This is a genomic window from Pseudomonas sp. NPDC077451 (genome assembly GCF_044543345.1).
Lineage (GTDB): Bacteria > Pseudomonadota > Gammaproteobacteria > Pseudomonadales > Pseudomonadaceae > Stutzerimonas.
Map to the genome: position 1 here is coordinate 1 of NZ_JBITVX010000021.1, position 55,872 is coordinate 55,872.

General features: G+C 60.6%; 48 protein-coding genes and 1 pseudogene. 19 read left to right on the plus strand and 30 right to left on the minus strand.

Annotated features, from left to right (window positions below; genetic code table 11):
- Nucleotides 1-284 precede the first annotated feature (284 nt).
- Together ACIGHL_RS21090 and ACIGHL_RS21095 are read left to right on the plus strand one after the other, a co-directional pair.
- Entirely contained in the window at nucleotides 285-1,412 is a 1,128-nt protein-coding gene (locus tag ACIGHL_RS21090) for a DUF3182 family protein (protein ID WP_216707200.1), read from the plus strand.
- Nucleotides 1,396-2,169, plus strand: a complete 774-nt coding sequence (locus ACIGHL_RS21095) for an alpha/beta hydrolase family protein (protein ID WP_128121846.1) — start codon at nucleotides 1,396-1,398, stop codon at nucleotides 2,167-2,169. The genes ACIGHL_RS21090 and ACIGHL_RS21095 overlap by 17 nt, the downstream gene beginning before the upstream one ends.
- On the opposite strand, the gene ACIGHL_RS21100 is transcribed toward ACIGHL_RS21095, so the two are convergent.
- The 5 genes from ACIGHL_RS21100 to ACIGHL_RS21120 are packed head-to-tail and all read right to left on the minus strand — an operon-like array spanning nucleotide 2,166 to nucleotide 7,723.
- The gene (locus ACIGHL_RS21100; protein WP_064482660.1) at nucleotides 2,166-3,191 is read right to left on the minus strand and encodes an ion transporter; all 1,026 of its coding nucleotides are present in this window, start codon (nucleotides 3,189-3,191) and stop codon (nucleotides 2,166-2,168) included. The two genes, ACIGHL_RS21095 and ACIGHL_RS21100, sit on opposite strands and share 4 nt — an antisense overlap.
- Nucleotides 3,184-3,768 (minus strand): cob(I)yrinic acid a,c-diamide adenosyltransferase, encoded by a 585-nt coding sequence (locus ACIGHL_RS21105; protein WP_128121847.1) that lies wholly within the window; start codon nucleotides 3,766-3,768, stop codon nucleotides 3,184-3,186. Before ACIGHL_RS21105 ends, ACIGHL_RS21100 begins: the two co-directional genes overlap by 8 nt.
- Nucleotides 3,769-3,782: 14 nt before the next feature.
- Nucleotides 3,783-5,798 carry a sensor histidine kinase gene (locus ACIGHL_RS21110; protein WP_128121848.1) on the minus strand — a complete coding sequence of 672 codons (2,016 nt, stop codon included), beginning with the start codon at nucleotides 5,796-5,798 and terminating at the stop codon, nucleotides 3,783-3,785.
- A 42-nt stretch (nucleotides 5,799-5,840) separates the two neighbouring features.
- Entirely contained in the window at nucleotides 5,841-6,758 is a 918-nt protein-coding gene (locus tag ACIGHL_RS21115; RefSeq protein WP_128121849.1) for a putative 2-dehydropantoate 2-reductase, read from the minus strand.
- Nucleotides 6,758-7,723, minus strand: a complete 966-nt coding sequence (locus tag ACIGHL_RS21120; protein WP_128121850.1) for a response regulator — start codon at nucleotides 7,721-7,723, stop codon at nucleotides 6,758-6,760. Before ACIGHL_RS21120 ends, ACIGHL_RS21115 begins: the two co-directional genes overlap by 1 nt.
- Before the next feature lie 143 nt (nucleotides 7,724-7,866).
- Here ACIGHL_RS21120 and ACIGHL_RS21125 point away from each other — a divergent pair, with 143 nt between their 5' ends.
- Nucleotides 7,867-8,346: a YajQ family cyclic di-GMP-binding protein gene (locus tag ACIGHL_RS21125; RefSeq protein WP_045425002.1), complete on the plus strand. Its 480-nt coding sequence runs from the start codon at nucleotides 7,867-7,869 to the stop codon at nucleotides 8,344-8,346.
- 86 nt (nucleotides 8,347-8,432) lie between these two features.
- A complete protein-coding gene (locus ACIGHL_RS21130; RefSeq protein ID WP_128121851.1) occupies nucleotides 8,433-9,257 on the plus strand; it encodes a mechanosensitive ion channel family protein in 825 nt (274 codons plus the stop codon).
- Between the two features lie 46 nt (nucleotides 9,258-9,303).
- Here the strand turns inward: ACIGHL_RS21130 and ACIGHL_RS21135 are convergent, their stop codons facing one another.
- Both ACIGHL_RS21135 and ACIGHL_RS21140 read right to left on the minus strand, forming a co-directional pair.
- A complete protein-coding gene (locus tag ACIGHL_RS21135; protein ID WP_128121852.1) occupies nucleotides 9,304-11,004 on the minus strand; it encodes an AmpG family muropeptide MFS transporter in 1,701 nt (566 codons plus the stop codon).
- A 36-nt stretch (nucleotides 11,005-11,040) separates the two neighbouring features.
- Complete coding sequence (locus tag ACIGHL_RS21140) at nucleotides 11,041-11,412, minus strand: MGMT family protein (protein WP_046162582.1); 372 nt, start codon at nucleotides 11,410-11,412, stop codon at nucleotides 11,041-11,043.
- 127 nt (nucleotides 11,413-11,539) lie between these two features.
- Between ACIGHL_RS21140 and ACIGHL_RS21145 the strand changes: the two genes are divergently transcribed.
- Nucleotides 11,540-12,556 carry a DUF481 domain-containing protein gene (locus ACIGHL_RS21145; protein WP_128121876.1) on the plus strand — a complete coding sequence of 339 codons (1,017 nt, stop codon included), beginning with the start codon at nucleotides 11,540-11,542 and terminating at the stop codon, nucleotides 12,554-12,556.
- 56 nt (nucleotides 12,557-12,612) lie between these two features.
- On the opposite strand, the gene ACIGHL_RS21150 is transcribed toward ACIGHL_RS21145, so the two are convergent.
- Nucleotides 12,613-13,371, minus strand: a complete 759-nt coding sequence (locus ACIGHL_RS21150) for an SDR family oxidoreductase (protein WP_064480455.1) — start codon at nucleotides 13,369-13,371, stop codon at nucleotides 12,613-12,615.
- 100 nt (nucleotides 13,372-13,471) lie between these two features.
- On the opposite strand from ACIGHL_RS21150, the gene ACIGHL_RS21155 reads away from it, so the two are divergent.
- The 5 genes from ACIGHL_RS21155 (at nucleotide 13,472) to ACIGHL_RS21175 (ending at nucleotide 17,460) form a co-directional block, all read left to right on the plus strand.
- Nucleotides 13,472-14,176, plus strand: coding sequence for a HugZ family pyridoxamine 5'-phosphate oxidase (locus ACIGHL_RS21155; protein WP_128121853.1), 705 nt, complete (start codon nucleotides 13,472-13,474; stop codon nucleotides 14,174-14,176).
- Between the two features lie 126 nt (nucleotides 14,177-14,302).
- A complete protein-coding gene (locus tag ACIGHL_RS21160; RefSeq protein WP_127839925.1) occupies nucleotides 14,303-14,767 on the plus strand; it encodes an FxsA family protein in 465 nt (154 codons plus the stop codon).
- Nucleotides 14,768-15,016: 249 nt separating this feature from the next.
- The gene (locus tag ACIGHL_RS21165) at nucleotides 15,017-15,310 is read left to right on the plus strand and encodes a co-chaperone GroES (RefSeq protein ID WP_019340746.1); all 294 of its coding nucleotides are present in this window, start codon (nucleotides 15,017-15,019) and stop codon (nucleotides 15,308-15,310) included.
- A gap of 57 nt (nucleotides 15,311-15,367) precedes the next feature.
- Complete coding sequence (gene groL, locus ACIGHL_RS21170; protein WP_127839924.1) at nucleotides 15,368-17,017, plus strand: chaperonin GroEL; 1,650 nt, start codon at nucleotides 15,368-15,370, stop codon at nucleotides 17,015-17,017.
- Between the two features lie 212 nt (nucleotides 17,018-17,229).
- On the plus strand, nucleotides 17,230-17,460 hold the full coding sequence (locus ACIGHL_RS21175) for a hypothetical protein (RefSeq protein ID WP_081262947.1): 231 nt from the start codon (nucleotides 17,230-17,232) through the stop codon (nucleotides 17,458-17,460).
- Between the two features lie 52 nt (nucleotides 17,461-17,512).
- On the opposite strand, the gene ACIGHL_RS21180 is transcribed toward ACIGHL_RS21175, so the two are convergent.
- The 7 genes from ACIGHL_RS21180 to ACIGHL_RS21210 form a co-directional block, all read right to left on the minus strand.
- Complete coding sequence (locus ACIGHL_RS21180) at nucleotides 17,513-20,560, minus strand: multidrug efflux RND transporter permease subunit (RefSeq protein WP_216707202.1); 3,048 nt, start codon at nucleotides 20,558-20,560, stop codon at nucleotides 17,513-17,515.
- 32 nt (nucleotides 20,561-20,592) lie between these two features.
- The gene (locus ACIGHL_RS21185; RefSeq protein WP_128121854.1) at nucleotides 20,593-21,759 is read right to left on the minus strand and encodes an efflux RND transporter periplasmic adaptor subunit; all 1,167 of its coding nucleotides are present in this window, start codon (nucleotides 21,757-21,759) and stop codon (nucleotides 20,593-20,595) included.
- A 290-nt stretch (nucleotides 21,760-22,049) separates the two neighbouring features.
- Nucleotides 22,050-23,675 (minus strand): methyl-accepting chemotaxis protein, encoded by a 1,626-nt coding sequence (locus tag ACIGHL_RS21190; protein ID WP_128121855.1) that lies wholly within the window; start codon nucleotides 23,673-23,675, stop codon nucleotides 22,050-22,052.
- 118 nt (nucleotides 23,676-23,793) lie between these two features.
- Nucleotides 23,794-24,888, minus strand: coding sequence for a DUF1513 domain-containing protein (locus tag ACIGHL_RS21195; RefSeq protein ID WP_128121856.1), 1,095 nt, complete (start codon nucleotides 24,886-24,888; stop codon nucleotides 23,794-23,796).
- Nucleotide 24,889: 1 nt separating this feature from the next.
- Complete coding sequence (locus ACIGHL_RS21200) at nucleotides 24,890-25,963, minus strand: imelysin family protein (protein WP_128121857.1); 1,074 nt, start codon at nucleotides 25,961-25,963, stop codon at nucleotides 24,890-24,892.
- Between the two features lie 41 nt (nucleotides 25,964-26,004).
- Entirely contained in the window at nucleotides 26,005-27,420 is a 1,416-nt protein-coding gene (locus ACIGHL_RS21205; protein WP_128121858.1) for a di-heme oxidoreductase family protein, read from the minus strand.
- Between the two features lie 170 nt (nucleotides 27,421-27,590).
- Nucleotides 27,591-28,931: an imelysin family protein gene (locus ACIGHL_RS21210; protein WP_128121859.1), complete on the minus strand. Its 1,341-nt coding sequence runs from the start codon at nucleotides 28,929-28,931 to the stop codon at nucleotides 27,591-27,593.
- 188 nt (nucleotides 28,932-29,119) lie between these two features.
- Between ACIGHL_RS21210 and ACIGHL_RS21215 the strand changes: the two genes are divergently transcribed.
- Both ACIGHL_RS21215 and ACIGHL_RS21220 read left to right on the plus strand, forming a co-directional pair.
- Nucleotides 29,120-29,692: a LemA family protein gene (locus ACIGHL_RS21215; protein WP_045425019.1), complete on the plus strand. Its 573-nt coding sequence runs from the start codon at nucleotides 29,120-29,122 to the stop codon at nucleotides 29,690-29,692.
- A 40-nt stretch (nucleotides 29,693-29,732) separates the two neighbouring features.
- Nucleotides 29,733-30,578 carry a GIDE domain-containing protein gene (locus tag ACIGHL_RS21220; RefSeq protein WP_128121877.1) on the plus strand — a complete coding sequence of 282 codons (846 nt, stop codon included), beginning with the start codon at nucleotides 29,733-29,735 and terminating at the stop codon, nucleotides 30,576-30,578.
- 38 nt (nucleotides 30,579-30,616) lie between these two features.
- On the opposite strand, the gene ACIGHL_RS21225 is transcribed toward ACIGHL_RS21220, so the two are convergent.
- From ACIGHL_RS21225 to ACIGHL_RS21240, 4 genes are all read right to left on the minus strand, one after another.
- A complete protein-coding gene (locus ACIGHL_RS21225) occupies nucleotides 30,617-32,002 on the minus strand; it encodes a sensor domain-containing protein (protein ID WP_128121860.1) in 1,386 nt (461 codons plus the stop codon).
- A gap of 131 nt (nucleotides 32,003-32,133) precedes the next feature.
- Nucleotides 32,134-32,817, minus strand: coding sequence for a spermidine synthase (locus ACIGHL_RS21230; protein ID WP_128121861.1), 684 nt, complete (start codon nucleotides 32,815-32,817; stop codon nucleotides 32,134-32,136).
- Nucleotides 32,818-32,880: 63 nt separating this feature from the next.
- Complete coding sequence (locus tag ACIGHL_RS21235) at nucleotides 32,881-34,941, minus strand: putative bifunctional diguanylate cyclase/phosphodiesterase (RefSeq protein WP_128121862.1); 2,061 nt, start codon at nucleotides 34,939-34,941, stop codon at nucleotides 32,881-32,883.
- A 201-nt stretch (nucleotides 34,942-35,142) separates the two neighbouring features.
- Nucleotides 35,143-35,766 (minus strand): TetR/AcrR family transcriptional regulator, encoded by a 624-nt coding sequence (locus tag ACIGHL_RS21240; RefSeq protein WP_128121863.1) that lies wholly within the window; start codon nucleotides 35,764-35,766, stop codon nucleotides 35,143-35,145.
- A 383-nt stretch (nucleotides 35,767-36,149) separates the two neighbouring features.
- Here ACIGHL_RS21240 and ACIGHL_RS21245 point away from each other — a divergent pair.
- Both ACIGHL_RS21245 and ACIGHL_RS21250 read left to right on the plus strand, forming a co-directional pair.
- Nucleotides 36,150-37,181: pseudogene (locus ACIGHL_RS21245) on the plus strand (HAMP domain-containing protein); the annotation flags it as partial.
- A gap of 126 nt (nucleotides 37,182-37,307) precedes the next feature.
- Complete coding sequence (locus ACIGHL_RS21250; RefSeq protein ID WP_500137059.1) at nucleotides 37,308-38,036, plus strand: methyl-accepting chemotaxis protein; 729 nt, start codon at nucleotides 37,308-37,310, stop codon at nucleotides 38,034-38,036.
- A 115-nt stretch (nucleotides 38,037-38,151) separates the two neighbouring features.
- Here ACIGHL_RS21250 and ACIGHL_RS21255 read toward each other — a convergent pair whose 3' ends face one another.
- From ACIGHL_RS21255 to puuE, 9 genes are all read right to left on the minus strand, one after another.
- Nucleotides 38,152-38,973 (minus strand): outer membrane protein OmpK, encoded by an 822-nt coding sequence (locus ACIGHL_RS21255; protein ID WP_046162563.1) that lies wholly within the window; start codon nucleotides 38,971-38,973, stop codon nucleotides 38,152-38,154.
- Between the two features lie 76 nt (nucleotides 38,974-39,049).
- A complete protein-coding gene (locus ACIGHL_RS21260; RefSeq protein WP_127839912.1) occupies nucleotides 39,050-40,549 on the minus strand; it encodes a nucleobase:cation symporter-2 family protein in 1,500 nt (499 codons plus the stop codon).
- Between the two features lie 215 nt (nucleotides 40,550-40,764).
- The gene (locus tag ACIGHL_RS21265; protein ID WP_216707203.1) at nucleotides 40,765-42,315 is read right to left on the minus strand and encodes a cation:proton antiporter domain-containing protein; all 1,551 of its coding nucleotides are present in this window, start codon (nucleotides 42,313-42,315) and stop codon (nucleotides 40,765-40,767) included.
- 159 nt (nucleotides 42,316-42,474) lie between these two features.
- Nucleotides 42,475-43,821, minus strand: a complete 1,347-nt coding sequence (locus ACIGHL_RS21270; protein ID WP_128121865.1) for a nucleobase:cation symporter-2 family protein — start codon at nucleotides 43,819-43,821, stop codon at nucleotides 42,475-42,477.
- 172 nt (nucleotides 43,822-43,993) lie between these two features.
- Entirely contained in the window at nucleotides 43,994-45,247 is a 1,254-nt protein-coding gene (locus tag ACIGHL_RS21275) for a urate hydroxylase PuuD (RefSeq protein WP_128121866.1), read from the minus strand.
- Between the two features lie 137 nt (nucleotides 45,248-45,384).
- Nucleotides 45,385-45,909, minus strand: a complete 525-nt coding sequence (locus tag ACIGHL_RS21280; RefSeq protein WP_128121867.1) for an ureidoglycolate lyase — start codon at nucleotides 45,907-45,909, stop codon at nucleotides 45,385-45,387.
- A 239-nt stretch (nucleotides 45,910-46,148) separates the two neighbouring features.
- Nucleotides 46,149-47,144: an allantoicase gene (gene alc, locus ACIGHL_RS21285; RefSeq protein WP_128121868.1), complete on the minus strand. Its 996-nt coding sequence runs from the start codon at nucleotides 47,142-47,144 to the stop codon at nucleotides 46,149-46,151.
- Nucleotides 47,145-47,182: 38 nt separating this feature from the next.
- Entirely contained in the window at nucleotides 47,183-47,698 is a 516-nt protein-coding gene (gene uraD, locus ACIGHL_RS21290) for a 2-oxo-4-hydroxy-4-carboxy-5-ureidoimidazoline decarboxylase (protein WP_128121869.1), read from the minus strand.
- Nucleotides 47,698-48,627, minus strand: a complete 930-nt coding sequence (puuE, locus tag ACIGHL_RS21295; protein ID WP_128121870.1) for an allantoinase PuuE — start codon at nucleotides 48,625-48,627, stop codon at nucleotides 47,698-47,700. The genes uraD and puuE overlap by 1 nt, the downstream gene beginning before the upstream one ends.
- Nucleotides 48,628-48,983: 356 nt before the next feature.
- On the opposite strand from puuE, the gene uraH reads away from it, so the two are divergent.
- A complete protein-coding gene (uraH, locus tag ACIGHL_RS21300) occupies nucleotides 48,984-49,337 on the plus strand; it encodes a hydroxyisourate hydrolase (RefSeq protein WP_128121871.1) in 354 nt (117 codons plus the stop codon).
- A 330-nt stretch (nucleotides 49,338-49,667) separates the two neighbouring features.
- Here uraH and ACIGHL_RS21305 read toward each other — a convergent pair whose 3' ends face one another.
- Together ACIGHL_RS21305 and ACIGHL_RS21310 are read right to left on the minus strand one after the other, a co-directional pair.
- The gene (locus tag ACIGHL_RS21305) at nucleotides 49,668-50,294 is read right to left on the minus strand and encodes a LysE family translocator (RefSeq protein ID WP_216707204.1); all 627 of its coding nucleotides are present in this window, start codon (nucleotides 50,292-50,294) and stop codon (nucleotides 49,668-49,670) included.
- A gap of 152 nt (nucleotides 50,295-50,446) precedes the next feature.
- Complete coding sequence (locus ACIGHL_RS21310; protein ID WP_128121878.1) at nucleotides 50,447-51,793, minus strand: NCS2 family permease; 1,347 nt, start codon at nucleotides 51,791-51,793, stop codon at nucleotides 50,447-50,449.
- 367 nt (nucleotides 51,794-52,160) lie between these two features.
- Here ACIGHL_RS21310 and ACIGHL_RS21315 point away from each other — a divergent pair, with 367 nt between their 5' ends.
- From ACIGHL_RS21315 to ACIGHL_RS21330, 4 genes are all read left to right on the plus strand, one after another.
- Nucleotides 52,161-52,916: a GntR family transcriptional regulator gene (locus tag ACIGHL_RS21315; protein ID WP_128121873.1), complete on the plus strand. Its 756-nt coding sequence runs from the start codon at nucleotides 52,161-52,163 to the stop codon at nucleotides 52,914-52,916.
- Between the two features lie 385 nt (nucleotides 52,917-53,301).
- Complete coding sequence (locus ACIGHL_RS21320) at nucleotides 53,302-53,973, plus strand: metal ABC transporter ATP-binding protein (protein WP_128121874.1); 672 nt, start codon at nucleotides 53,302-53,304, stop codon at nucleotides 53,971-53,973.
- A gap of 41 nt (nucleotides 53,974-54,014) precedes the next feature.
- Nucleotides 54,015-54,833: a metal ABC transporter permease gene (locus ACIGHL_RS21325; RefSeq protein WP_181690061.1), complete on the plus strand. Its 819-nt coding sequence runs from the start codon at nucleotides 54,015-54,017 to the stop codon at nucleotides 54,831-54,833.
- Between the two features lie 10 nt (nucleotides 54,834-54,843).
- On the plus strand, nucleotides 54,844-55,716 hold the full coding sequence (locus tag ACIGHL_RS21330) for a metal ABC transporter substrate-binding protein (RefSeq protein ID WP_128121879.1): 873 nt from the start codon (nucleotides 54,844-54,846) through the stop codon (nucleotides 55,714-55,716).
- Nucleotides 55,717-55,872 lie beyond the last annotated feature (156 nt).

Sequence of the window (55,872 nt, forward strand, 5' to 3'; positions counted from 1 at the left end):
GAGGGCGCCAAGGCCTCGCTGAGTGCCTTCGATCACCTGATCCGCAGCTCTGTCGAAGACTGAGCGTCGAGGTAAAAAGAAAGGGGAGCAGGCCATCCCCTTTCTTGTTTCTGGCTGCTGACGTCCAGACCCACACGGGATGCGATTCGAAGGATAGATAGCCGATATCCAAGGTCTACCTTATTACACCGGATCCGCTTTGGCTCGGGTGGTAACGAGCGAAACGGGCGGCTATCGATCCGCTCGCCGTGCATGTATCAGCAGTCCATGGAGCGAGTCCTCATATGATCAATGCGGATGCGCCGCAAACGCCCCGCGGGGCAGTAGTGACTTTGGCCAACAGGTCCAGAGATCCCAAACATGAAAAGGCCGTGCATGAACATCTGGCCAAGCGTCTAGCGGCAGTCAAAGGCCTGACGTTTCTCGGGGAGTACGACCGATCCATTGAATATTCGCATCCACTGTACTTTGTGCCGTCTGGCACCATCATCGGTACAGACACAGCCCGTGAGCTAGGCCTCGATGATGAGGAAGATCTGTTCGGTGGCGTGGTGCCGCAGGCATTCATCGAAACCAAGGCCATCACGCATCCGCTGGTGCGTCCGGATGCAGATGCGCCAGTTGGTTGGTCTCGTGACTTCGCGGCGCGTGTCAGTGGCAGCGTGCTTCCCGGCTATAGCGTCTTTTCGCTCGCAGATGCCCGCGAAGCCGGGCGGCGGCTGTTGCATGAAGGTTCGCTGCGGCTGAAACCAGTGCGAGCCACCGGCGGGAGAGGGCAGGAGCGCATCAATTCCGAGCAGCAGCTGGATAATGCGCTGGAACACGTCGATGAGAAGGAGATGGCTCACTATGGGCTGGTGCTCGAGGCCAACCTGGAGCACGTGACGACCTTCAGTGTTGGGCAAATTCGGGTGGCGGGGAGAACGCTCAGCTACTACGGGACTCAGCGCCTGACGTCTGACAATTCTGGCGAGACGGTTTACGGCGGATCAGATCTGGTCGTATCGGACGGTGATTTCGAGGCCTTGCTGAGGCTCGATCTTCCGGAGAAGGCCCGGCTGGCCATTATGCAAGCGCAGGTCTACGACGATGCCGCATCGGCGTGCTTTCGCGGATTTTTCGCGTCCCGTCGTAACTACGATATTGCCCAGGGCGTCGATGGTCGGGGTCGTGCCTGTTCCGGTGTGCTGGAACAGTCATGGCGGATCGGTGGCGCAAGCGGTGCCGAAATCGCTGCGCTTGAGACTCTCATGCAGGGCCAGAGCGGCGCAGTACGGGCGTCTACCGTTGAGGTTTATGGTGAGTCGCAAGTAGTTCCGTCCGGTGCGACCGTACTGTTCCGGGACGAAGACGCCGAGGTGGGCTTTATCACCAAGTACGTAGTGGTGGAGGATTATGGCGACTCAGAGTGAATGCGTAGACATCCTGGTCGACGATGAACATATCGCCGGAACTTTCCTCTCACCACCAACCAAACTGCCCGGCGTCCTGTTCGTGCACGGCTGGGGGGGGAGTCAGGAGCGTGACCTGACGCGCGCTCGAGGTATAGCGGGATTGGGCTGCATCTGCTTGTCCTTCGATTTGCGCGGCCATGCCTTGACGCTGGCGCAACAGCAGACCGTTACGCGCGAGCAGAATCTCAATGATCTGTTGGCCGCCTACGATCTGCTGGCGCAACACCCGAACATCGACCCATCGGCGATTGCCGTGGTGGGCACCAGCTACGGCGGTTACTTGTCAGCTTTGCTTACGGCGCTGAGGCCAGTTAAATGGTTGGCCATGCGGGTTCCAGCGCTGTACGGGGACGATGATTGGATGGTGCCCAAGCGCCAGCTGAACCGGGATCTGCTCAATCAACTGCGTGGTCGACGAGTTGTGCCGGAGGAAAACCGTGCACTGGCAGCCTGTGCCGACTTTCGCGGCGACGTGCTGATCGTCGAGTCCGAGCACGATCACTTGGTCCCGCACAGCACCATCATGAGTTACCGCGCCGCCTTCCATCAGACGCATTCCCTGACGCACCGGATCATTCTCGGTGCTGATCATGCGCTAACCAGTGATTGCTGCCAGAAGGCCTATACCGACATCCTCGTTAACTGGGCGACCGAGATGGTAGTCGGGGCTCGACTCGACCAGCAGGAAGGCGTTGCCGCGGCGAACCGTCGCTAGCCTGGGGGTGAAGGTGGCTGAATGGGTCCGACAAAACGGCTCCAGCGTCGATCCAGGACCTGCTGTTTCAGGACTTCGATGACATCCACCAGCAGCTCTTCGAGCGCCAGGTCGGTGTTCTCATCCTGGTAAACCCAGGCCTCGAAAAACTCGTCGGCCAGATTTCGTGCAAGTCTCTGGAACTGCGGGCTCTGAAGTCCTTCGGCGGCGCCTTGAAGTAGCTGGGCGGCGATATCACTGAGCGCTTCATCCAGGGTATCGGCGACTCGTCCCCCCATGGGCAGGCGGCGCAGTCTGATCACCTCCGGGTTGTTCAGCAGAGCCTGGTGAATTAGTCCGCCTACATAGCCTTCGATGGCCCCCCGATTGTCCCGGTAGCCGCTCTCCAACATGCTGTGCATGCGACGGGAAAGGTCGTTGAGCAGCCGTTCCTTGCGCGGCCTGACGACCTCTTGCAGCAAGCGGCGGGAGAGGTCGTCGCTGGCTCCGATCTCCTGCTGCATGCGGCTGAACAGGCGAACCATGACGCGATCGGATAGTTCTTCGAGCAGCAACAGGTAATAGCGGTTGGCCAGGCCAAACACCGCCCAGCGTCGCATGTCGATCAGCCCCAACCGTTGCAGACGGATCAACAGGCTGCCGACGCGCAGTACCCGCAGCCAGCGGAAGCCGCTTAACGGAATGCAGCCGAGCACGTCATACCAGTGAGCGAAGGGGTAGTAGTACCAGCGTGCGTAGCGGCGTTCAAACAACGCGACGGTCCAACCCAACAGCACGTCGAAGACGAAAATCGCGACGAAGGCGAGGTCGATGTGTTGGAAGTTCTGGTGAATCAGCGCGTCGTAGCGTTGATGCAGGGCGGGAGCCCATTCGGCCAGGGCGTCATTGATTGGCTGCAAAATGAACAGGCTATCGAACAGGATGAGCCCAAGGTTGATGCACACCAGCAGGACGATCAGGACTTCCCAAGCCGCGTGCAGCCCGTCGATTAAGCGCTCGCGCCGCCGCGTTTGCTCAGGCATCGGCAGGCGCACTGGCCGCATGCCAGAGGATTTCTGCGCAGCCCTGACGCCGCGCAATCAGCCGGGCCACAACGAAGAATAGGTCCGACAGGCGATTGAGGTAAGCCAGGCCGACCGCGCGTAGCGGCTCGATCGCATTAAGTTGCTGACAACGGCGCTCGCTGGTACGCGCCATGCTCCGACACAGATGGGCGAGGGCAATCAGTCGTGAGCCGCCCGGCATGATGAAGTCTTCCAGCGGGCCTAGCTCCTGATTCCAATGATCGATCGCCGCCTCTAGACGGGCGACCTCGGCGGCGGTCAGTGCCTGATACTCAGGCATCGCCAACTCACCGCCCAGGTCGAACAGACGATGCTGGCAGGGCCCCAGAACTTCGATCAGTTCGGCCAGATCCGGCCAGCGCGCCTGGGCTTCGGCCAGCTCGGCCAGCAACAGGCCCAGTTGACTGTTGAGGGTGTCGATTTCGCCCATCGCCTCGATTCGCGGATGATCCTTGGGCACTCGGCGGCCGTCGGCCAAGCCGGTTTCTCCGGCATCACCGGTGCGGGTGTAGATCTTCGAGAGTCGGTTGCCCATCTGGATTCCTTGATTCAGCTGTTGTTGAGTTCGATAGCGGATGTCAGCGGCAGGCGCAGCGTAAAGCAGGTGCCCTGGTCTGGCCTGCTCTGCACTTCCATCTGGCCTTTGTGATTGTTGGTGATGATGAAATACGAAACGGAAAGACCCAGCCCGGTTCCCTGGCCCACCTCCTTGGTAGTGAAAAAGGGTTCGAAGATTCGCTTGCGGATATGTTCAGGAATTCCGCTGCCATTGTCTTCGACTTGAATTTCGCACCAAGGCGGATTCAGCCGTGTGCGCAGAATGATTTGCCCGCGGCCTCGCTCCGGTTTTTGATGGATGGCCTGCGCGGCGTTTTTCAGCAAGTTCAGCAGCACCTGTTCCAGCTCGTTGGCGATACAGGGGACGCGGTCCATCTGGGAATCGAAGTCTCGGAGGATCTCAATAGAGCGGAAGTCGAAACCGTCCATCAGCGCAAAGTCGTTGCCGGCAATCTCCAACGCCTGGTCAATAAGTACGGCCAGCGGGCACTCCGCCAGTTGCCGGTTGCTCAGGCGACTGAAACTCAGCATGTGGCTGACGATCTTGGCCGCTCGCGATCCGGCTTGCTGAATACCGTCGAGCAGTTGCGGGATCTCCCTTTGCTGCAGATACAGGTTGACGGCTTCCAGCGAGACCCCGGTATCCAGAGCAACGTCGCGGTTCCGCTCAAGCTCAGGCGATAGCCGCCGGCGGATGTTCTGTGCGTTGTGCAGGATGGCGCCGAGGGGGTTGTTGATCTCGTGCGCCATACCTGCGGCAAGGCTGCCCACCGACAACATCTTTTCCGACTGCACCATGATTTCTTCCATGTTGATCCGCTCGGTAATGTCGTCGATGCGGATCACCACGCCCCGCCCGCCACCGCCCATTAGGGGGTAGAGCGTCAATGCATAATGCCGAGGCTCACCATTGAAGGCCCAGGTGACACGTTCGATCTTCTCGACCTGATGATGCTCAGATGTACGGCGGATCTGAGCCAGGAAGGGCCTTAGCGGCTCGAAGGCGATGAAAACGGGTTGGTTCAAGGCGTCATCGATTGACGTTCCGGATAGCACACTGGCCTGTTGATTCCACTGGGTCACGTAGAGCTGCTCATCGAGCGCGATGAGTACCGAGGGCATCGAGTCGATGATGCTGTTCAGGTAGTTTTGGAATCCGGTGAGTTTCTTTTCGATTTTGCTGCGAACCTGGACTTCGAGCTCGAGCTTGCGGTTGGAATGACGGGTCTCCTCTGCCAGGCCTTGCGCGTGATCGAAGGCTTCCTGGGCATCGTCTCGGGCACGCTTGAGCTGCTGCTCGCGAGCCTCCATGCGCGACAACATGGTGTTGAAGGCATCGGCCAAGTGGCCGATCTCGTCCCGGTTTTTCGGTGTCGCCCTGAGGGAGTAGTCTTCTTCTCGGGTCACCTGGCGGGACAGGGCTTCCAGGTCGCGGATCGGCCGGGTAATCAGACGACGAATCTGCCGCGCCACCAGCGCCCATAGCAGCAGGCTGGCGAGCAGGATGGCGAGGCTGGCGGTCAAGGTGCCCGTGTAGAACGCGCCTGGCAGTTCGCTGCTGGCGACCATCAATAGATGACCTGGTGGCCCCGCAGCCTGTGGCAGCTCGATCAACAGATTGGCGCGCATCTCGCTCTTCTGCCACGCCGGCAAGTCGCTCACCTGCTGCGGTAAGTCCAGCCGATCGCCACGATACAGTTCAGCCAGGCTGCGCCCCGTGCGGTCATACACCACAGCCGCCCGCAGCGGCGCATATTCGTTCAGCTTCCCCAGCAGCTCGTCAGCAGCCGCTTTGGATTCCAGGGCGCGATCACTCAGCTCGGGTGTTGCGAACAGCGCGCCGAGGGTATGCATCGCCTGGGGCGCGACGCTCTGCCGGGATATCCAATAGGCTGCGCTGATAAACGTGAGGTTGGAGACCAGCAGCAAGGCTGCTAGCAGCACGAGCAAAGCGATCAGCAGCTTGCGGCCGACCGGAAGATTTTCAAGGCGCTGGCGCAGGGTCATGGCAGGCACGGGCGAAGGGTGTTTCTGCAGGGTAGCGGGGGCTTAGTCGGCGGGCAATCCGTGACAGCGCAGGAGCGTCTGGAGTCGCTCGAACAGTTCGTTCAGCTCGGGCGTCGCCAGGCCATGCTGACGTGCGGCCCGACAAGCCTGCCCAAGCAGAAAGCCTACTTCGGTTCGGCGCCCGCTCCGCACGTCCTGATACATCGATGAATAGTTTTGCGCGGTCGCCTCGATGATGCGCAACACTACCGCCTCGAGCCCATCGGCGGCTGCGCGCTGGCCGCATGCCCGCAGTACCTCGCTGAGCTCGTTGCAGAGCCGGTGCAGCGGCTCGGGATGATTCAGCAATTCGCCGTTACGGCAATCGCTCAGCACGCTAAGCGGGTTGATGGCGCAATTGATCGCCAGCTTTCGCCAGAGTATGGCCATAATGTCGTCCGCCCAGACGTACGGAATCTCCGCCATGTCCAGCTCGGCAAGCCAGGGCGGCGCTTGATGATTGACCGGATCGCCGAGCCAGTTCTGGCCCCGACCGGCATGCACGACTCGAAAGTCGGCCTGACGGTAAGCCCCTTCGGTGCTGGAAACGAAAATGCAGCGGCTCTCCGGCCAACGTGCCGCAATGGCCTGCTGGCTGCCCAGCCCGTTTTGCAACAGGAGGATTTCCGACTGTTTGGCAAGTCGCGGCGCTAGTTCCGCGACGGCGGCCTCTGCGTCATAGGCTTTGCAGGCGACCAGTAGCCGCTCTATCGGTGTCGTAGCCCCTGGTAGCTCTGCCAGTATTGGATAGACACGGCTCGCACCATTCTCGATCAGCGCAAGCCCTCCCGCGGCGTGGTACTCGGCAAGCCGTTGGGGATTACGCAGGATAATGCGCAGCGGCACGCCGGCGCGAAACAGGCGCGTCGCCCACAACCCGCCCAGGCTGCCGGCACCCAGTACGTGCCAGGTGCCAGCCATCAGGCGGGCTGCTTGTAGCGCATGGGCACGATACGTCCGGTGGCGTATGCGTCAGGTAATAACGATCCAGCCTCTGCGATGACCCGCTTGGGATCGACCGGCAGCGCGCTTGCATCGAGGCTGATCATCGCGATACCGGCCTTGATTGAAATGAAGCCCTCATCGGTCTTGAACGCCTTGAGGTTAAGTCCTTCATGCAGCCGCTTGAAACTGCTCGGAGCGCACCCTCGCAAGTCATCAATCAGCGTCAGCACGCCGAAATGGCGATCATCCAGGCGGGTGAGGACGTCGAGCGGGCGTACCAGCTGCTGGATACGTCTCGCGACACCTCGCAGCAGGTCCTGATGAAACTGTTCACCATAGCGTTCCCGCTGGCTGGGAACCTCCGGCAAGCCTATCAGCAGAAAGCACAGCGCACCGCCGCGGCTTTCGATCTGGCGCAAGCTGTCGCCAAGGCGCTGATGCAGGTAACGACTGTTTCCGAGCCCGGTGATCGGGTCGATCAGGTTGCGCTTTTCCAGACTGGCGATGTTTTCGGTCAATAGACGGTTTTCGCGCATCAGCCGCTGCAGTGAGCCGCACAGTCGATCGGCGGCAAACACCCTGGGCACGAGCTGATCGTTCATCACCGACTTGCCGATGAAATCATCCACGCCGTGATCGAAGGCCTTGCTCAGCACGTCTTGGCCGTCGCGGCCGGTCAGGAGAATGATGTAAGTGTAATGATCGGACATCTCGTCCTGCTGGCGGACCTGAGCGGTCAGCTCCAGGCCATCCATTTCCGGCATCAGCCAATCAGCGAGGAGAACATTGGCGGGGCGTTGTTCAATCAGCTCCAACGCCGCGCTGGCACTGTTGGCGAAACGAATGTCTTCGTACCCGGCCTTGCTGAGTGCGCGACCTATCATCACGCTGGAGAACTTGGCGTCGTCGACCACCAGGATGCTGAGTTGGGGGTTGGGCATTCAGGAACTCGGAGAAGGAGAGGGGCTGCAACAGGGAATGGAAAGGCCTGAGCAGCGCGAACAGTTATAATGATGGCGCATTTGAACCGTCAAGCTAAGCGCGCTGGGTCACACCGTTGCGCCGTTTCCACAGGAGGAAGCCCATGCCCTCGTTCGACGTGGTGTCCGAACTGGACAAACACGAAGTAACCAACGCGGTAGATAACGCTGTCAAGGAACTCGACCGGCGCTATGACCTGCGTGGCAAAGGCAGTTTCGAATTCAAGGAACTGACCATCAATCTGACCGCCGACGCAGATTTCCAATTGGAGCAGATGTTGGAAATCCTCAAGTTGAGCCTGGTCAAACGCAAGATCGATATCCAGTGTCTGGAGCTGAAGGATCCCTATCCGTCCGGCAAAACCGTCAAGCAGGAGGTGGTGCTGCGCGAGGGTATCGACAAGGAACTGGCTAAGAAGATCGTAGCGTACATCAAGGAGGCCAAGCTCAAGGTGCAGGCGGCCATTCAGGGCGAGCAGGTACGTGTAACCGGCAAGAAACGCGACGACCTGCAGGAAGCCATCGCCCTGCTGCGCGCCAAGGATTTTGAAATGCCGCTGCAATTCAATAACTTCCGCGATTGATCACCCCGCGCACGTTCGTGCCACTTCCCGCATTTGCCGAGCGGCCCTAGTCCGGGCGCTCGGTGTCCCAAGGAGATTCCTTTTCAATGGATTTCAGTGTCGATTACCTGGGCGAGCTTTCCGAGGCCTGGTTGCCTGTTGTCGTTCAATACGGCGCACAAGTTACGCTGGCGCTTTTCACCTTCCTCATCGGTTGGTGGCTGATCAACAAGCTCGTCGGCAATTTGGGGGGCGTATTGAAGCGCCGCCAGTTCGACGCTTCGCTGCATGGCTTTATCGAGAGCCTGGCGAGCGTCATCCTCAAGGTACTTTTGCTGATCAGCGTTGCGTCGATGATCGGCGTCGAGACCACCTCATTTATCGCTGTAATCGGTGCAGCCGGCCTTGCGATTGGCCTGGCGTTGCAGGGCAGTCTGGGCAACTTCGCTGGCGGTGTGCTGATTCTGATCTTCCGACCCATCCGCGTCGGTGAGTGGATTGAAGCTCAGGGCGTATCCGGGACTGTGCACTCGATACAGATCTTCCACACCGTCCTCAAGTCTGCCGATAACAAAACCATCGTGGTGCCCAACGGCAGCCTTTCGAATGGCCATATCACCAATTATTCCCGCGAGCCGCGTCGTCGCGCGGACATCAATATCGGTATCGACTACGGCGCCGACATCAAACTGGCGCGCAAGATCCTGCTGGAGATTGCTGAAGACGAGCGTGTGCTGCGTGATCCTGATCCGGTGGTCCATGTTGTTGCACTGGCCGACAGTTCGGTGAATCTGTCGCTGCGGGTATGGGTCTCCACCGGTGACTTCTGGCCCGTGACCTTCGGCTTTACTGAGTTGGTCAAGGAGCGCTTCGACGCAGCCGGGATCGGTATTCCATTCCCGCAGCGGGTGGTACACCTGGTCCAGCGTTAAGACCTGTTCTGCAATATGACAAAGCCGGCAGTAGCCGGCTTTTTGGTTAGCTATGTTCGGTCGAGGATATCGGCTCGGCGCTGGTGGATTGCGGACGACTGCGTGTCCATTGCCAGACAATCAGTACCAGCGTCGGAATGCCGAGCAACGCAGTCACCAGAAAGAAGTTGCTGTAACCGAGCTGCTCGACCATCACGCCCGAGTAGCCACCCAATAGCCTTGGCAATAGCAACATCAACGAGCTGAGCAGGGCGTACTGAGTCGCAGAGAACTTCAGATTGGTCAGGCTCGAAAGATAGGCAACGAATGCGGTCGAGGCCAACCCGCCACTGAAGTTGTCGCATGAGATCGTGACGATCAGCATGTTGAGGTTGGCGCCCATTTCCACCAGCAACATGAACATGAGATTGGTCGCGGCCGATGCCGCACCGCCAATGAACAGAATGGGCAGGATGCTGAAACGCACGATCAGCAAGCCGCCAAACGCAGCGCCAAGCAGGGTCATGATCAAACCAAAAAGCTTGCTGACGCTGGCGATCTGATCCTTGCTGAAGCCTTGGTCGATATAAAAGACGTTCGCCATGACGCCCATTACCGTATCGGACATCCGGTAGGTAGCGATCAGTCCGAGCAGTAACAGCGCCTGCCAGCGATAGCGCAGGATGAAGTCGGTGATGGGCGTCAGCACCGGCCCCATCAGAATCCGCCCCGGTCCGGAGAGGCAGCCCCAGCAAATCAGCAGATACATGGTGCCGCGTGGCCAGTAGCCGCCCCAGTAGGACTGGAACATGCCCGTTGTAGACACCATGAGGATGATCAGGACGATCACCGATACGGCCTGGTGGACAAAATCGAAGCGTGCCGGGCGCTGGCGCTGACCAGCCTGTTGCAGCATCTGGCGCACCGGAACCATCAGCGACCGTCCCCAGGGTGACAGCGAACCGATGATAAACAGCAAATACAGCGTTGCACGTGGCCAGGCCTGGGCGATCAATGCGTTGATCATCGCGGGAACGGAAATCAGCAGCACCAGCAGCAGGCCGACCGCAGCCATCTGGTGGTTGAAGCTGAATCTGGACGGCTCATGAGGCAGCGGCGCGGCGCCTTGGGGTTCGGGAATCAACAGGCTGGTAACAAGACCCGGAAGGATGAGGAGAGCGAAGGCAATATAGGTCGTGGCCCAGGCGGCCTGGTTGTATTCGACGTTGCTAGAGCCCAGCCACTCGGCTAAAAACAGCGCGCCGGCGCTGGCCAGCAGCATGGCGACGCGATAACCGGTCATGTAGCTCGCGGCCAGCGTCGCCTGCAATTTGTCCTCGGCGATTTCCAGCCGATAGGCATCAATGGCGATGTCTTGTGTGGCCGAGGCGAAAGCCACCGCTACGGCCAGTGCGATCAACATGGTCAGGTTCTGTTGCGGATTGCACAGGGCCATGCCGATCAGGCCGATCGCGATGACCGCCTGCGACAACACCAGCCACGAGCGTCGCCGGCCCAGGCCGCCGATCCAGGGCAACCGCCACTGGTCGAGCATCGGCGACCAAACCCATTTGAACGCGTACGCGAGGCTGATCCAGCTGGCAAAACCGATGGTCTCGCGAGACACACCCGCCTCGCGCAACCATACAGAAAGCGTGGAAAAAACCAGGATCGCAGGAAGCCCGGCAGCGAAGCCAAGGATCAGCAGAGTCAGTGAGGCTGGACTGGCATAGGCGGCTAGCGCGGCGCGCCAGGTTTCACGGGACATAAAGGCAAATCAGGGACAGAACATGAAGCGCGCACTCTACCCGCTGTGCTCCGCTGAATGCCAGCCGTGCCGACGTATGTCGACGCGGTCGTTGATCACCTGCACACCCTCAGCGCGAAGTCGGGCACGTTGCTCCTCGCCGGAGACGGTTCCGGCGGCCAGGCTCAGGCGGCCGCCTGCGCCCATCACCCGGTGCCAGGGCAGACGCGTATCGTCAGGCAATTGTGACAGGACCCGCCCGACCCAGCGTGCGGCACGGCCCAGCCCGGCGACGGCGGCAAGTTCGCCATAGCTGGTGACCTTGCCTTCGGGGATCTGCGCCAATGCCAGATATAACGCGGCACGTCGGGTTTCGGCGTCACCGGTGCGGGGATCGCTGTGCGCTGCATCAGAGGGCTGGCGCGTCATGTAAAGGCTCCATTAGTGATGAGGCTGGTGGTGATCGAGGCTCCGTTTGGCGGCCAGCGCTTGTTGTCTTGGGGCGCATAAGGATAATGCCTGCCTTTCTCTTATACCCGCAGACGCCCTCTTGCCTATGTTCTCCCGACCGCTCTCACGAACCTTGCTTTGCGTAACCCTTTCCACGCTTTCTCTGCCGACATTTGCCGACACCGTGTGGCTGAAGAACGGTGATCGCCTGACTGGCAAGATCAGCGTGCTCGATGGCGGCAAGCTGCTCATCGAAACCGAGTACGGTGGCTCCATTCCTGTGAAATGGAGCCAGGTCGCGACACTGGAAAGCAACCAGCAGTTGCTGGTCAAGGAGGACGATGCCTCTGGCGAGGTCGCGAAATCACTACAAGCGGCCGATGACGGCATGGTCACACTGAGTAATGGTGGCGCGCCGCGTACGGTCCCGCTCAAGTCGATCACCCAGATCATCCATCCGAAGCCACTCATTCAGGACCTGACCTGGAAGGGTAACGTTGACGTAGCGCTGGACTACAAACGTGCCGAAACTGACACGGATGACTATGACATCTCGTTCAAAACCTCTGCGCGCCATGGCCTGTGGCGTCACAACGGTTCCGGCGCCTACAACCGGGAGTACCGCGACGGTGTAACTGCCACCGATAACTGGGAGGCCGAGTACGCGCTGGACCGCTTCCTCGATGAGCACTGGTTCTGGCAGGGTCGCTTGGAATACAAGCGTGACAAGATCGAGGACGTTCGGCGCCAGCGCACGGTGGGTACAGGTCCGGGTTACCAGTTCTGGGACAACGAACTGGGCGCGTTCTCGCTGGCTTCGCTGGCCAACCGCAGTGACTACGAGTTCGCCAACGGCAATACGGAGCAGTTTTACTCGCTGGCCATGAAGTGGAATTACAACCGTTATCTGGTGGGCAAGACCTTCGAGATATTCAGTAACGGTGAAATCGGCAAGCCACTGGAAAATGTCGCCGACTATCAATTCGACGCGGAAATGGGGCTGCGTTACAAAGTGACCGACTGGGCGTCGCTCAACATGAAGGCCGAGAAGGACATCGTCAGCGGTGCGGAGAGCGAGCTGGATGAAACCCGCTACAGCATCGGATTCGGTGTGGGCTGGTAAGGCTTATAGCGTGATCGACCGGGCGCCTCAGTGCGCCCGGTTTCGTTTCTGGTGCTCTACAGCCGCAAGCCTCCGTCGAGCTCCAGGATGCGCCCGGTGTAGTAGTCGTTCTCGAATATGTAGGCCACCGAGTGGGCAATCTCCTGGGGTTTGCCCAGACGCTTCAGCGGAATCCCGGCGGTCATCTTCTCCAGCGCTTCGGGTTTCATGCTGGCGACCATTTCGGTTTCGATGAAGCCGGGTGCAACACCGGCTACGCGGATGCCGTAGCGCGCCAGCTCCTTCGCCCACACCACGGTATCTGCAGCCACGCCGGCCTTGGCGGCCGAGTAGTTCGCCTGGCCCATGTTGCCGGCACGGGATATCGAGGAAATGTTGACGATCGCGCCCTGGCGCTTCAGCTCAACCATCTTCGCGGCGACCTCGCGGGTGCAGAGAAATACGCCGGTGAGGTTGACGTCGATCACCGCCTGCCACTGCGCCAGGCTCATCTTCGACAGTTCGCCGTCCTTGAGTTTTATGGTAAGCCCATCGCGGAGAATGCCGGCGTTGTTGACCAAGCCGTCCAGGCCACCAAAGTCGTCGCTGACCTGGCTCACCATGTGGCTAACCTGCTCTTCGTTGGCGACATTGCACAGGTAGGCGCGTGCGTCACCGCCAGCGTGCTTGCAGGCTGCCACGGCTTCATCCAGCCGATCCTGATTAAGGTCGACCAGCGCCAGGCGGGCGCCTTTGCTGGCAAGGTACTCGCCCATTGCGCGTCCGAGCCCTTGGCCACCGCCGGTGATAATGATGACCTTGTCTTTCAGCTGCATGCCTATCTCCTATCTATGCCTGCCGACGTCGGTAAACGACGTCCGCTGACGAAACCGTTATGCTGATGCCCTGCCGAATCGTCCCTGTTGAGGAACACCCGTGAGCGTTCAAGCCGCCAAGCATGCCCGACAACTCCTGCTCAAGGAATACCGCGGCGTGCTCTCGACTCACTCCAAGGCCATGCCCGGATTTCCCTTTGGCTCAGCAGTCCCTTACTGCTTGAACGAAGAAGGCTGGCCACTGATCTTGATCAGTCGGATCGCCCAGCATACGAAAAATCTGCAGGCAGACCCGCGCTGCTCTCTGCTGGTCGCTGAACGTGGCGCCGAGGACGTGCAGGCAACCGGCCGGCTCACCCTGCTGGCCGAGGCGGTGCCGCTCACGGACGAAGCTGCGGTCGGCGCCGCGGCCGAACGCTATTACCGTTACTTCCCGGAATCGCGCGACTACCATCGCGTTCACGACTTTGACTTCTGGACGTTGCAGCCGGTGCGCTGGCGCTACATCGGGGGCTTCGGCGCGATCCATTGGCTGGATCAGGTGGCATTGGCTAATCCGTTTGCACGCGCAAGCGGTGGCGAGGTCGACATGCTTGACCACATGAATCAGGACCACCATTCGGCGATTGCTCATTACGTTCACCAGGCAGGCCTGCCGTCTGCCCCGGAGGCGCGCATGATTGGAATCGATAGCGAAGGCTTTCACTTGAGCATCGGTCAGGCCATTCACTGGTTGGCATTTCCGGATAGCTGTACCAGCCCAGGCGCCGTGCGACAGGCACTGGTGGCGATGGCTCGCCGCTGATTAATACTCGCGTAAGCGCAGCGAAGAATAATCCGGTTACAGCCTATCTGGTGGATGGGTTGAATTCGCTGCAGCCCGCCGTCATCTACACGAAATCGGAAGCCGTTCTTCCGCCAAGGATTATCGATGCGAATATTCTTACTGCTGTTTCTCCTGTTTCCGCTGGCCGAGCTGGCGTTGCTGATCAAGGTCGGCAGCTCCATCGGCGTGTTGCCCACCATTCTCCTGCTGATCATCAGCGGCATGGCCGGCATCCTGCTGATGCGTCTGGCCGGATTTGCCACCGCCTGGCGTGCACGCGAGCGGTTGGCTCGCGGTGAGTTGCCGGAAAGGGAAATGCTCCAGGGCTTGATGATGGCCCTTGCTGGGGGGTTGTTGTTCCTGCCCGGATTTCTCAGCGACGTCGTCGCGCTGCTGGTGCTGTTTCCACCGACGCGCAAACTGTTCCTCGGCTTTGTCGGGCGGCGTGTCGAGGCGCAGGCTCAGCGTCGGCGAGCCTTTGCCGACGATCTACGCCAGCAGCAGGAACACCGCGACGGGCCACAGCGGCCTAACGTCATCGAGGGGGAGTGGGAGCGTCGCGACAAGTAGGTCGTATCCGCTCCATCAAGGCATGCCACGGCATGCCTTTTTATCTTCTGTAAATGCAAAAAATCATCGTCCCGCCCTTGAAATCATTTTTGACGCCCGCATGTAGCGGTCACCGCAAGGTCGCTGTCGCATTTTGACAGTCCGTCTTCTGCGGCTCGCATTGCGGGCCGCAACCGGCACCGCCGGATTTGCCAACCCGCCGATGAGAATGCATCGGCATGGAAACCACTGTACTAGGAGAGATCGACAATGAAGCTTCGTCCTCTGCATGACCGCGTCGTAATTCGTCGCAGCGAAGAAGAAACCAAGACCGCAGGCGGCATCGTGCTGCCGGGCTCCGCTGCCGAGAAGCCAAACCGTGGCGAAATCGTCGCTGTTGGCACTGGCCGCGTTCTGGACAACGGCGAAGTCCGTCAGCTGGCCGTCAAGGTTGGCGATCAGGTCGTATTCGGCCCTTACTCCGGCAGCAACACCGTCAAGGTTGACGGTGAAGACCTGCTGGTGATGAGCGAGAACGAAATTCTCGCCGTCGTCGAAGCCTGATCAGCGCTCGCTTACAGCGAACTGCGTTCCATCAACAGAATTTGAGGAAGAATCAACATGGCTGCTAAAGAAGTTAAGTTCGGCGACTCCGCTCGTAAGAAGATGCTGGTAGGCGTCAACGTCCTGGCTGATGCGGTAAAAGCGACCCTCGGCCCGAAAGGCCGCAACGTCGTGATCGAGAAGAGCTTCGGCGCTCCGACCATCACCAAGGATGGCGTTTCCGTTGCCAAGGAAATCGAGCTGAAAGACCGTTTCGAAAACATGGGCGCGCAGCTGGTCAAGGACGTTGCTTCCCGTGCCAACGATGACGCGGGCGACGGCACCACCACTGCTACCGTTCTGGCTCAGTCGATCGTCAACGAAGGCCTGAAGGCTGTCGCTGCCGGCATGAACCCGATGGATCTGAAGCGCGGCATCGACAAGGCGACCATCGCTATCGTTGCTGAGCTGAAGAACCAGTCCAAGCCATGCGCCGATTTCAAGGCCATCGCTCAGGTCGGCACCATCTCCGCCAACTCCGACAGCTCCATCGGCGCGATCATCGCCGAAGCCATGGAAAAGGTCGGTAAAGAAGGCGTGATCACTGTTGAAGAAGGCTCGGGCCTGGAAAACGAACTGTCTGTCGTAGAAGGCATGCAGTTCGACCGTGGTTACCTGTCCCCTTACTTCATCAACAAGCCGGACACCATGGTGGCCGAGCTTGACAGCCCGATGCTGCTGCTGGTCGACAAGAAGATCTCCAACATCCGCGAACTGCTGCCGGTGCTGGAAGGCGTTGCCAAGGCCGGCCGTCCACTGCTGATCGTTGCCGAAGACGTTGAAGGCGAAGCCCTGGCGACTCTGGTCGTGAACAACATGCGCGGCATCGTCAAGGTTGCTGCGGTCAAGGCACCTGGCTTCGGCGATCGTCGCAAGGCCATGCTGCAGGATCTCGCCATCCTGACCGGTGGTACCGTGATTTCCGAAGAAGTCGGCCTGAGCCTGGAAACCGCTACCCTGGAGCACCTGGGTAATGCCAAGCGCGTTGTGCTGAACAAGGAAAACACCACCATCATCGATGGTGCTGGTCAGCAGGTCGACATCGAAGCTCGCGTTGCGCAGATCCGCAAGCAGGTTGAAGACACCACTTCCGACTACGACAAAGAGAAGCTGCAAGAGCGTCTGGCCAAACTGGCTGGCGGTGTTGCCGTGATCAAGGTCGGTGCCGGTACCGAAGTCGAAATGAAAGAGAAGAAAGCCCGTGTCGAAGACGCGCTGCACGCAACCCGTGCTGCCGTTGAAGAAGGCGTGGTACCTGGCGGCGGTGTCGCTCTGGTCCGTGCACTGCAGGCGATTTCCGAGCTGAAGGGCGAAAACGCCGATCAGGACGTGGGCATCACGCTGCTGCGTCGCGCTGTCGAAGCGCCGCTGCGCCAGATCGTCGCCAACTCCGGTGGCGAGCCAAGCGTTGTGGTCGATAAGGTCAAGCAGGGCAGCGGTAACTACGGTTACAACGCTGCGACCGACGAGTACGGTGACATGATCGAGATGGGCATTCTCGATCCGGCCAAGGTAACCCGTTCGGCTCTGCAGGCCGCGGCTTCCATTGCCAGCCTGATGATCACCACCGAAGCGATGATCGCTGAAGTGGCTGACGACAAGGCTGCTGGTGGCATGCCGGACATGGGCGGCATGGGTGGTATGGGTGGTATGGGCGGCATGATGTAATTCAGCCGGTCCCTGGCATCAGAAAAAGCCTCGCCTCGTGCGGGGCTTTTTTATGCCTGTCGTTTCGGTTGATCCGACCGTGGCGTATGCAGTCGCCTCGGCTCCTGTGGCCTCTTTAAGAAATTTGATCCATTTGTCTTTTTTTCAGGCGCGTTGGCAGTACGTCGTCTATGGTGACTTTCTCGATTCACCAAATAACAAAGGCTTGCGCAATGAAACTTGAAATTGCTCGAGGAGTATTCCTAGCCGGCTCGCTCGGCGTCGCATCATTGTGTGCGGCGGCATGGAGCGAACCGGATGCCAGAGTTGTTGCGCAAAGCGACCAGAGCAGCCACTGTGCGGTGCCGCGTATTGCTCGCGCAGAGATACAGAACACCCAACCTGATCAGGATTTGCTGCTGTTCATGTACGGGCTGTCGCAGAGCCTTGTAGGGCGCAGTTGAGTCGATTCCGCCTTTAGATTTCCCGTTTGGCGTTGACTGACACTATCGACGGTTAATCTGCCGTCGCCGCGTTACCGGCACGCTCAGGGCTTGCCAGCACCGTATAGACGGCTGGTAGCACGAATAGCGTGAACAAGGTGCCCACGGTCATGCCCGTGGCGATCACCATTCCTATATCGAAGCGACTCACCGCACCGGCACCGCTGGCCAGGATCAGCGGAACCATGCCGAATACTGTCGCGGCAGTGGTCATCAGGACCGGTCGCAAACGTATCGCTGCGGCTTCCTCCACAGCCGCTCGGCGGTTTAGCCCCTGTTCACGACGCAGCTGATTGGCGAACTCGACAATCATGATCCCGTGTTTACTGATCAATCCGATCAGCGTCACAAGTCCGACCTGGGTATAGATGTTCATGCTCGACAGGCCGAGAAACAGGGGAACCAGCGCTCCACAGATGGACAGTGGCACCGTAACAAGGATGACCAGCGGATCACGGAAGCTCTCGAATTGCGCCGCCAGGACCAGAAAGATAATGGCCAAGGCGAGTGCAAAGGTCATATACAGGGCGTTGCCTTCCTGGATGTACTGGCGCGAGGCTCCGGCGTAATCGAAGGTGAACCCCTGCGGCGCCTCTTCGCGAGCGATGCTGCGCAACGTATCGATGGCCTCACCCATACTGACGATGGGGAAGCCCTGGATGGTTGCGGCATTGAGCTGCTGAAACTGGCTGAGCTGAGTGGGGCGGGCGCGGTCGCTGACAGTGATGAGTGTGGACAAGGGCAGCATCTCGCCCTGATCGTTCTTCACGTAATAGTTGCTCAGCCAGCCTGGGTTGTCTCGGTAGGCCTGTTCGACCTGCGCGATCACCTTGTAACTGCGGCCTTCGATGGTGAAGCGGTTAATCTCGCTTTCGCCAAGCAGTGTCGCCAGCGTCATGCCGAGGTCTTCCATCGTCACGCCCATCTGGGCGGCCTTTTCGCGGTCGATATCGACGACGATCTCCGGCTTGTCGAATGCCAGGTCCACGTCGAGAAAGGCGAACTTGCCCGAGGCCTGGGCCTTCTCCCGGATGCGCTCGGTCACTTGCAGCAGCGACTCGTAATCGGACGCCGTATTGATCACGAACTGGAACGGCAGGCCTTCGCCGGTACCGGGCAGGGAAGGCAGGTTGAAGCCGAAGACCTGCAAGCCGGGGATCTTGTCGATTTGCGCCTGAACCTCGGGCAGCACCTCCATCTGCGTCCGCTCTCGCTCGTCCCAAGGTGTCATCAGGAAGCCCCCGATGCCGCTTTGGACGCCGTTGAAGCCGTTGATCTGAAACCAGGAGTAGTACTCGGGAAACGTTTTGAAGATGGTCAGGAACTGATCGGTGTAGGCGTTGAGGTAGTCGAGGTTGGCCGTCTGCGGCGCGCTGGCCATCATGAAGATGATGGCCTGGTCCTCTTCGGGCGCCAGCTCGCTTTCAGTAAAAGTGAGCAGGGCGGGAATCAGACCGAGGACGATCAGCGCAAACACTAACACCACCGGCCGGGTGTCCAAGGTGCCGTGCAGCGCCCGTTGATAGCGAACTTTCAACCGCTCAAAGATCAGATCCAACCGATGGGCCAGCCCAGTCGGGTTCTCTTCATGACGCAGCAGGCGAGAGCACATCATCGGCGAAAGCGTCAGCGCCACCACGCCGGAGATCAGTACCGCTCCAGCCAGCGTCAGCGCGAACTCCTGAAACAGCGCCCCCGTCACGCCTTGAAGAAAACCAATGGGTGCATAGACCGCAGCCAGGGTGATGGTCATGGTGACGACCGGCATGGCGATCTCCCGCGCGCCGTCGATCGCCGCCTGAAACGGGGTCTTGCCGTCTTCGATGTGCCGATGGATGTTCTCCACCACCACGATGGCATCGTCGACCACCAGGCCGATCGCTAGCACCATGGCCAGCAACGTCAACAGATTGATTGAGTAGCCCATGGTCTGCATGAAGAACATCACACCGATCATCGACAACGGAATGGTGACCACCGGGATCAGCACCGAGCGCAGCGAGCCGAGGAACAGGAACACTACGACGATCACAATCACCACGGCCTCGGCGAGGGTTTTTACCACTTCGTCGATGGACGCCTGGATGAAGCGGGTGGCGTCGTAGGCGATGGTGACCTTTAGGCCGGGTGGTAGCTGCGACTCGATTTCCGGCATGACGGCGCGTACTTCGCTGATCACATCCAGCGGGTTGGCGCTCGGGGTGCCCTTGACGCCGATATAGACCGACGGAATGCCGTCGAACGAGCTGATAGCGTTATAGCTTTCAGCACCCATCTCGACCCGCGCCACATCTCCGAGCAGCACGCGGCTGTCGCCCTGGGTCTTCAGCGGAATGGCGGCGAAGGCCTCCGGAGTCTTCAGTTCGGTATCGGCGTTGATACTGGTGACAACGTACTGTCCCTTCACCTCGCCGGCCGCCGAGAGGAAGTTGTACTTGCGCACGGCCTCGTTCACGTCCCCCGCCGAGAGTCCGTAGGCGGCGAGCTTCACCGGGTCCAGCCAGAGGCGCATGGCGAATACCTGATTGCCGAGGATCTCTGCCTCGGCCATGCCGGGGAGGGTGGCCAGCTTCGGCTGGATGACGCGCGACAGGTAGTCGGTAATCTGCGGGTTGCTCAGTTGTTCGCTGTAGAAACTGATGTACATGAGCGCCGTGGAATCAGCGGCTTGCTTGTTCAGCACTGGGTCTTCGGCGTTCTGCGGCAACTGGTTCTTCACCGAATTGGCCTGGCTGAGCAGCTCCGTGTAAAGCCGGTCGGTATCGGCACCGATGCGCGCGTAAACCGAGATGATCGATACGTTCTGCTGGCTGACCGAGGTCATGTAGTCCACGCCTTCGGCGCTGGCCAGACTCTGCTGCAGCGGTTGGGTAATGTAGCCCTGGATGGTTTCCGCGTTGGCGCCCGGATAGGCGGTGGTAACCGTGATCAGCGCACTTTCCATCTGCGGATACTGGCGAATCACAAGGCTATTGAAAGCCTGTAGGCCAAGCAGCACGATCAGCAGGCTGATCACGCTGGCCAGCACGGGACGGCGTATGAACGGGTCGGTAAAAGCCATGGCGATCTATGTCCCTGTAGTCAGTGCCTCAGTCAGCGGTCGTTCGACGCGCTGTCTGGCTCGAGCTCGAGCGTGCGCTGGTCGGCGATGGCGACATGAGCGCCGTTGTCCAGCTTGAGCTGACCGGCGATAACAACCTGTTCACCAGGCTCCAGACCTTCGAGGATCACAACGCGGCCGTTACGGCGTTCGCCGGTCGTGACGAAACGGCGCTCCACGACCAGGTAGGGCTCGTCGCGCTCGGGAGTCTCGGTGGCGTCTTCAGCTCCTTCCTCGGGTCTAGGCGCTTCACCGGCCTTCACGACGAGAACCGAATTGCCGTAAAGGGTGTAGGTGAGGGCCGTTTCCGGTACCACGACCTGTGGCACCTCGCTGGGCAGCAGCACCTGCAGATCGGCGAACATTCCTGGCAGCAGGCGTTCGTCGGGGTTATCCAGCTCCGCACGCACCTGCACGTTACGGGTGGTGACTTCCACCTTGGGATTCAGCGCGACGATTCGTGCCTCGAACTGCTCGCCGGGAAACGCGGCGACCTGGATGCGCACGGCTTGCCCAATGGCGAGCAATGGCACCTGCTGTTCGGCCAGGTAGAAATCGACGAACAGCGTCGAAAGGTCCTGCAGGGTGGCAATCGGCGTGCCCGCGGCAACGAAGTCACCGACGTCTACCTGACGAATCCCAATGGTCCCGGAGAAGGGCGCAAGAATGCGCTTTTTCGCCAGGCTGGCCTTCAGCTGTGCGACCGTAGCGGCAGCTTTCTGCGATTGGGCGTTGAGCCGATCAAACTCGCTGCGTGATATGGCCTGTCCGTCGATCAGGCTGCGCGCACGCTGGAATTCCACCTTTGCCAGATGCAGGTCCGCTTCTGCGGCTGCCAGGCTCGCCTGCTCGATCTCGCTGTCGAGCAGGACGATGGGCTGACCCTGCCGCACTTTTTCCCCCGAGCGGAACTGCACATCGCTGATGGTGCCGGCGATCTCCACCGAAAGGTCGATGCCCTGCGATGCGCTAAGCGTGCCGATGGCCGGTAGACGGCTCTGCCAGGGCTGCTTGCTGGAGGTAACGACTTCGACATTGATCGGCGGCTTAGGCGCCTTGAATTGCTGAATCTGTGAGTAGATCGAGTTGAATTTGAGGGCGGCAAGGATCAATACCACGACGATCACCGCGCCAAGCATCAGCAGCATGCGGCGCAACATTTTCCGTATTCCTTGGAGTAATGAGCCGGCTGACCATGGCTATGAAGCGACGCAGCTCTATTGAACACGCGAGCCACGGGCAGGTGCAGCTATTCGCTGCCATGGCGCTTCAGCCCTGGAGCAGAAGGAGAATGGACGTTAGCCGTGAAGTGGGTGCAAGTAAAGCGGGATATCAGGCTTCGTCTGAGGGTAAGGGAAGGGACGCTAACGGCGCCCCTGGAGCCCTAGATGCCTGTCGACCAAATTCCACTTGGCCCCGGGTGGGCAGGGCCTTTCCGTTGAATTGGCAATCAGCCAGCCAGGCGGTGAGTGACTTCGCTGAGCTGAGCGGACAGCCCATGTAGATCCTGGCTGGCCTTCTCGGTGCGCTCAACATTGTTCTGATTGGCCGTGGCGATGGAGGTAATCTCAGTGAGGTTGCGTGAGATGTCCTCTGCGACGGATGTTTGCTCTTCTGCAGCGGTCGCAATCTGGCGGTTCATGTCGCGAATCGCTTCCACTTCCAACGTGATGCGCTGCAACATGCCGCCCGCTTCGGTGACCTGTTCGACGCCTTCATCGCTGCGGCTCTGGCCGCTTTCGATTGCCCGCACGGCATTCACCGCCCCCGTCTGTACGGTGTCGATGATTTGGTGAATTTCCGCTGTCGAGTCGGCGGTACGCTTGGCCAACGTACGCACCTCATCGGCTACCACGGCGAAGCCGCGGCCTGCATCGCCGGCACGGGCGGCTTCGATGGCTGCGTTCAGCGCGAGCAGGTTGGTCTGGTCGGCAATGCCGCGGATCACTTCCAGCACCTTGCCGATGCGACCGCTGTCGGCTTCCAGCCGACGGATCACGGTGGCGGTATTGCTGATCTCGCCACGCATGTGGGTGATCGTCTCGATCGTCGAGCGCATCATGGCCTCGCCTTGTTGCGCTGATTGGTCGGCAGCGTCTGCGGCGTGCGCAGCGTCGGCCGCATGGCGTGCGACCTCTTGCGCGGTGGCAGACATCTCGTGCATCGCTGTGGCGACCTGATCGGTTCGGGAAAACTGCTCGCGGGTGCCTTGGCCCATCAGGGCCGCAATCGCGTTGAGCTCCCCGCTGGCGGTGTCCAAATCTGATGTGCTGCGCTGCAAACGGGTGAAGGTATCGGCGAGGAAGTCGCGCAGCACGTTGGCGGCTACCGCCAGACGACCCAGTTCGTCAGCGCGGCTGGTGTCCACACGCTCTTTGAAGTTGCCCTTGCTGAGATTGGCAACATGATCGATCAGATGGCGGATCGGATTGATCAGGCTGCGATTGACCAGCCAGGCACTGAACAGGGCGATCAGCACGCCTGCGGCAAGCATGATCAGGGCCCCAGCGGTGATGGTCCGGTCTGCCGCTTCGCTGATGGTGTCCGAGCTGCCGAGGGCCGAATCACGTAGTTGTGCGACCAGTGCGCTAAGCTGCTCGCTGGTTTCCCGGTCGATGCCTTTGACAGCTGCGTCGCCTGCAGCCGGATCCGCGCCGGCAGCGATGAATGCATCGCGTCCCGCGCGATAGGCCGTGCCAAGCTTCAGGTGTTCGTCACGCAGGCTTTTGATCTGACCCGCCAATGCCGGGTCGCCCTGGCTTTGCTGTATCAGGGTGCCAAGCAGCGTCTGTACCTTGCGTTCCTGTTCCTCGAAACTCTGCCAGTATTTGGCCAGGTTTTCCGGAGACTTACCGCGCAGCAATACGTTCTTCCACTCCTGAACCTGCACTTTGAACTCGAGGTTGGATTGATCGATGAGGCGTGAGGCTTCGATCGGTCCTTTGAGAAGACGTTGATACGCCCCGATGTCATCGGAGAGAAACGAAAAGCTGGCCAGCGCGATGGCCAGCATCAACAACAAGCTTCCGCCTATCAGCGCGAGCAGCTGGGCACGCAGGGATTTTTTCAGGAACATCTGGGCGTTCTCGTATCGAAGAGGATGCGCTTGCGCTAGGGGCAAGTTTCCAACGTGCAGTCAGAAAGACTGTTCGCTTGCCGGCTTTTCGGCCGGTTTGTTCGATACTTGAAGGCTTTCAGACCAGTCGCAGATGATTATCCCAAAGCCCTGGGGGTAGCTGCAGCGGGGTACTGACGAACGCCTTGCCGGTGCAGTCTACGAGGCGGCAGCGGCCCTGTCCGGAGCTGACGACAAAACCTTGCTCGACTGCCCCGACGCCAGCACAGTCCGGTAGATGAATTTCCTCACGCAGCGCGGCTGTATCCAAGTCCCAGATGAACACCTTGTTGCCACGCGGCGCGGTCACGGCCAGCAGGCGAAGGCTGTCATTGATCGCCAGACTGGCGGTGTACTGGTTCATCGTCTGGCGTTGCGCTTCGCCCAGCGGGAACGCCTGGAACGCCTGACCGGGACGCTTGATCGCCAGCAGTGGCACCGGATCCATCGGGTCGCCTTCATACTGCTGGCCCGACACCACCGTGCCGTCCGCCGCTACCGCGAGGTGACGGACGCTATTCATCTGCTCGGGTAACTGTTCCTTGCTGATCAGCGTGCCATCGCGGTGCAACAGCACCAGGCTGGGCTCCATGGCGTGGAGATTCATCATTTCCCGGCTGTCGGCCTCGGTCCGGATCCCGCCGTTGGCGATCACCAGGGTTTCGCCATCGGGCATCCACAGTAGCTGGTGCGGCCCGATACCGTGGGTCGAACGCTCACCGCTCCGTATCAGTTGGCGGCCCTCGACGCGATAGACGCCAAGCACGCCGCGACCGGCTTCGGCGGTATCGTTTTCGGTGGTATAGAACCAGTCACCGCTGGAGTGGAACACTCCGTGGCCATAGAAATGGCGGTCAGGTGGTGACGCCAGTACCTGAAGCAACGTTCCGTCACGGCTGTCGATCAGATAGCTTTCACGGCTCGGTCGACGCCCGACGAACACCGCAAGCGGCAGATGCGGATGCGCATAGACATCGTGGCAGCGCTCCTTGACCGGCGTGGCGAATACCGGGCTGCCATCGAGCCGGTAGCCGACCGCATAGTGGCGGCCATCGGCATCGTTACGCGCCGAGAGAAGTAACGGTTGTTCGGTGTGATGGGTCCACGCCCAGCCGCCAACGGCTGACGCGGCCACCAGCGCGCTGCCCAGGCCGAGGAAAGCACGGCGTTTCATATCAGTCTCCGTCGTGGGCGTTGAAGCCGATCTGCACTCCGAGGGCGCGCGCCAGTTCGGTCTGGTGCAGACGGTGCAAAGCATCGATGTCCTGGTACAGCGCATCGAGACGTGCTCGACCGGCTTCGTCGGCAATCAACTCACTGAACGGCAGCATGATATCCACTAGGTGCTGGCGCGCCGTTTCGTAAGCGACATCGATGCGCTTGGTCAGATCAGCCTGTTCGGCCGGTACCAGCGCCTTGAGACCGTTCCCATCCGTGCCCAGCCAGAGTTGCTGAGCGCCTGCGAGCGCGGCATCGATGCTGGGCAGAGTGGCGTCGCTGCGCCAGGCTTCGGCCTGGAAGGGCTGCGGAAAGCCTTTGCTCTGGCGACCCAGCGGTGCGCCGAGTTTTTTCTTCAGGCCGTCCAGTGCAGTGACCTGGACTCGGAGCAGGTCGGCGATCGCTTCGGCTGATTCGGCGTAGCGCTCGTTGGGAAATTCGCTTAACTGGGCGGCCATGCCGTCTTTGGCCTTCCAGGTCTGCAGCATGTCGGCCGCGAGCTTCTGCTGATGCTCACCGATGGCTTGCAGCAAGGGGCAATAGCGCGCCTTGGTCGCGCTGTCGGTCAGATCGACGGCCTTGTCGTACAGCACATATTCATAGGCAGAAAGCCCTTGCAGTACGACGCTGCCGCTCTCCAGGTCCGCCTGCGTCAGTTGGGGCTTCCTTTTCAACAGCGAGCCGATCTGGCGACCAACCAGGTTCTTCTTGTCAGGCCAGAACTGTACTTGCCAGGCCCGGTTGCCCTCACCCATCGGCCCGATCAGCAAGGGCTGCAATCCGGCCCAGGCGAGCTGCGCCTGAAGAAACGCCTCGCGCGCATCGGCCAGCTCTTCGTTGTCTGCACAAAAGGCGATGCTGCTGGCTGCCATACGGCGGTTGGCTTCCGCCCAGTCGGCATAGGCCGGCAACAGCACTTCGTCGGTCAGTGCCTGGCTTGTCTGCGCGTATGGATCGGATGGCGCACAGGCACCTAATAGCAGGCCCAGTGCGGTGGCAGTGACGGCACGGAAGATTCGGTTGGGGTACATGTTGCTCCTCAGGGCTGGGCACGGGTGCGTCTGGTTCGGCATTAAAGAGACTCGAGAAAGGCCAGCAGGGCGCTGCGCTCATCGCTGTCGAAGCCGAGCACGGCCTGCTTGGCGCGCTCCGCTTCGCCGCCGTGCCAGAGTATGGCTTCGAGCGGATTGCGCGCGCGACCGTCATGCAGAAGCTGGGTATGGCCGCTGACAGCCTCGGTCATGCCGAGGCCCCAGAGCGGCGGGGTACGCCATTCACGCCCCGTGGCCTCGAATTCCGGACGGTGATCGGCCAGCCCTTCGCCCATGTCATGCAGCAGCAGGTCGGTATACGGGCGGATCACCTGGTTAGCGAGCTCCGGCTCGGCCGCCTCGCCAGTCGAGAATTTCGGGACGTGACAGCTTTGGCAACCCGCGCGGTGGAACAACGTCTTGCCCGCCAGGACCTGCGGGTCGTCCACGTTGCGTCGAGCCGGTACGCCCAGGTTGCGTGAATAAAACAGCACCAGCGACAGAATGTGGTCGCTGACTTCAGGTTCGCTGCCGTCGGGCATCGCCAGGCAATCAGTCTGTGCTTGCGTGCAGCTGCTCCCCGACAGCAGGCTGGTAGTCAGACCCATGTCGTTGAAGAATGCATCAGCGTTCTGTTGGTTCAGGTTCGGCTGCCCGGCTTTCCAGCCGAAGCGACCCAGGCTGGTCTCACGTGTGACCTGATCGAACACCCGGTTCGGGCGCCCGGAAATGCCATCACCGTTGCGGTCGTCCGGGTCGGCGTTGGCGAGTATCGCGGCTTCCGGGATCGCCTCCAGCAGGCCAAGGCCGACCATTGCGGGCGCCACGCGAACCGAGAACTGGGTGTCGGGATGCATCGGGCCGTAGCCCAGGTCAGTAATTGTCAGCTGCGGCGAACGCAGTTCGACTTGGAAGCCGTCGGCGAATCGTTCGGTGTGCGCACTGTAGCTGAGGCGAACCTTGCCCTCCGGCGCGACGCCGGGAATCGCCATGTCCTGCAGCTGGCCGCCATAGGTGGGCTCGGGCGCGATGCCTCGCTCATGGATAACCTCGGCGTGCTCCTTGCCTGCCGGAATCGACAGGCGCACCAGCATCGACACTGCATTGCCACGCTCGGCTTCCGCCGGACGACCACGACCGTCCTTGATGTGGCAGTTCTGACAGGCGTTGGTGTTGAGCAACGGTCCAAGGCCGTCGCGTGCCGTCGTCGAGGAGGGCGCGATGACCCAAGGGTTGCGAAAGAAGCTGTTGCCGACGCTGAAGTCCAGACGGCGAACCGGTGACAGGTTGGCGGATGGCATCGAGAAGGCGTTCTGGTCGGACTTGATGACCGTGGTGCTGCCACCCGATAGCGCCTCGCCTGGTTCTGCCTGTTCAAAGCGTGGCGGGTTTTCGTCGCAAGCCGTCAGGCCCAAAGCCAGCAGCAGCGAAACGACAGGGAAGAAAAACGGACGCATCGGTAGCCCAAGGCCTTTGAAAGGGCGCTAATGTTAGCAGGCTACGAGTGGTTGAATAAGAGCAATTTGCATTTGGCGAAAAGCCGATTGCCAGTCAAGCAGTAAAGCTGGCGTCAGAGGGCGCATCAGTGCCAGAGGGGCGGCGTTGCGCCACCCCTTAGGCCGGTGTATCAGAACTCGTGGTCAGCGGTGTCCGGGTTCAGGTCGCTGATGCCCAATGCGGCAGCTGCCTTCTCGATCGAACCGGTCTGCTGAACCAGCGCGGCGATCGCCGCGCGGACCTTTTCCTGGCCTTCGCTGTTATCTGGACCGATCAACTGATCGAAGGCCTCACCGTTCTCGGCGCTTTCGACCAGCACGCGCAGCTTGGCTTCGGTGGTTTCCAGGTCGGTCTTAACAGTGCTGTTGACCTCAGGCGCAGTGCCTTCGACCAGCGATGCCAGGCTTGGACCGGTCAGCTTGCTGCCATCGATGCGCTCGTACTCACCGAGGTAGACGTTACGAATGCCTTTGGCGTTGTAGTAGTGGGAGTTATGCGTGTTGTCGCTGAAGCAGTCGTGCTCGTCTTCTGGCGAGTTGGCTTCAAGTGCGACTTTCATGCGTTCGCCGGCCAGCTCGCCCAGCGACAGGCTACCCATACCGAAGAACATTTTGCGCAGGCCATTTTCGGCCGACTCTTTTTCGAGGCTGGCGCGGTAGTTGTCTGCGCCCGGCTTCCACTCGTTGACCATTTCTTCGAGGTCACTGACCAGCAGCTCGGTGGCGGCCTTCAGGTAGGCGCGACGGCGGTCGCAATTGCCGCCAGTGCAGCCTTCACCTTCGATGAAGTCGCTCACCGGACGTTCGCCAGCGCCAGCGTTGGTGCCGTTCAGGTCCTGACCCCAGAGAAGGAACTCGATGGCATGGTAGCCAGTGGCGACGTTGGCTTCGGATCCGGCCAGTTCGTTAAGGCTGGCAAGCTTCTCACCGGTGATCTCGCTGACGTCGATCTTGTCTTCGCCAATCTGCAGCTCTTTGTTGGCGATGATGTTGGCGGTGGCGCCAGGGTTGCCGAGGGCGTGCTGATAGTCACCTTTGACGTAGTCGATCATGCCTTCGTCCAGCGGCCAGGCGTTGAGCTGACCTTCCCAGTCGTCGACGACCGGGTTGCCGAAACGGAACACTTCGCTCTGCATATACGGAACGCGGGCCGCGATCCAGGCCGCTTTGGCCGCTTGCAGGGTTTCTTCGGTCGGATTGGCCAGGAGTGCGTCGACGGCATCCTGCAGTTTCAGAGCGGCACTGTGCGCGTCGCTGAAGACAGCATGTGCGATATCGGCGTAGTGCTTGACCACGGCCTGCGCGGCTTCGCTGTTCACGGTCTCTTGGGCAGCCGGTGCCGGTTCGCTCTGGGTTGTGGCGGCTTGCGGGGCAGCGGCCTGTTCGGCCGGTGCTTTGTCTTCGCCGCAACCAGCGAGTGAAATGGCGACAGCCAGAAGGCTGGCGGTAGCCCAGACGGGAGTGCGTAGCATGGCGGGTTCCTTTGCTTGCAGGGTGGTGTGAGTGAGCCGACAGCAGGGCTGCGACAAACGGATGCAGAACATAATGCGAAAGATTTGCATTTTGTGCAAAGAAAATGCGTGTAACAGGTCGCGTAACGCCTCAGCCGGTGCGGCTAGAATGCCACCTCCGAGTCTGGTCATCTTATGGAGTCGCCCTGATGAGCCTGAGTGCCGCCGTTGCATGGGTCCTGCTATTTCTCGCCGCGGCTTATGCCGTGGTTCTCTATAACGGTCTGGTGCGACTCAAACATGGAGTAAGCAAGGCCTGGTCGAACATTGATGTGCTGTTGCGCCAGCGTCATGATGAATTGCCCAAGCTGGTGGAAACCTGCAAGCAGTACATGCAGCACGAACGCAGCACCCTGGAACAGGTGATCAGGGCGCGCACTGCGGTCTCCGATGCGCGCGAGCAAGGCAACGTTGGTGCGCTTGGCCAGGCCGAAACCGGACTGCGCGCCGGACTCGGCCGCCTCTTTGCCTTGGCCGAGAGCTATCCAGAGCTGCGTGCCAACGAGAGCTTTCGTCATTTGCAGCAGCGCATCAGCGGGCTGGAAAGCGGTATCGCCGATCGCCGCGAGCTGTACAACGAGTCAGTCAATCTGAACAACGTACGCATCGAGCAGTTTCCCGATGTCTTGCTGGCTCGCGCGTTCGGATTCCGCGCCGCCCCTTTGCTGCAGTTCAGCGAGGCGGAAAAAGCCGATGTCGACCTGAAGCCGCTGTTCAGTTGAGCTGGGGATTCAGGTGCTGCTGATCGCTGCAGGCGTGGCGATGTGTCTGGTTGGCGGCTGGCTGTGGGTCAGTCGCTGGTCGAAACTGCGCCACTTGCTGGATACGCCGACTTCGAGGATTCGCTCGGCGGCGCAAGGTTATGTCGAGCTGGCCGGGGTGCTGCGCGACCTTCCCGATACGCCGCCATTAATAGCACCGCTGACGGCCACGCCCTGCCTCTGGTGGCGCTATCGTATCGAGGAGTACCGAACCGGCAGCAAGCGCGGCAGCTGGAACGTGTTGGAACAGGGCAGCAGCGATGGGCTGTTGCGGTTGTTTGATGCGACCGGAGACTGCCTGATCGATCCTCGAGGCGCTGAAGTACTCCCCGCACGACGTGATTGCTGGACCGGTGACCAGCGCCACCCTCGAGGTGCGCCGACCAGCGGTGTGCTGGCCTGGCTCACTGGCCACCGTCAGTACCGGTACACCGAGGAGCGATTGCACGCTGACGAGCCGTTGTATGCGATTGGCGAGTTTCGTACATCCGGTGGTGGCCGGCAGGGCCTTGACCTGCAGGCTGCCCAGGGCCAAGTGGTGCGCGAATGGAAAGAAGACTACGCCGGACTATTGCAGCGTTTTGACCATAATCGCGACGGCCAGCTCGATCAGGCGGAGTGGAGCCGTGTGCGCCTCGCCGCCAGCCTGGAAGCGCAACAACGCCATCGACTAGCCAGCGGCCGGCAAGCGCTGCACAAGCTGGCGCGCCCCGCTGAGGATTTGCCGTTCGTGCTGTCCAGTCATGGTGAGGAAGTGCTCGTTCGGCGCTATCGCGGGCAGGCGGCTGGCGGGGCGATGCTTTGTCTGCTTGGCGCGGCGTTGCTGGCAACCCGGGTGGTAGGTTGAGCCACGACGGCAGAGTCAGCCAGCCATGCACGTATCGCTTAGCGATGATTTTGATGGAGCGCGATGTCGACAACAGGGCCGTTATTTGCGCGCTGCTGTGCGCTCGCTGATTTCGCTTGGTACATCGCCTCATCAGCGCGCCTGAGCAGCGATGCTTCGTCAGTTCCGTGCTCTGGAAAGTGAGCCACGCCGATGCTCGGTTGAACCGCAAGGGCCAAGCCGGCGAGCTCTATCGGCGCCTGCATCGCTGCGAGAATGTGAGTGACTACAACTGCCGTATCGGCTGCTGTCGGGCTGCCTTCCAGCAACACGACGAATTCGTCGCCACCCATTCTCGCAACCGTGTCGGTTTCACGGGTGTGTTGGGTAAGCCGACGAGCGAAGGCTTGCAGCAGCAGGTCGCCCACGCTGTGCCCATAACCATCGTTGACCTGTTTGAACCCATTAAGATCCAGATACAGCAGTGATAACCGCTCGTCATTGCGCCGCGCGCGCGCCAGGGCGGTTTTTAGCCGGTCGAAGAGGAAGGCGCGGTTGGGTAGACCGGTAAGCTCATCGTATTGCGCCATCCGCTCGAGGCGAGCCTGCAGCTGTTTGCGTTCGATGGCGGTGGCGACCTGGTTGGCTATGAACTGCAGCAGGTCTATGTCTTGCTCGCAATAAGTCGCGTTCTGTGCCGTATCGTTGAGTAGTAGCGCGCCGATGCAGCCCTGACGGGTCGAGAGTGGCGCTGCTAACCAGCAGAAGCTCTCCGTGGCGGTCAATGCCTTGAGGGTGTCGCAGACGTTTTCGCTACTCGCTGTCAGCAGCAGCGCCTGCCCGGTCCGAGTGACTTCTGCGCACAGCACCGCAGCCGGATCGAGGGGAAGTCGTGCTGGCTCGCCATCGGTTCTGACGTAAGCAAATGTCGGCCGGCCCTGATCGGGCGCGTTCAAGGCGACGAAAAAGCTCGGCGTCGGGATAAGCCGGCTGGTGATCTGATGGACCTGTTCGAACAGCGAGGTCAGATCGGCGGCATTATGGGCCGCCTCGGATATTGCGTAGACCGCTTCTTGCAGCGATTCGGAACGCTTGCGTCGGGTAATGTCGCGCGCCACACCGACACGTAACTGATCATCTTCTGACCAGCGGGCCGACCACATGATATCTACCCGTTGTCCGTCTCTGCGGATATAACGGTTTTCGAAATGCAGGCTGGGTTGGCCTGACATCACCTGCTGCGCCGCCAGCAGGGTGCGCTCGCGGTCTTCGGGCGCCACCAATTCCATCATCTGACGACCGATCATTTCCTCCTGCGTATAGCCAAAAATGCTTTCGCATGCAGCGCTGACATAGACGAAGCAGCCATCGGCGTCGACCACGCAGACCGCATCAAGCATCAAATCCAGAACAGTTTCCAGCGAGGAGGGAGGCTCGGTTTTCATCGTACGTACCACTTGAGCACTGCGCGGTATGGGGACGGACCGGTCTTGGGTGCTTTGAGTGTAGGCGAGCGCCTCGGAAGCGGACAGCTGCTTTGACGGCTCTAAGTCATCTTCACCGGACGCTATGATCATCATCCACGCCTTTCAGCAATCCAGATGGTATGCCGGGTGCCGCGATTCCCGTGCGCGAACACTTGGATTTCTTCGGCGAGGAAACCCGACCTGGCAAGTCGTTGGGAGAAGGCCTGATCGGCACTGGCCGACCATACGGCAAGCAGACCTTTGGGGCGCAGCGCCCTGGCGCAAGCGTCGAGCCCGGCTGAGGAATACAACCAGCTGTTGCTCTTGCGGGTCAGCCCCTCGGGACCGTTGTCTACATCGAGCATGATGGCGTCATAACGCTGCGGCTCGCTCTTCAGAACCTCGGCGACATCGCTACGCAGCACGCGGGTTCTTGGATCGTTGATCGGCATGCCGGACTTCGCGCCCAACGGGCCACGGTTCCAGTTGATCACGCCGGGAACCAGCTCAGCGACGTGCACCTCGGCATCATCGCCGAGATGTCTGAGCGCCGAAGCGAGGGTGAAGCCCATGCCCAAGCCGCCAATCAGCACGCGTGGTTGCGGCCGCTGCGCGATCTTGCGGCAGGGTATCTCCGCCAGCGCGTCTTCCGAGCCGTGCGTGCGGGTGTTCATAAGCTGGTTACCGTTACCGCCCTGAATCTTGATAACGAAGTCGTCGCCATACTCGAACAGGCACAGGGCGCCGCCGCCATCCGGAATTTCGGCGGTGTCGATCAATACAAAACGCTTCATCGGTGACGCTCTTGGGTTGGCATTAGAGGGGCCGCGCTTGGTGCACGGCGCGGCGAGCAGCGTTTATAACTGCTCGGAGTTGAGCCTGTGCTCGAACCCCAGCGATTGCTCGAGCAAAGCGGTTAGTTCAGGCGCCGCTACGGGTTTGCTGTAGTAGTAACCCTGTCCTTCGTTGCAGCCTTCGTCGATCAGGTAGCGTTCCTGCTCGGCGGTCTCCACACCCTCGGCAATTACTAGCATGCCCAGGCTCTTGCCCAGCTGGATGATGGCTCGAACGATGGTCGTATCGCCTTCAACAGCCGCCATATCGCGAACGAAGCTCTTGTCGATTTTGATCTTGTCCAGCGGCAAACTTTTCAAATAGCTCAGCGATGAATAGCCGGTGCCGAAATCATCAATGGCGATCAACGCGCCGGAGCGGCGCAGGCAGTGCAGGTTATGGGTGGCGGCGGCGATGTCTTCCATCAGGCCGGTTTCCGTCACCTCGAGCTCTAGCGTCTCGGGCGGCAGCCTGTGACTGCTGAGCAGGTTGCTGATCATAGCCGGCAGCCCGGCGTGGTGCAGTTGAACTGTGGACAGGTTGACTGCCATGCGCAGATCACTGAAACCTTGTTGATGCCATTCGCTCAGTTGTTGGCAGGCCTGGTCGAGTACCCACTCGCCTATGGCGATAATGCTGCCGTTCTGTTCGGCGAGAGGGATGAATATATCGGGCGGAACCATCTTGCCGCTTGGGTGAGACCAGCGAAGCAAGGCTTCGACACCGGTGATGCGTTTGAGGCGGTAGTCGATCTGCGGCTGATAGACCAGATGAAACTCCCCCCGGGTAAGCGCCTCGGCCAGGTCATTCTGCAACTCCCGGCGCGTCCTCATTTCGCTGTCGATACTGGCTACGTAGAACTGATAGCGATTGCGTGAGCGGCTCTTGGCCAGCGTCATTGTCTGTTCAGCTTTCTGCAGCAGCTTTTCAGTGCTGCTACCGTCTTCGGGGTACAGCGTGATGCCGATGGTGGCGCGCAACCGTATGTGCTGATCGTCGAGGGTGACGGGCCGCTCCAGATCATCGAGCACCTTCTGCGCCAGCTCGGCGGCTTCGTAGGGTTGCTCGAAACCGACCAGCACCAGTACGAATTGGTCGCCGCCCAGCCGGGCGAGTGCTCCGACACGCCCACTCTGGCTGCGTAGACGATCGGCCAGCGCCACCAGCAGGCGATCGCCGTTCTGGTAGCTGAACTGTTCGTTCATGCCCTTGAAATCGTCCAGCCCGAGGCAGAGCACGGCCACGCGACGTTGCAGTCGGGCGGCTTCGCTCAGAATGTTGTCCAGCTGTTGTTGCAACTGCAGGCGGTTGGGCAGGTTGGTGAGCGAGTCGTATTGGGTCATGCGTTGCAGGTTGCTTTCGGCGGCGTGGCGCAACTGCATGTTGTGCTGAATAGAGGCGAGCAGACCGTTGGCCGTTTCGACCCAAAGACCCAGTTCATTGCGCTCATGCCCCTTAGGCATCGGCAATGAGTGTTCGCCGGGGCGGCCCGGGTTGATGCGCGACATGTGCTCGATGAGCTTGGTCAGCGGTCGTGTCAGCAGCCATTCATAGATCAGATACAGCAGTAAGCCCAGTACCAGTGCACGCAGGATGCCGACGACAAAGAGCACGGCCGAGCTGCTGAGAAACGCTTCGCCATAGGGGGCGGTATCGAGTGTGATACGCAGGTCGCCGTAGTACTCGTTATAAGGCGGGCGGCCGATCAGGGGGATCGAGAACTCCTGATCGCGACCTAGTATCGGGTCGGTCAACCAACGCGAGGAACGTGGCATGAGCGGGCGGGACTTGGCCGCCAGCGGCGCTTCCCCGGGGTGTCCAATCGAGGCTTTACGAATCGACTCGTGCTGGAACAGTCCTTCCATGACCTGCGCGCCCATTTCCCGGTCCAGGCTATAGATCGCCTGAGTGGACGGGTCGCGGGTCATACGCAGGATTCGTTGGGCTTCGGCATCGATCAGCTGGCGGGTCTTGTAGGCATCGAAGACGATCTGCGCGCAGCTCAGTACCAGGCCAACGGCAAGCGCAGACAGCAGAACGATGCGGAGCAGCTTCCTAGACAGACTGTTGCGCAATGCGGTCAATAGAACTTCCTTCTTCCGAGCCGGTGCCCAGCGCAAGTATTGGTTGTCGTGAGTGATGCGTCAAAGACGGCGAGTATGCGCGCGAGGCAAAACGTATCAGATTGTTGGATGTTCTGCCGGGCCCTTGATCGAATCCAGAGTGAACCGTAAAGAGACGCCTCAGGGCTATGCCATAGGCCCCAGCGAGCTGTGATCGCAGAGTTAGCCAACAGGATTCGCTTCCTTTACCTCGCAACCCTTGATGACCATCCGGATGATCGTTTCCGCGGCGGCTTCATAGTCAGCATCATCGAGTTCTGGCTTGCCGGTGACGGTAGAAATTTGCCAGTCGAAATCAGCGTAGGTCTGGGTCGCCGCCCAGATGCTGAACATCAGGTGATGAGGGTCGACGGTCGCCATCAGTCCCTTTTCAATCCAGCCCCGGATGCGAGCCACATTATGGCTGGCCTGAGCATTGAGCTGCGCGGCACGCTCGGCTGGTAGATGTGGCGCGCCATGCATGATCTCGCTGGCAAATACCTTAGAGGCACAAGCGTGTTCCCTGGAAATACGAATCTTGGTGCGGATGTAGGCGCGTAACACGTCAGCCGGTTCGCCCGGCTGATTGAACGGAGCAGACGCCTGCAGCAAGGGCTCGACGATGCTGTCCAGTACCTCGCGATAGAGGTTTTCCTTGCTTTTGAAATAGTAGTAGACGTTGGGCTTGGGCAGCCCGGCGCGGTCCGCGATGTCGCTGGTTTTGCTGGCGGCGAAGCCCTTCTCGGCGAATTCTTCGCTGGCAGCACGAAGGATCAGTTCTTTGTTGCGCTCGCGGATACTGGACATAGGGCCTGTTCATTTCATGACCACCCAGCCTGGTGGCCTGCCGCCGCATCCTAGCATCGGCTTCCGAACGGCCTCAAGGCAGGACGGCAACCTAGATGAGTGGAGCCTGAGCGCTGGAAGACGGCAAGCGTATGCCTTCCGCCGAGTCATGTCTGTGAGGGAGCAAGTTAAGAGCGCCAGCCTGCAGCTCTGAATCGAGCTGGTTCTGCGCTGTCCGCCAAACGGTCATCAAGCCTCGGTTGTTTCGACCGATAGAATGTTGGCGTCAAACATTATTTATGTATACACATTGCTATCAAGGTTGTGTACGTTAACAAAAAACAACAGAGGTAACGCACATGCCTTTCATGCAACGCAGTATTCAATGGCAATTGATCGTCAGCATGGGGGCGGCGTTGCTGACCAGCATCCTGATCGTCATTCTGGTTTATTCATCGGCGGTCAATCGCCTCGCCGAGCGCTACCTGGTCGGGCAAGCGCTGCCTGCCAATATCTCGGCAATCCGCAACGATATTGAGCGCACATTGGCGGCGCCGATTACCGCGACGGCCGGGATTGCCGGCAATACGCTGGTTCAGGACTGGCTGCGTGAAGGCGAGAGCGCTGACCAGGCGGACGCGATGGGCCGTTACCTTGAGGGGGTAAAGGCTCAGCAGAACGCGTTGACCACATCGATTGCCGTGCTCAACAGTGGCAACTACTACTCCGAAGCGGGACTCTCGCGGACGCTCAACCGCAGTGCTGCGGGTGATGGCTGGTTCTACGGCCTGGTCGACAGCGGCATCGAACGGCGCTTTGAAATCGACATCGACAAAGCCTCTCGCCAGCCGACCTTGTTCATCAACCAGCGCATCGAGGCAGACGGCAAGACCGTGGGGGTGGCTGGTCTTGGCTTCAGCCTCAAAAGCATGTCCGAGCTGGTCAGCAACTTCCGCTTCGGCGAGCGCGGTGAGGTGTACCTCATCGCTGCGGATGGCCGCGTCAAGGTTCACCCCAAAACCGAGAACAACGACCAAGTCGAGCTTAGCGCGCTGACAGGCAGCGATGCCGCGCAGAAGCTCCTCAATGGTGCACCCGACGCGGTGCGATTCGAGCGTGACGGCGAAGCCTTCCTGGCGATCGCTCAGCCTCTGGAAAGTCTGGGTTGGGTGCTGGTCAGTGAAGTGCCGGAAGCGGAAATCTTTGCCGAGGCGCGCCGCACAATGTGGACCATTAGCCTGATTGGCGCCTGCATCGCACTGGTTTTCCTTGGCCTGGTGGTGCTGCTGGCGCGCGGGCTGGTGAAGCCGATCCGCCAGGTCACCCAGGCGCTCGTTGAAATTGGTGGCGGCGGTGGCGACCTTACCCGTCGTCTGGACGAGAGCCGGGCCGACGAGCTGGGTGATTTGGCGCGTGGCTTCAACCGGTTCATCGGTAGTCTGCGCGAATTGATCGGCGATGTGCTGAACACCAGCCAGCAACTGCGTACCGCTGTCGGACAGGTGGCTCAGGTGGTCGACAACACCGCGACACGTGCCGGTCGTCAGCATGAGATGACCGATATGGTTGCCACCGCGGTGCATGAGATGGGCCTGACCGTGCAGGAGATCGCGCGCAACGCCAGCAATGCCGCACAGGCCTCACAAGGTGCACGCAGCGAGGCGATGGACGCGCGCAAAGTCGTCAGCGACTCGATCGCTCATGTCGAGAAGATGTCAGGCGAGATTGGCCGTGCGGCTGAGTCGGTTACTGACCTGGCGCAGCAGGTCGCGTCCATCGACAAGGTGCTGGCGGTGATCCGGAGCATCTCCGAACAGACCAACCTGCTGGCCCTCAACGCGGCCATCGAGGCGGCTCGTGCCGGCGAGATGGGGCGTGGTTTCGCGGTGGTTGCCGATGAAGTACGAACGCTTGCCAGCCGGACCCAGACGTCGACGGATGAAATTCAGCAAATGATCCAGGGGCTCAAGAGTGGTGCCGAGAATGCAGTCAATTCGATGCATGCGGGGCAGGCTGCGACCGGTGCTGGGGTGCAAGCCAGCCAGCGCACGGGGCTTTCCCTCGGTGCCATCACCGAACAGGTCGAGGCGATCAGTGACATGAACACCCAAGTGGCGGCAGCGACCGAAGAGCAGAGCAGCGTTACTGAGGAGATCACCCATAACGTGCAAGGCATTGCCGATCTGGCACAGGCGACTGCCAGCGATGTGCAGGGTTGTCGTGAAGATTGTCAGCAGTTGAGCCGTCTGGCGGATGATCTCAGTCGGCAGATGGGTAGCTTCAAGCTCTGATGGCCCTGCGCGTCCCTCTTGATGAGTGGCTGCGCGCTGACGGTTCGCTATCACCGGTAGCCATGTAGCAATAAAAAAGCAGCCATCTGGCTGCTTTTTTTGTAGCTGGCTGCGGTTAAAAGTGAGCCTTTACCAGCAAGCTGGCGGTGTTCTGGTTGGTGCCCCCGACCAGGTCGCTCACAAACCCACCGTCTTCTATGCCGTACTTGTCAGACCAGTAGTCGTATTCAATACCGACGTAGAGTTTGCCCGGCTCGCCGTCCAGCGCCTTGCCCAGGTCGTACTTGATCTGAGGGTTGATATGCAGGTTTTTCGACATGAAGTCTCCGCTGCGCTCCGAGCCGGCATCGTTGACTACCCAGTCGATGAAACCATCGAACAGAATGTCCGATTTGCCGACCGGGAAGGTCATGGCCCAGGTCGGCGTGACCTGCCACTGGCCCGAGGCGCGGCGGGTGGTGCCGTCGGGTTTGCGGTAGTAGACGTTGATGGCCAGTCGATCGAAGCCGGGCACGTCGAGATCGACAGCTGGGCCGAGCAGGTAGGTCTGATTGGGACGGCCGGCGCTGCTTTCGCCGCGCTCGTAGGTGGCTGCCAGCAGCACGTCCTTGACCGGGCCGAAGCTCATGTCCTGACCGCTCAGTTTGCCGAACGACAGGCGCGGGCTGAATTCCCCGTAGTAGGTGTGGCCTTCTTCGCCGGATAAGCCGTTGTACCACTTGTTATCGACAAACAGGAACATGTCGCCCCAGCTCCAGCCGCTGGCGTGTTCGAAGGTCACGGTCTGCTGGATCTCGCCAGCGTCGACTTTGAAATCCTTGCCGTAGAGATAGCTGAGGCTGTTGTTCTGCCACTGCAGCATGCCATCGGCGAAGGCCGGGGCGGACAGCAGGCAGCCGGCCAGCGCCAGCGACAGGGGAGTGCGCTTGAAAGTCATGGAGATACCCTTTGGTTTTGTTGTTGTGATGAATGCGGGTGCAGCGCCCGGCTCGTCTGGCCGGGCGCGGGGTCGATCAGCCGGTAGGTGTCAGCTGAGCCGAAGGGTCCGAGGTGGTGGCTTTCGGATGGACTTTGGAGTAATCGGGGATATTCACGGCCAAAGTGTTAGTGCCGACCGAGTCCTCGATCAGATTGTCCGGATCGTAATCATCCATTTCTTCCGGCTCGCGCGGGAGGAAGAAGTTGAGCAGGATGGCGCTGAAGGCACCGATGGTGATCGGTGAACCGAAGATGTTCTTCAGGACATCGGGCAGGTTTGTCAGCACCTCCGGAACGGCGGCGACGCCCAGCCCCAGGCCCAGCGAGATCGCCACGATAAGCATGTTGCGACGGTTGAGGCCCGCTTCGGCCAGGATCTTGATCCCGGCGATGGCCACGGTGCCGAACATGATTAGCGTGGCGCCGCCGAGCACCGGCTTGGGCATCAGTTGCAACACGCCGCCGACTACCGGGAACAGCGCCAGCAGGATCAGGATGCCGGCGATGTAGAGACCCACGTGGCGACTGGCGACGCCGGTCAGCTGGATCACGCCATTGTTCTGGCTGAAGGTGGTCATCGGCAGGCTGTTGAATGTGGCCGCCAGCAGTGAGCTGCAGCCATCGCCAAGAATGCCGCCCTTGATCCGCTTCATGTACAGAGGACCCTTGACCGGCTGGCGCGAGATCATCGAGTTGGCAGTCAGGTCGCCAGCGGTTTCCAGCGGTGTGATCAGAAAGATCACCGCGATCGGGATGAAGGCCATCCAGTCGAAGGCGAAGCCGAACTTGAATGGCTGCGGCACGCTGACGGCCGGCAAGGCGGCGAGGCTGGAAAAATCCACCATGCCCATCATCCAGGCGGCCACGTAGCCGACCACCAGCGCGACGATCACGGCTGACAAGCGCAGCAGCGGAATGCCGAAGCGGTTGAGTACGATGATGGTGCCCAGCACCAGTCCGGCCAATGCCAGATTCTGCAAGGCGCCCGGGTTTTCAGCGCCGTAACCGCCAGCGATGTCGGTCATCGAGACCTTGATCAGCGACAGGCCCATCAGACTGATGATGGTGCCGGTGACCACGGGCGTGATGATTCGGCGCAGCTTGTCGATGCATCGACTGACAGCGATTTCCACGAAGGCCGCGCAGAAGCTCACGCCGAACAGCGTGGCCAGAATGTCTTCCGGCGTTCCGCCGCGGTTCTTGACGATGAAGCCCGCCGCGAGAATCACGCTGAGAAAGCCGAAGCTGGTGCCCTGCAGGCAGAGCATGCCGGCGCCGATTGGGCCAATGCGCTTGGCCTGGATGAAGGTGCCGATACCGGAGACGAACAGCGCCATGCTGACGAGGTAGGGCACATAATCGCCCAGGCCTAGCACGCTGCCGATGATCAGGGTGGGGGTGATGACCCCGACGAAGCTGGCGAGTACGTGCTGTATCGCCGCGAATGTAGCGGGGATCGGGCCCGGGCGATCTTCGAGTTGATAGATCAGGTCCTGGTTGGGAGCGTCACCGCTCCTGGATTCGGTTGCGGTCATGAGTCAAGCCTGCCATTCGTTATTGTTCGGTCATGGGCTTTCGAGGCTGCACGGACCTCGCTACCTGATCGTCGAAAAGCTGTTCGATCGGTCAGGTTGGACTCGACTATAACAACCTGTGAACAGCTGTTGAAACAAGAAATTTGAAAATTGTGCACAATTATGGCGGGCGAGCCTCGATAGCCCGCCAGGCATGGCGCTGCAACGGTTACCGGTCAGCGGTTGGCTTGCAATTCGCGGGAGACGTTCTCAGCCAGGCCGGCGCCGGCTTCGCTCATGGTCAGGTAGGTGCGATCTGCGCCGGCCTCCTCAATCTGCTGGGCAATGTCTTCGTACATCGCATGGGAGACGATCAGCCCTTCGAACCCTTTGCCGCGCAGTTTGCGCGTGGAGATGATCTTGGCTTCGGCATCGTTCATCGCCAGGATCACCGCCTCGACCTTGTTCATCTCCAGGCTTTCCCAGAACATCTGGTCTTCGGCGTCAGCGAACAGTACGTGGCGGCCTTTCTCGCTGCTCTTTTCTACGGTTACCGGGTCCGAATCGAGGCTGATCAATCGCCAGCCCTGATTCTGCAGGTGATCGTAGGCGGCACGTCCGGTGCGGCCCATACCCATGATCAGGATCTGCGCGTCACCCAGCGACACCGGCTGCTCGTCAGGGTGGCGTGTGTTGCGCTCCAGAGGGATCAGGCGTCTGGCAAAGCGGTCGTAGAGCGGGTGGGAGATACGGTTGAGCTGAGCTGAAATGACGAACGACAGGGCCACGGTGATGGCCAGCGGGGTGAGCCATTGCGGGAGCACCACACTGGCAACGATCAGGCCGAATTCGCTGTAGTTGGTCAGGCTCGAGGCGCTGAGAAAGGCACTGCGCGCGCGCAGGCGAAACAGCAGGAACAGGAAGAAGAACAGTGCGCCTTTCAACGGCAGTAGCAACGCCGCCGCGCCGGCAAAGAGCATGGCCTCCATGCCCGGCAGTCCACCAATGCCAATCTGCAGGAAAAAGCCGACCAGAAAGACTTCCTTGATCGCCCACAGTGAATTGGAAAGCTCGGTGGCGCGCTTGTGCTTGGCCAGCATTGCACCAAAGGCCAGTGCGCCCAGTTCCGAACTGAGGCCCACATATTCGAAGCCGAGACCGCCCGCGACCAGCGCCAGCATCAGCCCCAGCAGCACCATCAGCTCTTCGTGGCCACTGTGATCGAGCAGGCGGAATAGCAACGGGCGCAGTAGCGGAAGGCCGAACACCAGCAGCGCCCAGGCTGACGGGACCTTGCCACTGGCGATGCTCATCACCACCAGGGCGATCAGGTCCTGAATGATCAGTACGCCAATGGCGACTCGGCCATGAAAGGCGCGCAACTCGCGTTTGCCTTCCAATACCTTGGCCGCCAGCACGGTGCTGGAGAACGACAATGCGACCGCCAGCAGCACACTCTCGCGCCAGCTGGTGTCGAGAAACAGGAGAATCGCCGGTAATACCACCAGGCTGGAAATGCCGAAGTGGAGCAGGCTGCCGCCGATGACTTCGCGGCGAACCAGGTTGCTCAGCTTGAGCTTGAGGCCTACGGTGAACAGCAGTAGCAGCACACCCAGATGCGCAAGGTGTTCGAGAATCACGCTGTCGGTCGGACCGACCCCGACGTGTTCACCAAAGGCGGCCAACGCAAAGCCGGCGCCCAGATAGCCGATCAGGGGTGGCAACCCGATCGAACGTGCCGCGAGGCCGAGGATGAATGCGAAGGCGATCCAGGTTGCTTCGATCATGGGTCAGACCTTCTCGTTCGTGCGGGCAGGGATAGGACGGCGGGGCATTTTAACGGTGGTGCGATGCTTGTCGAGTGTCGGGCGCCTGGAGAATAAAGCAAGGCAGAAAAAATCAGGCCCGCACATGGCGGGCCTGGGGGCTGACACGGAACGAATTTGTCAGTGATGCGCAGCGCCTGTGAGCGCCTGGCGTTCGGCTCCACCCAGTACGTTGAACAGCAGGTTGAGCGTTACTGCGCTTAGGGTGGCTACGGCGATGCCGCTGTGGGTGATGGGCTCCATCCAGTGCGGCAACTGCGCGAAGAACTCAGGACGCACCACCGGGACCATGCCCAGACCGATGCTTACCGCGACCAGCAGTTGATTACGCCGGTCGCCAATATCGGCCTCCTGCAGGATCTTGATGCCGGTCGCTGCCACCATGCCGAACATGGCGATGCCCGCGCCGCCCAATACCGCTGCGGGAATCGAGGCAACCATGAACGCGGCCTTCGGCAGCAGACTCAGGCTGATGAGAAATAGCCCGGCAATGGCTGTGACGTAACGACTGCGCACGCCGGTCATCTGAACCAGGCCTATATTCTGCGCGAACGAAGAGTGGGTGAAGGTGTTCATGAATCCAGCCAGGAAGGTCGCGCCGGCGTCACACAGCAGGCCGCGGCGCAGTTGCTTTGGGTCGACGTCCTGGCCGGTGATCTTGCCCAGCGCGAGAAACATGCCGGCTGATTCGACAAAGATGATCACCACCACGAGGCACATCGACAGGATCGGTGCGAGCAGGAACTGCGGCGCACCGAAGTGGTTTGGCGTGACGACCTGGAAGGCCGGCGCGGCACTGATGCCGGACAAGTCCACCATGCCCAGGCTGCCAGCCAGCACATAGCCCAGCGCCATGCCAACCAACACCGACACGTTGACCCAAAAGCCACGCATGAATTGGTTGATCAGCAAGATCACCGCCAGTACGGCTGCCGCCACGCCAAGGTAGGGCAGGGCACCGAACTGGCCAGTACCGCTGCCGCCGCCCGCCCAATTGACCGCGACCGGAAACAGCGAAAGCCCGATCGCAGTGATCACGGTGCCGGTCACCAGCGGAGGAAACAGCCGCACGATCTTGCACACGAAAGGCGCAATCAACAGGCCGAAGAAACCGGCAGCGATGGTCGCGCCGAAAATCCCGGTCATGCCCACGCCGGGCATGCCTGCCATCACCACCATGCTGCTGACCGCGGCGAAGCTGGCGCCCATCATCACCGGCATGCGGATGCCCACCGGCCCGATGCCCATCGACTGCACAACCGTGGCGATACCCGCCACCAGCAGATCGGCGTTGATCAGGAAGGCGATTTCCTCGCGTGACAGCCCTGCGGCCTGACCCACGATCAGCGGGACGGCCACTGCACCGCCATACATCAGCAGCACGTGCTGAAAGCTCACCAGCAGCATTTGCAGCAAGGGCAGTCGCTTCTCCGCTGGGGCGGTTTCCCGCTCGGTCACATCGTTCATGCAATACACCTCGGACGCTTTTGTTATTGGATGGTCGCGGTGACCCCGCTGAACGTGCGGGGCCGGGTATAGGGTGCTCGGGCTGAGCTGAGACCTCGCCTCGTGCTGCGAGGCTTGAGCGTCGAACAGGTGAAAAAAAGCCGCGCCCGGGAGCGCGGCTGGTGGGCGCTGATCAGTCGATCGGTGCGCCCTTGTTGATCCAGGCGCCGAGCAGGTCGCGCTCCTCCTGGGTCATGTTGGTCATGTTGCCCAGCGGCATGATCTGGCTCGCGACGGCCTGAGCGTGGATCTTCGCGGCCTGCTGGCGGATCTGCTCAGGTGTATCGAACATCACCCCTGCAGGCGCTGCGCTGAACAGTGGGCTGCTCGGCTGAGCGGCGTGGCAAACGGTGCAGCGCTCGTTGATGATGCGATGGACTTTGGCGAACTCGCTGTTGCCGGTTTGCTCGGCCGGCGCTGCTGCAGCGGCCTGTTGAGCCTCAATGCTCTGCTCGCGCGGGCTGGTCGGCACGGCGTTGGGAACACCACCCTGACGGTTGGGCGCGGTGACGAACGCCAGGCAGATCATGCCGACTGCCGCAGCCGGCAGCGTCCAGGCGAAGCGGTTGCTGTCATGACGGGTGTTGAAGTAGTGGCGCACCAGTACCGCGAGTACCGAAATCCCGGCGAGGATCAGCCAGTTGTACTGGCTGCCATAGGTGCTCGGGAAGTGGTTGCTGATCATGATGAACAGCACAGGCAGGGTGAAATAGTTGTTGTGGCGCGAACGCAGCAGGCCCTTGGCTGGCAGCAACGGATCCGGCGTGCGGTTCTGTTCGATGGCCGCAACCAGCGCGCGCTGTGCCGGCATGATGATGCGGAACACGTTGCCAACCATGATGGTGCCGATCAGCGCGCCGGTGTGGATGTAGGCCGCGCGACCGCTGAACACTTGCGAATAAGCCCAGGCGGCGAAGATCACCAGGACGAACAGGATCAGGCCTAGCAGTGCGGGCTTCTTGCCTAGCGGCGAGTCGCAGAGCAGGTCATAGACGAACCAGCCGACGATCAACGAACCGAAGCCGATGGCAATGGCCATCGCTGGCGCCAGATCACTGCCAGGTGCGATCAGGTAAAGCGTGGGGTTGAGGTAGTAGACCACCATCAGCAGGGTCACGCCCGACAGCCAGGTGGTGTAGGCCTCCCACTTGAACCAGTGCAGGTTGTCCGGCATCTGTGGCGGTGCCAGCTTGTACTTTTCCAGGTGGTAGATGCCGCCGCCGTGAATCGCCCAGAGATCGCCCGACAGGCCGTCGCGGGGGTTGGCGCGGTTAAGGTTGTTTTCCAGCCAGACGAAATAGAACGACGCACCGATCCACGCGATGCCGACGATCATGTGAATCCAGCGAATAGTAAGGTTCAGCCATTCGGTCAGATGTGCTTCCACGATAATTACCTCTTGCACGGCTGGCACGCCAACCGTTGTTTCTTCTTATTTGACTCGTCGCAAGTGTCCCGCTTGTTCTGAAGCACGCATGTCTGGTGTCGGCTAGTCCACAGCCGCGCCAGTCATGCCCGCGCTGATCAATCGGTTGCCTGGCCGGAGTCCCGGTGGGGGTCGAGGAGAAGCTGCTCGTCCTCGGTGAAAAAATGCTCGTCGCAGTTGTTGCCAGAACCGCTGCGATCGACCACCAGGAATTCATCCCGCTTTTCGATCGTCAGCACCGGGTGGTGCCAGACGCCGCGGTGGTAATTGACGCCCTGCCTGCCGTTGCTGCGGAAGGCGCGGACGTTACCCGGTACAGGTGCATCGCCATGTGGCGCGACCACGACCAGAAAGGGGTTGCCGAGCAGCGGAATGAAAGCCTGGCTGCCCTGCGGATGTCGTTCGAGCATGCGAATGACCAGCGGCATTTCCAGCGCGTCCGCGGCGAAAATGCTGATGATGGCCTGGTCGTCCGGCTGCGCGGTCTCGACCGTCGCCAGCTTGTGATAGCGGCGGGTGGAACCGTTATTGATCATGAAGTAGTCGCTGCCTTCGGTTTCGATGACATCACCGAAGGGGGCAAAGGCTTCCTTGGTCAGCGGTTCGATCTTGAGTGTGCGCATGCTGTGCTCGTTATCTGAAAAATGTAGGAGCGAGCTTGCTCGCGATCCTCGGTTGCGTCATTCGCGAGCAAGCTCGCTCCTACAGGGTTATGTCTCTATGTCAGCGGCGAAATCTGGCCGATGCCGCCTGTAGGGTGGGCCGGGCGGCGCTCCGCTTCAGCCCACCATGGCTTAGTCACCGAGGCTCATGTGGTTAACCCGCGCTGAGAACCGGTGGGCTAAAACCCACCCTACAGCTACTACTTAACAGCCTTGCCAAACAACCGCAGCCGGCTGACACCGCCGTCCGGGAAGATGTTCAGGCGCACGTGGGTGATCGGGCCAAGCTTGGCAATTTGCTCGCTGAACTCGTGTTCGGCGTGCATTTCCAGCTTCTGGCTCGGCAGCAGTTCACGCCAGAACAGGCTCTGGGTTTCGATCTGGCTGTCGGTGCCACCTTTGACGTAGGCCGCCTGGATGCTGCAGCTATCCGGGTAGTTGCCCTTGAAGTGGAGGGTGTCGACGACGATGCGCTCGATCTCACCGGGAGTGCCCAGCGCGACGATGACCCAGTCGTTACCCGGCGTGCGGCGACGTGCGGTTTCCCAGCCGTCACCCATGTTGATCCCGCGGCCCGGGTTGAGGATGTTGCTCATGCGACCGAAATGCTCATCGGAACAGGCCAGCGCGCGGCCGCCGTTGAGGGCCGAGGCCAGGTCGAGCTGCTCGTTGTCGCCGACACTGCTCCAGTCACGGTACGGGATGCCGTGTACGCGCAGACGTGCTACGCCACCGTCCGGATAGATGTTGAAGCGCAGGTGGCTGACCGGCTTGTCGAACGCGATCTCATGGTAGTGATGGCTGTTGCCCTGCAGCTCTACCGCGGGAAGGATTTCAGTCCATACCGTGTTGTCGTCCGGATCGCCTTCGGCGAGGAAGCAGGCTTCCAGCGAAGCGGAGGGCGGGAAGTTGCCAGTGAAGAAGCTGGTGTCGATGTCGACGCCCTTGATCGAGCCGGGCACGCCGAGGCGAATGACCGCCTGGTCGAAGCCTTCGAAGCGCTTGCGGCGCGACTCCCAGCCGTCCATCCACTTGCCGTTGTCATCGAAAACGCCCTCCTTCCATACGGCCGGCGTCGGCTGGAACAGCCGGTTGACGTCGGCGAACCAGTCGTCTGTGACGGAGATGGCCCTGGTGCCCAGGCGGGCGTCGGCCAGGTTGACGTATTTTTCGAAAGGTACGGCGTAGCTCTTCATACGTTGTTCTTCTCTTCGTGTCGTCTGATGGTGCTTGCTTACATCGCCTGCAGACGGAACAGGGCGATTTTGTTGATCTCAGCCAGGGCCCGCGCGAACTCCTGATCCTGCGAGTTGTGCATGCGCTCTTCGAACGCCGCCAGGATCTGGTGCCGGTTGCTGCCCTTGACTGCCATGATGAAGATGAAACCGAACTTCGCCTTGTAGGCATCGTTCAGCTCGGTGAAACGGGTGAACTCTTCCGGTGTGCATTCATGGATGCCCGCACCGGCCTGCTCGGCGGTGCTTGATGCGGTCAACTCGCCCCGTACCGCGGCTTTGCCGGCAAGGTCCGGGTGGGCATTGATCAGCGCCAGCTGGGTGTCGTGATGGGCTGCCAGCATCGCCTGCGACATGCGGGTGTGCATCACCTCGACGTAATCGAGCGTCTCGTCCACGCCGGCCAGGAATACGGTGTCCGCCACCCACGGCGAATGCTCGTAGACGTCGGCAAAGGTTGCGATAAAGGCGTCGCGGTCGAGGGTGGAAGGCTTGATGGTCTTGAACGGGGTCATTAGCTGCGTTCCTGAATAAGCGGATGAGTCGAGTGCCAGTGGCGGGCGATGTCGACACGGCGGGCAAACCACACCTGCTCGTGACCCTTGGCGTACTCGATGAAGCGCTGCAGCGCGGCCATGCGGGCAGGCCGGCCCAGCAGACGGCAATGCATCCCAATGGACAGCATCTTCGGCGCGCCCTCACAGCCTTCGGCATAGAGCACGTCGAAGGCGTCCTTCAGGTATTCGAAGAAGTCGTCACCCTTGTTGAAGCCCTGCGCCTGGGTGAAGCGCATGTCGTTGGTGTCCAACGTGTAGGGGATCACCAGATGCGGTTTGTTTGGCGTCGATTCAGGGTCCCAGTAGGGCAGGTCGTCGTCGTAGGTGTCGGAGTCATAGAGGAAGCCGCCTTCCTCGCGTACCAGGCGGCGTGTGTTCGGCCCGGTGCGGCCGGTGTACCAGCCTAGCGGACGTTCACCGGTGATGTCGGTGAGGATGCGGATGGCCTCGAGCATGTGCTCGCGCTCTTGCGCCTCGTCCATGTACTGATAGTCGATCCAGCGATAGCCGTGGCTGCAGATCTCGTGGCCGTCGGCAACCATGGCTTTGATCACGTCGGGGTGACGCTGCGCAGCCATGGCCACCGCGAAGATCGTCAACGGAATATCGAATTTGCGGAACAGCTTCAACAGCCGCCACACGCCGGCACGGCTACCGTATTCGTAGAGGGATTCCATGCTCATGTTGCGCACGCCCTGCAATGGCTGGGCTGACACCATCTCGGACAGGAAGGCTTCGGATTCCTTGTCGCCATGCAGCACGCAGCGCTCGCCACCTTCTTCATAGTTGAGTACGAAGGACAGGGCGATACGGGCAGCGCCCGGCCACTGCGGATGGGGTGGGTTCTCGGCATAGCCGATGAGATCGCGAGGGTAGTCGGCGCTCACTGTTGTTATTCCTTGTCTGATCCGCGGGTCGCCGCTGTGAAGTGCCGACGACCTTCATGGCTCAATTGTATACAAAACGTTTTGCGGTTTGTAAATCAAAAAACCTGAAAATCTATTCGTCATGATCTGCGAGCGGCGCCTCTTCTCTCATGTTTTGTCCCGCCGGCCTTTGAGCCAGTCGCTTCCAGCTAATACCAACAGCAGGAAGCGGGCCAAAATGGTGATTTATAAACTGTGTACAATGTTATAAAAAACTGTCTTTATTTTTATCGGCGGGATGCTATGCTCGATCCATCTCCACCAATCACCACTAAGAGGAGGCGGGCATTGGCGATTGATCGCTGGTGCTGGAATCTATGGGACGTTTGACTACTCATGTACTGGATGCAGCCCACGGTTGCCCAGGCAGCGATATCCGCATCGAACTCTATCGTGTCGAAGGCGAACGCCTCGAGCTGGTTAAGACGAGTCAGACCAATAGCGATGGCCGTTGCGACTCGCCTCTGCTGGAAGGTGACGACTATCGTTCTGGCGTGTACCAATTGCAGTTCGCTGCCGGCGCCTACTACCGCGGGCGCGGCGTTGCGCTTCCCGAACCGGCCTTTCTGGATGTAGTGGTGCTGCGCTTCGGCATCAGTGCCGAGCAGGATCACTACCACGTGCCGCTACTGATTTCGCCGTATAGCTACTCGACCTATCGGGGTAGCTGATGGCCATGCCGCGTTTGCAGCGGCGCGGCGGTACTTCTCCCATGCGTTAAACCTTGACTCCCCCTGAGTCCCCGACCCGCCAGCGATGGCGGGTTTTTTTATTGAGGCAGGTGCATGGTGGGTACGCGCAGCATGCCCGCAGAGCTCCGTAGGGTGGGCGTTAGCCCACCGAAAGAACGCACTTCGCCGCCGGTGGGCTGACGCCCACCCTACGGTATTCCGTGGGTGCCTGGCAGCGGTGTGGACGGTGCTGAACTTCACCCCGCGCGACAAGCGCTTGTCGGCACCGATTCATGGCGCAGGTGCTCGCGTGTAATGAACTCAGCGTCCTCATCGACTCACCAACGAAGCCGCCCCTGCGCCCCCAAACAGCGCAGCGCTGGCGCGGTTGAACCAAACTTGCCCCTTGCCCGTGCGCAGGTAACGCGCCGCCCCATGTGCCCCCAACCCGTAGGCCAGCTTGCAACAGAGATCCAGAACCGCCCAGGTCAGGATCATCACCAGTAGCTGCGGCATGAAGGGCCGATCTGCACTGAGAAACTGCGGCAGGAAGGCGGCAAAGAACAGGATGTCCTTGGGGTTGCTGGCGCCAAGTCCGAACGCCCGCCAGAACAACTGGCGAAAGCGCGGGCTCACGTCGCTGCTTGTCACGCTTGGGCCGCTGGCGGGGCGGCGTGATTCCTGCCAGCTCTGCCACGCCAGATAGAAGAGATAAAACGCACCGATGATTTTCAGAGCGCTGAACACTTGCTCCGATGCCAGCAGCAGTGCGCCTAGCCCCAGCGCCGAAGCGCTGAGCAGGCAGATCGATGCACTGACCCCGCCGACAAACGCCGGCCAGGAACGTCGCAGTCCGTAGTTGAGGCTGTTGCTGATCATCAGCAGCGATAACGGGCCAGGGATCAGGATGACCACCAACGCCGCACTCGCGAACAACAACCAGGTTTCCAGACTCATCTCTGTGCTCCTCTTATATGGCGCACGTGCCGGCAGACGGCCGCGGCGTGCTGATCATAGGGCTGGTGACAACGTCGCTCAGCAGGTTTGTCTCAGGGCAGAACGTGCAAAAGCCCCACCGCCGAAGCGATGGGGCTCTGAGTTCGCCTGGCTTACAGGAAGGCGAACTTGGCGATGAAGATTACACACAACACATACAGGCTGATCGAGACCTTATCGCGCTGGCCTGTCAGCAGCTTGAGCGTCGCATAGGTCAGAAAGCCCAGCGCGATGCCGTTGGCGATGGAGAAGGTCAGCGGCATCATCACCACGGTGACGATGGCCGGGATGGTATCGGTATGGTCCTTCCAGTCGATGTGCGCCATGCCACTCATCATCAGCATCGCCACATAGATCAGCGCACCAGCCGTTGCGTAGGCAGGGATCATGCCGGCCAGCGGTGCGAAGAACATCGCGATCAGAAACAGCGCGCCGACGGTGACAGCCGTAAGGCCAGTGCGTCCACCCGCGGCAACGCCCGAAGCGCTTTCCACGTAGCTGGTCACTGGTGGACAGCCAACGAAGGCGCCCACGACGCTGGATGTGCTGTCGGCTTTCAGTGCGCGCGAGAGGTTCTGGATCTTGCCGTCTTCATCCACCAGATGCGCACGGTGCGCAACGCCCATCAAGGTGCCGGCAGTATCGAACATATTTACGAAGAGGAACGCCAGGATCACGCTGACCATGGTCACGTTCAACGCACCGGCGATATCCATGGCCAGCCAGGTTGGGGCCAGGCTGGGCGGCATCGATACCAGCCCGTTGTATTCGACCAACCCCATCGCCCAGCCGATTCCGGTCACTGCCAGCATGCTCAGCAGGATCGCGCCGAACACGTTGCGATGACTGAGCACTGCGATCATCAAGAAGCACACCGCGGCGAGCAGGGCGGTGGGCTCGCCGAACGAACCCATGGTCAGCAGGGTGGCAGGGCTGTCGACAACGATACCGGCGGTCTTGAGGCCGATCAGCCCGAGAAACAACCCGACCCCGGCACCCATTGCGAAGCGCAGGCTCATCGGAATGCTGTTGAGCAACCACTCGCGCAGACGGGAGAGGCTCATGATCATGAACAGGATGCCGGAAAGGAATACCGCCCCGAGGGCGATCTCCCAGCTATAGCCCATCTCGCCCACTACGGTATAAGTGAAAAACGCGTTGAGGCCCATGCCGGGCGCCAGGCCCACCGGCCAGTTGGCATACAGGCCCATCAACAGGCAGCCGAGCGCTGCACCGATACAGGTCGCGACAAAGGCTGCACCGTGGTCGATACCTGCATCGGCCATGATGTTGGGATTGACGAAGATGATGTAGGCCATGGTGACGAAGGTCGTCAGGCCGGCGAGCATCTCTGTCTTGATAGTGGTTCGGTGAGCGCTGAGTTTGAAAAATCGGTCGAGCAAGCCGGGGTTTTCTGGCTGCATGCCGAGGGCCGGCTGTTCCTGCTTGGTGGTTTCCACAAGGTGTTCCTCATCGTTCTTGTTGTCTATCACCCAGAGCAGCGCTCTCGAGGGCAGGTGATGGTGGGGCGCTTTCATTCGGTTTGTTGACCGAAAGGTCAGAAAGGCTTGACGCGATTATGCTTTTGTATACAAGAAATGCAACAGGCAATTCCCTAGCTGCCGCGTATTCCCTGATTCAGCTTGCGATGTGACAGGCGAAGGCGTGCGGATTAGCGCGGCCGCTTGAGTTATGGAAATATTATTGGTGCACTGATTGTGCACAATAAAATGCGCTTTATTTGCTTGTTTTCGTATTGGCGTCTCCCAGCTGCGTTACGAAAGGCAGTAAAGTTCGAACCTGCCGACCCCTCCGACGCGAGTCACCATGAACGAACAGTTGCAGCCTTTGAAAAAGCCGACACGAAGCGGCAAGGCCCGTACCGGGACCCAGGACGACATCGTTTACGCTCATATCTTTGATGCAATTCTTGAACAGCGACTGGCGCCGGGCACCAAGCTCAGCGAAGAGGCGTTGGGCGAGATCTTCGGTGTAAGCCGCACCATCATTCGCCGTGCCCTGTCACGGCTTGCCCATGAAGGTGTAGTGCTGCTGCGGCCGAACCGCGGCGCGGTGGTTGCCAGCCCGAGCGTTGACGAAGCGCGGCAGATCTTCTTTGCCCGGCGCATGGTCGAGCGGGCGATTACCGAGCTGGCTGTGCTGCACGCCAGCGCTGACCAGCTGAGCGAGCTGCGACAGATGGTGACCGATGAGCAGGACTGTTTCGCCCGCGGTGATCGCGGCGCCGGTATTCGTCTTTCGGGCGAATTTCACCTGAAGCTGGCCGAGGCCGCGAAGAACGCGCCGCTGGTCAGTTTCCAGCGCAGCCTGGTGTCGCAGACGTCGCTGATCATTGCCCAGTACGAAAGCGGCAATCGCTCACATTGCTCCTACGACGAACACAACCAGCTGATTGACGCCATTGCCGCGCGCGACAGCGAGAAGGCCGTGAGTCTGATGATGCATCACATGGATCACATCGACAGCAAGCTCAACCTCGATGAAGACAGCGCGTCAGACGATCTGCACGCTGTCTTTTCGCATCTCGCTCTGGCGAAGAAAAAGCCTCGCTCGGCACGTTAATTCTTGGCTGATTGCGCTGACGCGCCCTGCGTCAGCGTCGGCAGCTAATCGCTGCCGGCCATAGTGCCAGGCATGAGCACATAAAAATCCGCCCTTGTGGCCGATGCTCCGGTAGCGCGGCTGACACGTTGCCATGAGTTCTGACGGCCTTCGCTCTGGCGGTTTCAAGCTGCCAGAGTGCGCAGTTTTCCCTTTCTCCGATCCTCAATGCCCCCTCTGCGACCCTGTTGCGCGACTCTTGATGGATGCGCATAATGTTATGTTATAACTAATGCATAAATTCTTGATGCCCTCCGCCAGTACAGCCGTCGCACCGCCTTCGCGCTGGTGAAGATGGCTATGTTGAGCATGTCGCGGCATGGAACAACCGAATACCGAGGTAACAATGATTGAGTGCCATGGCTTGCAGTGGGGCGCCGGTGGCCGCGCTCTTACGCCCCCGCTGGATTTGCAGCTCGCCGCAGGCAGCCTGACCGCAGTCATCGGCAGCAATGGGTCGGGGAAAAGCAGCTTGCTCAAGGTGATGGCGGGATTGGACCGGCCCCTGGCAGGGCGAGTCGACGTGAACGTACCGCTTCTGGGAGGTGTGTCCTATCTGCCGCAACAACAGCATGTGGATCGGCAGTTCCCCATCCGCCTTGCCGAACTGGTCAGTGCCGGTTTCTGGCGCAGCCGGCTCGGGCGTAGCGAGCGTCAGGCGCGGCTGCGTCAGACGCTAATGGATTGGGGGCTGCTCGATCTTCAAACCCAGGGCTTACATGCGCTGTCCGGCGGCGAATTGCAGCGTGCCTTGCTGGCGCGTCTGAGCCTGACCGATGCCCAGGTGTTGTTGCTCGACGAACCCGAGGCGGCATTGGACGACGTGGGGCTGCGTTTGCTCTGGCAGCACGTCGAGCGCTGGCAACAGGAGGGGAGGACGCTGGTACTGGTCAGCCATAACCTTGCCGGGCTGGAGCGGAAAAACTGCGAGGGGTTGCTGATCGCGCGCAGCGGTTGCATCAGGGCACCGATCCGTCAGTTCATGGCCGAGCGGCAACGGCTCGGTCAGGTCGCGTGACGCCGGACATCCTCTGGGCTCCTTTCGGCGAGTTCGCCTTCATGCGCCGGGCCCTGTTTGGTGGCGTGGCGCTGGCCTGCAGTGCCGGGCCGCTGGGCGTGTTTCTGATCCTGCGTCGAATGAGCCTGATCGGTGATGCCATCGCCCACGGCATCCTGCCCGGTGCAGCATTGGCGTTCTGGCTGTTCGGCTTGAGCCTGCCAGCATTGACCGCGGGCGGGCTGGTGGCGGGCCTCGGTATGGCGGGCGCAGCAGCCTGGGTCACGCGGCGTACCGGGCTGCGCGAGGATGCCAGCCTGGCTGCGCTTTATCCGATTTCGCTAGCCAGTGGCGTGCTCCTGCTTGGGCTGGCCGGACGCAAGCTGGACCTGTTGCACCTGTTATTCGGCTCGGCGCTGGCGGTCGATACGACCACGCTGTACGGCATGCTCGGCACCGCGGTGTTCAGTCTGGTGGTGCTCGCGCTGAGCTATCGCGCCTTGGCGCTGGACAGTCTCGATCCGCTGTTCCTGCGCAGCATCAGTCGCTTCGGTCCACTGGCGCATGCCGCGTTCCTGACGCTGGTTGTGCTCAATCTGGTGATCGGCTTCCAGGCCATCGGCGCGCTGATGGTGGTGGGGCTGATGATGCTGCCCGCCGCAGCGGCGCGCTTCTGGAGCCGCAGATTGCTCGTCCTGCTGCCGCTTGCTGCGCTGATCGGTGCGGTGTGCGTGTGGCTCGGGCTACTGCTTTCCTTCTACGCCAGCCTGCCCAGCGGGCCGTGCATCGTGCTGTTGGCCGGCGTTTTTTATCTGGTCTCGGTGGTAGCCGGCCCGGTTCACGGCCTGCTGCGCTCGTCTCCATTTCCCATGACTGTTTGAGGTGCTCATCATTCGTTACCTGCTTTTCGCCCTGGCCTTGTGGCTGCCTTTGTCGTTGCAAGCGGCGGAAAAACTAAATGTGGTGACGAGCTTCAGCATCCTGGCGGATCTGACCCGCGAAGTTGGCGGCGACCACATTGACCTGATCAATCTCGTGGATGCCGACGCCGACGCTCATCTTTACGAGCCCAGCCCGGACGATGCCAAGGCACTGCTGCGCGCAGACCTGATCATTGGCAACGGCCTGGGCTTTGAGCCATGGCTGGAGCGCGTGCTCGCCAGCAGCGAGCCCACCGGCAAACGCATCAATGCCAGTGCCGGTGTCGTTCCGTTAATGCTGGATGAGGAAGGTGAGCGGGTGCCGGATCCGCATGCTTGGCAAAGCCTCACCAATGCCGAGATCTACGTGCGCAGCATCGCCAAGGCGCTTGGCGAGCTGGACCCAGCCCATCGCGATGTTTACGACGAGCGCCGCGATGCGTACCTGACCCGCCTGCATGCGTTGCTCAAGAAAGCCGATGCCCAGATTGCGAGCTTGCCGCCCAGTCAGCGCAAGGTGGTGACCAGCCATGATGCATTCGGCTACCTGGGTCAGGCTTGGCAGCTGGAATTCATCGCGCCGCAGGGACTGTCCACCCATGACGAGCCGTCGGCGGCTGACGTCGCCAGCCTGATCCGGCAGATACGCAGCGAAGGCGTGCGGGCCGTGTTCGTCGAGAATATCCGTGATCCGCGGCTGATCGAGCAGATCGCTGACGAGGCCGGAGCCACCGTCGGCGGCACCCTGTATTCGGATGCGCTGGCCAGCGAGGGGCCAGCCAGCACGTACCTTGGCATGTTCGAGCACAACCTCGACACGTTGATGGCCGCGCTGAAGCCGTAAGATGGATCGCGCTCCACCGATCACGCGTTCATTGAGCGTGGCGCAACTTGTTGGTGGATGTGAAAGCGACATCCACCCTTGTATCTCGACTACCACGCTATGTTGGGGTGATAGTTCCCGACTGATCATCGGGGGAAGGTCAGGAAGCCGTATCCA

What these genes read in the sequence shown, in the direction of transcription:
- ACIGHL_RS21090 (WP_216707200.1), top strand. Translation starts at nt 285, where the DNA reads ATGATCAATGCGGATGCGCCGCAAACGCCCCGCGGGGCAGTAGTGACT.
- ACIGHL_RS21095 (WP_128121846.1), top strand. Translation starts at nt 1,396, where the DNA reads ATGGCGACTCAGAGTGAATGCGTAGACATCCTGGTCGACGATGAACAT.
- ACIGHL_RS21100 (WP_064482660.1), bottom strand. Translation starts at nt 3,191, where the DNA reads ATGCCTGAGCAAACGCGGCGGCGCGAGCGCTTAATCGACGGGCTGCAC.
- ACIGHL_RS21105 (WP_128121847.1), bottom strand. Translation starts at nt 3,768, where the DNA reads ATGGGCAACCGACTCTCGAAGATCTACACCCGCACCGGTGATGCCGGA.
- ACIGHL_RS21110 (WP_128121848.1), bottom strand. Translation starts at nt 5,798, where the DNA reads ATGACCCTGCGCCAGCGCCTTGAAAATCTTCCGGTCGGCCGCAAGCTG.
- ACIGHL_RS21115 (WP_128121849.1), bottom strand. Translation starts at nt 6,758, where the DNA reads ATGGCTGGCACCTGGCACGTACTGGGTGCCGGCAGCCTGGGCGGGTTG.
- ACIGHL_RS21120 (WP_128121850.1), bottom strand. Translation starts at nt 7,723, where the DNA reads ATGCCCAACCCCCAACTCAGCATCCTGGTGGTCGACGACGCCAAGTTC.
- ACIGHL_RS21125 (WP_045425002.1), top strand. Translation starts at nt 7,867, where the DNA reads ATGCCCTCGTTCGACGTGGTGTCCGAACTGGACAAACACGAAGTAACC.
- ACIGHL_RS21130 (WP_128121851.1), top strand. Translation starts at nt 8,433, where the DNA reads ATGGATTTCAGTGTCGATTACCTGGGCGAGCTTTCCGAGGCCTGGTTG.
- ACIGHL_RS21135 (WP_128121852.1), bottom strand. Translation starts at nt 11,004, where the DNA reads ATGTCCCGTGAAACCTGGCGCGCCGCGCTAGCCGCCTATGCCAGTCCA.
- ACIGHL_RS21140 (WP_046162582.1), bottom strand. Translation starts at nt 11,412, where the DNA reads ATGACGCGCCAGCCCTCTGATGCAGCGCACAGCGATCCCCGCACCGGT.
- ACIGHL_RS21145 (WP_128121876.1), top strand. Translation starts at nt 11,540, where the DNA reads ATGTTCTCCCGACCGCTCTCACGAACCTTGCTTTGCGTAACCCTTTCC.
- ACIGHL_RS21150 (WP_064480455.1), bottom strand. Translation starts at nt 13,371, where the DNA reads ATGCAGCTGAAAGACAAGGTCATCATTATCACCGGCGGTGGCCAAGGG.
- ACIGHL_RS21160 (WP_127839925.1), top strand. Translation starts at nt 14,303, where the DNA reads ATGCGAATATTCTTACTGCTGTTTCTCCTGTTTCCGCTGGCCGAGCTG.
- ACIGHL_RS21165 (WP_019340746.1), top strand. Translation starts at nt 15,017, where the DNA reads ATGAAGCTTCGTCCTCTGCATGACCGCGTCGTAATTCGTCGCAGCGAA.
- groL (WP_127839924.1), top strand. Translation starts at nt 15,368, where the DNA reads ATGGCTGCTAAAGAAGTTAAGTTCGGCGACTCCGCTCGTAAGAAGATG.
- ACIGHL_RS21175 (WP_081262947.1), top strand. Translation starts at nt 17,230, where the DNA reads ATGAAACTTGAAATTGCTCGAGGAGTATTCCTAGCCGGCTCGCTCGGC.
- ACIGHL_RS21180 (WP_216707202.1), bottom strand. Translation starts at nt 20,560, where the DNA reads ATGGCTTTTACCGACCCGTTCATACGCCGTCCCGTGCTGGCCAGCGTG.
- ACIGHL_RS21185 (WP_128121854.1), bottom strand. Translation starts at nt 21,759, where the DNA reads ATGTTGCGCCGCATGCTGCTGATGCTTGGCGCGGTGATCGTCGTGGTA.
- ACIGHL_RS21190 (WP_128121855.1), bottom strand. Translation starts at nt 23,675, where the DNA reads ATGTTCCTGAAAAAATCCCTGCGTGCCCAGCTGCTCGCGCTGATAGGC.
- ACIGHL_RS21195 (WP_128121856.1), bottom strand. Translation starts at nt 24,888, where the DNA reads ATGAAACGCCGTGCTTTCCTCGGCCTGGGCAGCGCGCTGGTGGCCGCG.
- ACIGHL_RS21200 (WP_128121857.1), bottom strand. Translation starts at nt 25,963, where the DNA reads ATGTACCCCAACCGAATCTTCCGTGCCGTCACTGCCACCGCACTGGGC.
- ACIGHL_RS21205 (WP_128121858.1), bottom strand. Translation starts at nt 27,420, where the DNA reads ATGCGTCCGTTTTTCTTCCCTGTCGTTTCGCTGCTGCTGGCTTTGGGC.
- ACIGHL_RS21210 (WP_128121859.1), bottom strand. Translation starts at nt 28,931, where the DNA reads ATGCTACGCACTCCCGTCTGGGCTACCGCCAGCCTTCTGGCTGTCGCC.
- ACIGHL_RS21215 (WP_045425019.1), top strand. Translation starts at nt 29,120, where the DNA reads ATGAGCCTGAGTGCCGCCGTTGCATGGGTCCTGCTATTTCTCGCCGCG.
- ACIGHL_RS21220 (WP_128121877.1), top strand. Translation starts at nt 29,733, where the DNA reads ATGTGTCTGGTTGGCGGCTGGCTGTGGGTCAGTCGCTGGTCGAAACTG.
- ACIGHL_RS21225 (WP_128121860.1), bottom strand. Translation starts at nt 32,002, where the DNA reads ATGAAAACCGAGCCTCCCTCCTCGCTGGAAACTGTTCTGGATTTGATG.
- ACIGHL_RS21230 (WP_128121861.1), bottom strand. Translation starts at nt 32,817, where the DNA reads ATGAAGCGTTTTGTATTGATCGACACCGCCGAAATTCCGGATGGCGGC.
- ACIGHL_RS21240 (WP_128121863.1), bottom strand. Translation starts at nt 35,766, where the DNA reads ATGTCCAGTATCCGCGAGCGCAACAAAGAACTGATCCTTCGTGCTGCC.
- ACIGHL_RS21250 (WP_500137059.1), top strand. Translation starts at nt 37,308, where the DNA reads ATGGTTGCCACCGCGGTGCATGAGATGGGCCTGACCGTGCAGGAGATC.
- ACIGHL_RS21255 (WP_046162563.1), bottom strand. Translation starts at nt 38,973, where the DNA reads ATGACTTTCAAGCGCACTCCCCTGTCGCTGGCGCTGGCCGGCTGCCTG.
- ACIGHL_RS21260 (WP_127839912.1), bottom strand. Translation starts at nt 40,549, where the DNA reads ATGACCGCAACCGAATCCAGGAGCGGTGACGCTCCCAACCAGGACCTG.
- ACIGHL_RS21265 (WP_216707203.1), bottom strand. Translation starts at nt 42,315, where the DNA reads ATGATCGAAGCAACCTGGATCGCCTTCGCATTCATCCTCGGCCTCGCG.
- ACIGHL_RS21270 (WP_128121865.1), bottom strand. Translation starts at nt 43,821, where the DNA reads ATGAACGATGTGACCGAGCGGGAAACCGCCCCAGCGGAGAAGCGACTG.
- ACIGHL_RS21280 (WP_128121867.1), bottom strand. Translation starts at nt 45,909, where the DNA reads ATGCGCACACTCAAGATCGAACCGCTGACCAAGGAAGCCTTTGCCCCC.
- alc (WP_128121868.1), bottom strand. Translation starts at nt 47,144, where the DNA reads ATGAAGAGCTACGCCGTACCTTTCGAAAAATACGTCAACCTGGCCGAC.
- uraD (WP_128121869.1), bottom strand. Translation starts at nt 47,698, where the DNA reads ATGACCCCGTTCAAGACCATCAAGCCTTCCACCCTCGACCGCGACGCC.
- uraH (WP_128121871.1), top strand. Translation starts at nt 48,984, where the DNA reads ATGGGACGTTTGACTACTCATGTACTGGATGCAGCCCACGGTTGCCCA.
- ACIGHL_RS21305 (WP_216707204.1), bottom strand. Translation starts at nt 50,294, where the DNA reads ATGAGTCTGGAAACCTGGTTGTTGTTCGCGAGTGCGGCGTTGGTGGTC.
- ACIGHL_RS21315 (WP_128121873.1), top strand. Translation starts at nt 52,161, where the DNA reads ATGAACGAACAGTTGCAGCCTTTGAAAAAGCCGACACGAAGCGGCAAG.
- ACIGHL_RS21320 (WP_128121874.1), top strand. Translation starts at nt 53,302, where the DNA reads ATGATTGAGTGCCATGGCTTGCAGTGGGGCGCCGGTGGCCGCGCTCTT.
- ACIGHL_RS21325 (WP_181690061.1), top strand. Translation starts at nt 54,015, where the DNA reads ATGCGCCGGGCCCTGTTTGGTGGCGTGGCGCTGGCCTGCAGTGCCGGG.